Genomic DNA, 56629 nt, shown 5'->3' with positions numbered 1-56629 from the left:
TCGGCCGACGGCGGAGTCACCTGGACCCACGGGACCATCCCCGGCATCACCGTCTACCAGGGCGGCGCCTTCTCCCGGGTCTCCGACCCGTCGGTCGTCCACGACGCCCGGCACGGCACCTGGCTGGCCGCCGGACTCGCCCTCAACTCGACCTCCAACGGCACCATCGGCGCCGGAGTCACCGTCAGCCGCTCCACCACCGACGGCGCGAGCTGGCAGAACCCCGTCAGAGCGGTCGGATTCAACGGGCCGAACTACGACAAGCCGTGGATCACCTGCGACAACACCCCCACCAGCCCGTTCTACGGGCGCTGCTACATCGAGGTCGACAACAACTCGGCCGGCAACCGGATCCTGATGAGCACGTCCACCGACGGCGGACTCCACTGGTCGGCGCCCATCACTCCGTCCGGCGCCCCGAGTGGCCTCGCCGGACAGCCGCTCGTCCGGCCGAACGGCACCGTCGTCGTTCCCTACTCCGCCAACGGAAGCGCCATCCGCGTCTTCAACTCCGCCAACGGCGGCGCCTCCTGGAGCGGCACCTCACTCGTCGCCTCGGTCAGCGCCCACACCGTCGCAGGCGGTCTGCGGGCCCTCAGGGGAATCGCCTCCGCGGAGATCAGCGCCTCCGGGCGGATCTTCGTCGCCTGGCACGACTGCCGTTTCCGCGCGAACTGCACGGCCAACGACATCGTCTACTCCACCTCGCCCAACGGCACCACCTGGGAATCCGTGGCCCGTGTGCCGATCGACCCCACCACCAGCAGCGTCGACCACTTCCTCCCCGGCCTCGCCGTCGACCCCACCTCGTCCGGAACCACCACCCGGATCGGCCTGTACTACTACTTCTATCCGGTCGCCAACTGCACCTCGGCCACCTGCCGCCTCCAGGTGGGCTACATCTCCTCCGTCAACCGCGGTGTCTCCTGGACCCCCGCCACCACGCTGACCGGGCCGTTCCCGCTCTCGCAGATCGCGAACACCAGCCAGGGCCGCATGGTCGGCGACTACATCTCCACCTCCGTCGTCGGCGGCCGGGCCGTCTCCGCCTTCCCGGTCGGCCAGGCCCCGACCACCGGCCAGGCCTTCGACGAGGCCCTGTACACGGCCGGCCCGCTCCCCTTGGGCTGAACCGGCCGACGCCCCCTCGAAGAGGCCCTGCCTAGTCGATCCCCGACCGCTCCACCCCCGCCACGATCCACCGCTGGAAGCACAGGAACACCAGGAGCAGCGGCAGGATCGACACGGCCGCGGCGACGAACAGCTCGTGCAGCCGGATCACCTGCGACGTGGTGAAGGACGACAGCGCCACCTGCACCGTCCAGGCGCTCTGGTCCTGCCCGATGACCAGGGGCCACAGGAAGGAGTTCCACGCGCCGAGGAACACGATGGTCCCGACGGCCGCGAACACCGGCCGTGCGTTCGGCACGACGACCAGCCAGTACGTGCGCCAGTGACCGAGCCCGTCGACCTGCGCCGCGTCCTCCAGCTCCCGGGGAAATCCCAGGAAGTACTGCCGGAAGACGAAGCAGGCGAAGGCCGAGAACAGCGTCGGGACGATCAGCCCCCGGAGCGTGGAGATCCAGCCCAGCGACGACACCAGCACAAAGCTCGGTACGAACGTCACGGCGGCCGGGACCAGGAGGGTGCCGAGGATGCCGTAGAAGACCTTGTTCGCGTGCCGATAGGGGATGCGGGCCAGGCCGTAGCCCGCGAGGGAGGCGAGCAGGAGGGTGCCGAGCGTGGTCGCGACGGCGATCAGCGCGCTGTTGAGGAGGGTACGGGCGAAGGGAACGGAGGGGTCGTCGAACAGCTCCCGGACGTTCTCCCACCTCAACTCACCGGGCAGGAAGGTCCATTCGGGCGAGGTGATGTCCTGCTCGCTCGACAGGCCGTTGCGGACCAGCAGATAGAAGGGGATCAGGAAGAGCAGGGCGAGCGCGATCAGCAGCACCAGCCTGAGCGCCCGCCCGGCCCGCACCAGGGCGTCATCCATCGGCGTCCGTCCTTCCCAGCTTCAGCCACCGCGCCTGCCCCACCGTCACGACGGCGATGACCAGCGCGAGGATCACCGCCCCCGCACTGCCGAGCCCCAGGTTCTGCCCCTGCCCGAGGGCCGTGTAGTAGAGGTAGACCAGCGGCGGCCGGGCGTACGGCGGATACCCCCTGGCATCGGACAGCAGGTTGTAGAACTCGTCGAAGGCCTGGAAGGCGTTGATGACGAGCAGCAGCACCACCGCGACCGAGGTGGCCCGCAGCTGGGGCAGGGTGATGTGCCGCAGCACGGTCCAGCCGGGCCGGGCCCCGTCCACGGCGGCCGCCTCGTACAGCACCGGGTCGATCCGCTGGAGCCCGGCGAGGAACAGGATCATGTAGAAGCCGGCCTGGAGCCACAGCCGTACGGTGACGATGACCAGCCAGTACCAGGGCGGGTCGGTGGTGGACAGCCAGGCGACGGGATCGCCGCCGAACCATCCCAACACGGTGTTCGCGAGCCCGAACCGCACCCCGTTGAACAGGGACATCTTCCAGATGAGCGCCGCGACGACGTAACTGCACGCGGCGGGCAGGAAGAACACGGACCGGAAGAAGGCCCGGGCGCGCTTGAGGCGGTTGACCATCAGAGCGAGGGACAGGGAGAACACGTAGGTGGCGGGCACGATGAACGCGGTGAAGACGAGGAAGGTCTTCAGGCTGTCGACGAACGCGTCGTCCTTCAGCATCGCCGTGTAGTTGTCCAGCCCGACGAAGTGCGTGGGCGTGACGGTGTTGTGGGCGTCGAAGAAGCTGAGCGCCACGCTCCACACCAGCGGAACGTACGTGAACAGGGCGAGTCCGAGGGCGAAGGGCCCGACGAAGACCCAGAACCAGAGGGCGTTGCGCCTGCTCACGACTTCTTCTTCACACGGTCGAGCTCGGCCGACACCTTCCGTACGACGGCCCGCAGCTCACGGTCCGCACTGGCACCGCTCTTGATGATCCGGCTGAGCGCGTCCTGGTAGGCGCTCTGCCCGGCCGGGGTCCACAGCAGTGGCTGGGCATAGCCGTGCTCGGTGCTGAGCCGGACGGCATCGGCGGCCGGGCCCGACTTCAGCTTGGCGGCCTTCTCGGCGAGGGAGATCCGGGCCGGGATGTGGAAGCCGTAGGAGAGCGCGAAGTCCTCCTGGTGGTCGGTGCGTTCGACCCACAGCCACTTCACGTACTCCTTGGCGGCCTCCGGGTGCCTGCTGCGCGCGCTGACGGCAGCACCGTAGGCACCGACGGGAACGGAGGGCCGGCCCGCGCTGCCGTCCTTCGGGAAGGGAAGCACCCCGAAGTCGTCGCCGAGTTCCTTCTGCACCTGGGGCAGCGCCCACAGCCCGGACCACTGCATGGCGGTCAGGCCCTGGAGGAGGGCGGAGGGGTCGGACCAGTCGGTGGGGGCGCCGAGGAGGAGGGACTTGTCGGCGTAGAGCCGGTGCAGCTTGCCGAGGGTGCGGGCGGCGGCGGGGTCGTCGAAGCCGACCTTGCCGTCCTCGGTGACGAGGCTCAGTCCGGCCCCGTACAGGGGTGTCCCGCCGAGGACACCCGCTCCTCCGTCATTGCCGAGGAAGAGGCCCTTGACCTTGCTGCTGGTGAGCTTCCTGGCAGCGTCGACCAGGGCGTCCAGGGTGGTGGGCGGCTCGACTCCCGCGTCTTTCAGCAAGCTCTTGCGGTAGTAGAGGAGCTGCATGTCGATGACCTGGGGGATGCCCCAGATCTTCCCGTCGTACGTCTTGGGCGTGAGCACGGCCGGGTTGAAGTCGTCCCTGACCCCGTCGAGCAGCTCGGTGAGGTCGACGACCTGACCGCCCTGGATCTGGTCGAGGGTGGGCCCGTTGACCTCGAAGACATCGGGTCCGGAGCCGGTGAGCAGGGCGGCGGCGGTCTGCTGGTCGTAGTTGCCCGGCCGCCACTGCACGCTGACGTGCGCCTTCTTGTAGGCGGCGGCGTACCGCTGGACGGCCTGTTCGGTGCCGGTCTCGCCGTACTGGTGGTACCACTGCGACAGCTTCGGCCCCGAGCCCCCGCCGTCGCCCCCGCCGCCCCGCCCGGTGTTCGATCCGCATGCGGTGAGCAGTCCGGCGCCCGCGCCTGCTGCCAGCAGCGTCCTGCGGCTGATGCTCGTCATCATGTGCCCCCTGACATTCGCCATCGATGCACGGCCCAACGATCAACCATGCGCCGGGATTACGAAAGGGGTGTTGCGGCCGTGTGTCACACCTGGAGAGCGCCGTAGTCCACGCCGGTCAGGTGCACCGAGGCGTCCCAAACCCTGGTCGCCACTTGGTCGTTGAGCGTCCATGGTGCCCGCCAGGACGGCGCGGGCGCACCCCGCCACATCGCGAAGGAGGGCCCGTAGAAGGAGTCGGGCCGCACTCCGGGCGCGGTCGCCGCGTACAGCGTGGGCAGGGCGCCCGCCTCCGCCGGCTGGGCGAGGACACGGTTGCCGATCTCCATCAGCCGCTCGGCACCCCGCCGCCCCTCGGCGCGCGGCCCGGCCGTCTGGAGGTTGGTGGCGGCGTAGCCGGGGTGTGCGGCGACCGCGACGAGGTCGGTGTCGAGGTCTGCCAGTCGACGCGCCAGCTCATGGGTGAAGAGGAGATTGGCGGTCTTGGACCGGGCGTAGGCGGTCCAACGCCGGTAGCGCCGCTCGCTGTTGAGATCGCGCAGGTCGATGCCGGCGAGGGCGTGCATGACGCTGGAGACGGTCACGATACGGGCGCCCGGGGTGACCAGAAGCCTCGGCAGGAGCAACCCGGTGAGGGCGAAGTGGCCCAGATGATTGACCCCGAACTGCGTCTCGAACCCGTCCGCCGTCGTCCCGTACGGGGGCGCCATCACGCCCGCGTTGTTGACGAGCAGGTCGAGCCGCTCGTACGGCAACCGGTCCGCGAAGCTCCGCACGGACGCCAGGTCCCCGAGGTCCAGCCGCTCCACCTCGGCCTCGGCCCCCGGCACCTCCGCCACGATCCGGTCCCCGGCGTCCTGCCCGCGCACCTCGCTCCGGCAGGCGAGCACCACCCGGGCCCCCTTGCGGGCCAGCTCCCGCGCGGTGACGTACCCGATCCCGCTGTTGGCACCGGTGACGACGGCGAGGCGGCCGGTCTGATCGGGGATGTCCTGCGCTGTCCAGCCCATGGCGCTCCAGCGTAGGCGCGAGGCCGACACTTCCCACGACGGCGTGCCGCCCCTGCCGGGCAGTGACGGCAGTAACAGCAGTGACGGCAAGTGATCTCTCAGGCATCATGGAGTTCATGACCACACCCCGAAAGGCCGATGCCGCGTAACCGGCCAGGCGCTCTGCGCAGCGCCCGCAAGACCCCCGGCCCCCGCATCTGGGAAGAGCCCCCTCCGGCCCGCATACGCGGCTTGTCCGGCCGTACGAGCCTCGCCATCCACCGCGCGGAGCGCCTCTCCCCCGGCTTCTACCCGCGCGGCGCGACCGACAGCGCCCTGCGGCGCTACCGGGCGTTCCTCCACCCGCCGGGACGCCGCCCCCGCTACCCCCGCGAGTCCTACTGTCGCAGCTGCCCGGGCTGCGCCCTCGTCGACGTACGGCAGGCCCGGGACGCGCTGGCGGACATCCTGCCCCGGCTCCCTCCCCGGGCGCGGGCCGAGTTGCGGCGCGCGGTGACCCCGCTGGACCGCCGCTACCTGCGCCTCACCCTTCCCGACCCGCTGGCCGCGCGGACCGCGCCTTGGTGGCACCGGCGTCTCGCGAAGGGTGTCGAGGGCTGGTGAGCCCCGGCTGGGACTTTTCCCGGCCGGTGCACAACTTTTCCCGGCGAGGGCGCATCCAACATAGCGACCTACATCAACCCATTCGCCCGATGGAGGCGGATGCGCCATGTTTCTGAATACTCGATTCCTGTCCCGGCGCGGCCTGGCCGCCGCACTGACCGCCACCGCGGCGGCACTCGCGACAGCGGGCGTCGCATGGAGCGCGACGGCAGCAACGACGGCAACGGCGACGACGACCACGACGACTCGGGCGTCGGCCGGTCCGCGCACCTGCGGCCTGAACGACCTGTACCTCTCCATGGGCCGCAAGGAAGGCGCGGCCGGATCGCTCTACTGGTCCATCCGGTTCACCAACACCAGCACCAGCGAGTGCGGCCTGCGCGGCTACCCGGGCATCAGCGTCCTGGACACCGCGCACCGGCAGATCGGCCCGGCCGCCACCCGCACCAGCCGGTCCTACGCCACCGTCCCACTCGCCCCCGGACACTCCGTCTCCGCGGTCATCCGCACCGCCAACGGCCCGATCGGCGGCCCCTGCCTACGCACCGGCACCTACCTGAGGATCTACCCGCCGGCCTCGTACAGCGCCACCCTCGTCCCCGCACCCTGGACGACGTGTTCCCACACCTTCCACGTCGGCCCGGTCAACACGGAGGGCACCATCTGACCCACCGGGCACAGCCGGGAACGCCGAAGGGGCGGCACCCCCGCACAGGGTGCCGCCCCTCCTCTTTCGTGCGCCGGAGCCGCCGTCGATCGGTCTGAGGGTCGGGGACCGACGACGGCTCCGGGGTCCGGGCGGGCGGCGGTGCTGCCGCCCTCGGCTCAGCGGTGGTCGCTGCCCGCCGACTGGGTGGCCGCGCGGCCCGCCTCCAGGCGGGCGACCGGGATGCGGAACGGGGAGCAGGAGACGTAGTCCAGACCCACCTCGTGGAAGAAGTGGACCGACTCGGGGTCGCCGCCGTGCTCGCCGCAGACGCCGAGCTTCAGGTCGGGGCGGGTCGCACGGCCCGCCTTGGCCGCCGCCTTCACCAGGGAGCCGACGCCGTCCTTGTCGATCGTCTCGAAGGGGGAGACTCCGAAGATGCCCTTCTCGAGGTATGCGGTGAAGAAGGACGCCTCCACGTCGTCACGGCTGAAGCCCCACACCGTCTGGGTCAGGTCGTTCGTGCCGAAGCTGAAGAACTCCGCCGCCTCCGCGATCTGGTCCGCCGTCAGCGCGGCGCGCGGCAGCTCGATCATCGTGCCGATCGCCAGCTTCAGCTGCGTGCCGGTGGCCGCCTGGACCTCCGCGATGACCTGGTCGGCCTCCTCGCGGACGATCTCCAGCTCCTGGACGGTGCCGACGAGCGGGATCATGATCTCGGCGCGCGGGTCGGCCTTGGCGTTCTTGCGCTCGGCCACGGCCTCGGCGATGGCCCGGACCTGCATCGTGAAGAGGCCGGGGATCACCAGGCCGAGGCGTACGCCACGCAGGCCCAGCATCGGGTTCTGCTCGTGCAGGCGGTGGACGGCCTGGAGCAGGCGCAGGTCGTTCTCGTTGGCGTCCTTGCGGGACTCCGCCAGGGCGACCCGGACCGACAGCTCGGTGATGTCGGGCAGGAACTCGTGCAGCGGCGGGTCGAGGAGGCGGACCGTGACCGGCAGGCCGTCCATCGCCTCGAACAGCTCGACGAAGTCCTTCTTCTGCAGCGGGAGGAGCTGCTTGAGGGCCTCCTCGCGCTCGGCCTCGGTGTCCGCCAGGATCAGGCGCTCGACCAGCTCACGGCGGTCGCCGAGGAACATGTGCTCGGTGCGGCACAGGCCGATGCCCTGGGCGCCGAAGCGGCGGGCGCGCAGCGCGTCCTCGGCGTTGTCCGCGTTGGCGCGCACCCGCAGGCGGCGCTTGCGGTCGGCGAAGGCCATCATGCGGTGCACGGCCTCGACCAGCTCGTCCGCGTCGTCGGCACCGGGGTGCATACGGCCCTCGAAGTACTCCACCACCGGGGAGGGGACCACCGGGACCTCGCCCAGGTAGACCTTGCCGCTCGAACCGTCGATGGAGATGACGTCGCCTTCTTCGACCACGTGACCGCCCGGCACCGTCATCCGGCGGCGCTTGGTGTCGACCTCCAGCTCCTCCGCGCCGCAGACACAGGTCTTGCCCATGCCGCGTGCGACGACCGCCGCGTGGGAGGTCTTGCCGCCGCGCGAGGTCAGGATGCCCTCGGCCGCGATCATGCCGTCCAGGTCGTCAGGGTTGGTCTCCCGGCGGACCAGGATGACCTTCTCGCCCGAGCGGGACCACTTCACCGCGGTGTACGAGTCGAAGACGGCCTTGCCGACCGCCGCGCCCGGCGAGGCCGCGATGCCCCGGCCGACCTTCTCGACCTTCGCGTCCTCGTCGAAGCGCGGGAACATCAGCTGCGCCAGCTGGGCGCCGCTGACGCGCTGGAGCGCCTCGGTCTCGTCGATCAGGCCCTGGTCGACCAGCTGGGTGGCGATGCGGAAGGCCGCGCCCGCCGTGCGCTTGCCGACACGGGTCTGGAGCATCCAGAGCTGGCCGCGCTCGATGGTGAACTCGATGTCGCAGAGATCCTTGTAGTGGTTCTCCAGGGTCTCCATGATCTGCATCAGCTGGTCGTACGACTTCTTGTCGATCGACTCCAGCTCCGCGAGCGGGACCGTGTTGCGGATGCCCGCGACCACGTCCTCGCCCTGGGCGTTCTGGAGGTAGTCGCCGTAGACGCCCTGGTGGCCGGAGGCGGGGTCGCGGGTGAAGGCGACGCCGGTGCCGGAGTCGGGGCCCAGGTTGCCGAAGACCATCGAGCAGACGTTGACGGCCGTGCCCAGGTCGTGCGGGATGCGCTCCTGGCGGCGGTAGAGCTTGGCGCGGTCGCCGTTCCAGGAGTCGAAGACCGCCTTGATGGCGAGGTCCATCTGCTCGCGCGGGTCCTGCGGGAAGTCCCGGCCGGCCTCGGTCTTGACGATCTTCTTGAACTTGGTGACCAGCTTCTTCAGGTCGGCCGCTTCGAGGTCCGTGTCGACGGTGACCTTCTTGGCCGCCTTGGCCGCGTCGAGCGCCTCCTCGAACAGCTCGCCGTCGACGCCGAGGACGGTCTTGCCGAACATCTGGATGAGGCGGCGGTAGGAGTCCCAGGCGAACCGGTCGTCGCCGGCCTGCTTGGCCAGGCCCTGCACCGACTTGTCGGAGAGGCCGATGTTCAGGACGGTGTCCATCATGCCGGGCATGGAGAACTTCGCGCCGGAACGGACGGAGACCAGCAGCGGGTTGTCGGCCTGGCCGAGCTTCTTGCCCATCTTCTGCTCGAGGGCGTCGAGGTGCGCACTCACCTCGTCACGCAGTGCCACGGGCTCCTCGCCGCTCTCCAGGTAGACCTTGCAGGCCTCCGTGGTGATGGTGAAGCCGGGAGGGACCGGGAGACCGAGGTTGGTCATCTCGGCGAGGTTGGCGCCCTTGCCGCCCAGGAGGTCCTTGAGGTCCTTGTTGCCCTCGGTGAAGTCGTAAACGAACTTCGCTACGTGGGGTTCTTTGTTTTCCGACACGGGTCTCGACTCCTTGAGGCCGCGGTGGCTGCCCTGACGGCGAGGAACATACCCAGATCGAAGGCTCCTGGGTACGTCCACTTGCCCGTCATGCGCCTGTAACCACTCGTCCGCCAGCGGATCGAAAGTCAAAGCTTGGCAAGCGGCGACAGGCTGATGTTTTCACTTCTTGAACGCACCAATGCCCACAGGTGCAGTTTTCCGCTCAGATGAGCGGGTCACGGCACGTCTGATTTCGATCGATGAACGATCAAGGGGTGGCACCGAGTGCCACCCCTTGGAAAAGTGCAGCCGCGCAAGATCTGCTCATCTGAGCGCAGCCCTTATCAAGGGTGGCGAGAATCACGCTTTCACAGAGGACCGGATTTCACCATGCGGACGTGCCTCGGACCTACCTCGGACCTGCCTCGGACCTGCCTCGGACCTGCCTCGGACCTGCCTCGGGACAGAAACCCGCCCGTCACACCCCGAGCGCCACCAGCCGCTCCTCGACCCGCTCCGGCGCATACAGGTGCTCCACGACCAGCGCCCCCGCGCCGATCAGTGCCGCCCGCTCCCCCAGCCGCGAGGTCACGACGTCCAGGTGGGCCGTCGAGCGGGGCAGCGCCCGCTGGTAGAGCAGCTCGCGGACCCCGGTGAGGAAGGGCGTTCCGGCCAGGTCGCCCGCGATCATCAGCACGCCGGGGTTGAGCAGGGTCACGACCGTCGCCAGCACGTCGCCGACCCGGCGCCCGGCCTCCCGGGCCAGCGCGGCCGCCTCCGGGTGCCCGGCGGCCAGCAGGTCCCGTACGTCCGAGCCGGAGGCGGCCGGCACCCCGGCCTCCGCGAGCCGCCGGGCCACGGCGCCACCGCTGGCGACGGCGGCGAGGCAGCCGTACGAGCCGCACCGGCACAGCGCCTGGGCGTCCACCCGGATGTGCCCGATGTCGCCGGCACCGCCGTCGATCCCCCGGTAGATCGAGCCGTCGACCACGACCCCGGCGCCGATGCCCGTGGACACCTTGACCAGCACGAAGGCCGAGCAGTCGGGGTGTCCGGTGCGCTGTTCGCCGTAGGCCATGAGGTTGGCGTCGTTGTCCACCAGGACCGGGACCGCGGGGGCGCTCGTGTGCTCGGTGAAGGCGCGGGAGAGGCGGCCTCGTATGTCGTAGCCGTCCCAGCCCGGCATGATCGGCGGCTGGACCACCCGGCCCGTCGCGCTGTCGACCGGTCCCGGCACCGCGAGCCCGATCCCGCAGACCTCCTCCGCCCGGTGCCCGGCCTTGGTGAGCAACTCGGCGAACCAGCGGCCGAGTTCGCCGAGGACCGCCTCCGGCCCGTCCTCGATGACGAGGGTCCCCGAGTGCTCGGCGAGGATCTCGCCGGTCAGGGTCAGGACGGCCGCCCGGGCGTGCCGGGTGTCCAGGTCGGCGGCGAGGACCACGGCGTGGGAGTCGTCGAACTCCAGGGTGATGGAGGGGCGGCCGCCGAGCGGGGAGCCGACCGGTCCGCCGGCGCCCTCGCGCAGCCAGCCGGCCCGGAACAGCCGGTCCAGGCGCTGGCCGACGGTGGCCCGGGACAGCCCGGTGGCCTGCTGGAGCGCGCCGCGCGTGACGGCGCGCCCGCTGCGCACGAGTTCGAGCAGATCGCCGGCGCTCGTCTGGCTTCCGCTGCGTCCGGTCCTGCCGGGCTGTCCCGTCATGCGCACCCCCTTGTGTTTCCCAAGCCTGCATTACATATTGGGTTTTGCGTGTTAAGTAGACGTAACTCTAAGGTAGCCACAGCCAAACCCGGTCGGCCGGACGTCTTCGGGGAGTCCCGAGTGGATCGCACTGCCCAGCTCACCGCCCGTCTCCCGGAGAGGGAGATCGCATACGATCCGCCGGCTTCGGCGCCGTCGCTGCACGTCAGGGCCGCACAGGTGCTCGACGCCAACTGGACGGGCAGCTCGACGGTCCCCTCCCGGAGCCTGTATCCGCACCAGTGGTCCTGGGACTCGGCGTTCATCGCGATCGGCCTCAGGCATCTCTCGCCGCTGCGCGCGCAGACGGAGCTGGAGACGCTGCTGGCGGCCCAGTGGGGCGACGGGCGCATCCCGCACATCGTCTTCAACCCCTCCGTACCGCTCGATGCGTACTTCCCGAGCCCCGACTTCTGGCGTTCCTCGACCGCGGGGCGCGCTGCGGGCGCCCCGCGCACCGTACAGACGTCCGGCATCGTGCAGCCACCGGTGCACGCCCTGGCCGCCTGGCTGGTGCACTGCGCCGACCCGGGTCTTTCGCAGGCCCGCGGCTTCCTCGCCGGGGTGTATCCGCGGCTGGCCGCCTGGCACCGGTATCTGCTGCACCGCCGGGACCTGGGCGGGGGCGGCCTGGTGTCCGTGATGCACCCCTGGGAACAGGGTATGGACAACAGCCCCTGCTGGGACGCCCCGCTCTCCCGCGTCACGCCCGCCCCGGCCCGCTCCTTCCGCCGCGCCGACCTCGACCACGGCGCCCCCGAGGACCGGCCGACGGACCTGGACTACGGGCGGTACGTGCGGCTGGCCACGGACTACCGGGACCGTTCCTATGCCGACGGGGACGGGGAGTTCGCCGTCGAGGACCCGGCGTTCAACGCGCTGCTGATCGCGTCCGAGCACGCGCTGGCGCGGATCGCCGCGGAGCTGGGCGCGGCCGGTACCGCGCGCCACGCGCGCGCCGAGCGGCTGACGGCGGCCCTGGTGAAGCGGCTGTGGGACGCGGCGAGCGGGATGTTCCTGTGCCGGGATCTGCGGGGCGGGGAGCTGATCCCCGAGCGGAGTGTCTCCGGCCTGGTCCCGCTGGTGCTGCCGGGACTGCCCCGCCCGGTCGCCGCCGCCCTCGTCCGCACGCTGTGCGGCCCGCACTTCGGGCTGGGCGAGTCCACGGCGATGGTCCCGAGCTACGACCTCCTCGGCGAGGCCTTCGACCCGCACCGGTACTGGCGGGGCCCCGCGTGGTTCAACACGAGCTGGCTGCTGGAACGGGGGCTGCGCGCGCACGGCGAGCGACAGCGGGCCGACGCGCTGCGGGAGGCGGTGCTGAGCCTCGCCGACGCCACCGGCTTCGCCGAGTACGTCGACCCGTACACCGGGGAGGCCTGCGGCGCGACCGGCTTCGGCTGGACGGCCGCGCTTGCACTGGATCTGCTTCATGAACGCCCCGGGCACACCGTGTCCCCCACGGCCACGGGCGCGTTCGACACGAGTGACAAGGGAGGGGACCGGGGATGACGGACCGGCATCATCTGCTCGTGCACGGGGCGACGTTCGCCGCCGTGGGCGACCTGGGCGACATCAGCGGGGTGCGGCGGGGCAGCTCCCCGGACGGGTTATTCGTACGCGACGCCCGGCACCTCAGCCGCTGGCAGCTCACCGTCGACGGCGCGGTGCCCGAGGTGCTCACCCCGGTCACGGACGGCGACGCGGCCCGCTGTGTGCTGGTGCCGCGCGGCGGCCGGCAGGAGCCGCCCGCACACACCCTCTTCCGGGAACAGGCCGTCGGCGACAGCTCGTTCGTCGAGTCCCTGCGGGTGACCAGCAACCGCCCGGTGCCCACCACCGTCCGGCTCGCCATCACGGCCGACGCCGACTTCACCGACCAGTTCGAACTCCGCTCCGACCACCGCACCTACGTCAAGGCCGGCGCCGTACGCTCCCGCCAGGTCCTGGACGACGGCATCGAGTTCTCCTACCGGCGCGCCGATTGGCGGTCCTGTACGACCATCACGGCCGACCCCGCCCCCGAGGCCGTCGAGGAGACCGGCACCGGCGCCCGCCGCCTGGTGTGGACCCTGGATCTGGAACCCCACGGCACGACCGAGCTGGTGCTGCGCGTGATGGCCCGCCCGCACGGGGACAAACGCGCCCTGCGCGTGCCGCGCTCGCCCGCCTCGGTGAACGAACAACTCCTCGCGCTGGAGGGCAGGTTCGTGGAGGGCGTGGCCTTCCCGACCGGCTGGCCCGAGCTGGCGGCGGCCTGCGCCCGGGGCCTGGCCGACCTGGCCGCGCTCCAGGTGGCGGCGGCCGGACCGGACGGCGAGGAGCTGCGCGTACCGGCCGCCGGCGCCCCCTGGTTCCTCACCCTGCTCGGCCGGGACGCCCTGCTCACGGCCCTGTTCGCGCTGCCGTACCGCCCTCAGCTGGCCGCGGCCGTACTCCCCGCACTGGCCGCCACCCAGGCCACCGGGAACGGAACGTCCTCGGTCGCCCAGCCCGGCAAGATCGTGCACGAGGTGCGGCACGGCGAGCTGGCACACTTCGGCCAGGTGCCGTTCCGGCGCTACTACGGCTCGGTCGACGCGACCCCGCTGTTCCTGATCCTGCTCGGCGCGTACGTCGAGCAGACCGGCGACGCCGTCCTCGCCCGCCGTCTTGAACCGCACGCCCGCGCGGCGATCGGCTGGATGCTGGACCACGGCGGGCTGACCTCGCGCGGCTATCTCGTCTACCGCGCCGACAAGGGCGGCCTCGCCAACCAGAACTGGAAGGACTCCCCCGGCGCCATCTGCTGGTCCGACGGCACCCGGCCCACCGGCGCGGTGATGGCGGCCGGCGCCCAGGGCTATGCGTACGACGCGCTGCGCCGCACGGCGTCGGTGGCGCGCACGGCGTGGGCCGACGAGACGTACGCCGCCCTGCTGGAACAGGCGGCGGCCGACCTGCGCGACCGCTTCCAGCGGGACTTCTGGATGCCGGAGCGCTCCTTTCCCGCGCTCGCCCTGGACGGGCAGGGCCGCCAGGTCGACGCGCTGGCGTCCGACGCCGGGCATCTGCTGTGGTCGGGGCTGCTGGACAAGGAGTACGGCGAGGTGGTCGGACGACGGCTGCTGGAACCGGACTTCTTCTCCGGCTGGGGCGTACGCACCCTCGCCTCCGGCCAGCCGGCGTACCACCCCCTCTCCTACCACCGCGGCTCGGTCTGGCCGCACGACAACGCGCTGATCACCCTGGGCCTGGCCCGCTACGGCCTGCACGACGAGGCCCGTACGGCGGCGCACGCCCTGGTCGACGCGGCGACGACGGCCGGCCACCGGCTGCCGGAGGTGCTGGCGGGCTACGGCCGTGACACGCACCCGGAGCCGGTCCCCTACCCGCACGCGTGCGTCCGCGAGTCCCGCTCGGCGGCGGCGCCGCTCGCGCTGCTCACGGCGGTCGGTGGCGCGTAGCGTGAGGGCGAGAGCGGGAAGGAGAGGAGGGTCATGGCCGGACAGGTATTGACCGAGGTCAGCGCCATCGTCCCGCCCGATCGGGAAGGAGAGCTGGTCACGGCCTACCGTGAGCTTGTCGCCGGCCCGCTGCCCGAGGGGCTGCTGCGCACCGAGTTGCTGAGCGGACGCGACGGACGCTGGCGTATCCAGACCCTGTGGCGGAACCGTGCCGCGCTGGACGCGATGCGTGCGGCCGCCCCGGAAGGCCCGGCGGCACCCCGGCTCTTCCGTGCTGTCGGCGCCGACCCCGAACTCGCCGTTCTCGACGTCAGGGCTTGTCTCGTCGCCTCGTCCGAACCGGGCTGAGCGTCACCGGCGAGAGGCTTGACGAGGCGTTTGCCCGGTGTTTGCCGAGGTGCGTGAACAGCGCACTCGGGTGAGCCGTACGGGATGTCGGCGGGCCAGGCGGGCCGGGGTTTCTCCGGCCCTGCCCAGTTTCCCCAGCGTGGCCCGCCGACTCCGTCACGGGTCTCGCACGGAAGGACCTCCGGGTTGCCTCAGCACACGAGCACGCACCAGTCACCGGGTACGGCCGGGGGAGCCGAGGCCGTCCTCGACGAACGGGACGAGGAACGGGACGAGGAGAGGACACCGGCCCCGCAAGCCGTGGGCTCCGCGGAGGCCGGGGAAGACGGCCCCGAAGAGGCCACGGCTACGGCCGAGGTCGCCGGCTCCACAGCCGAGGGAGCCATCGCGGGACCCGCTCGATCAGACACCACGGCAGCTCCGGAAGCCGAGGCTGAAGACACCGCCCAGGGGCTCACCGAGGCCGCGCCGGAAGGCCCAGCCGAAACCACACCCTCCGCGAAAGCCGCAGCCGAAGCAGACATCACGGGGCGAACCGCCACCGAGCAAGCCGCCCCTGAACAGGCCACCCCCGCCGAGACCGCCACCAAGGAAGCCACCACCGAGCAGACCACCACCGAGACCGTCGCCGAGCAAGCCACCCCCGCCGAGACCGTCGCCGAGCAGGCCACCCCCGAGGAACCCGCCGCCCCCGCCGCCTCTCGTCCCGCCCGTCGCGCCTGGACCGCCTGGTCCTCCCGCACCCTCCGCTGGCGGGAAGCCCACCCGGCCGCCGCCCAGGCCCTCTCCGTCACCGTCACCGTGCTCGCCGCCGCCCTCGTCGTCGCCGCGCTCGTGCTGCCGAACTCCGTCGTCGGGATCGGGCCCGCGAAGTTCCTGCGGATACCGGGGGAAGCGGTCATCGGGGCCGCGGTGATGCTGGCGCTGCCGCGCCGGCCGCGGATCGTGCTGGCCGCGGTGTCCGGAGTCGCGCTGGCCGCCATGACCGTGCTGAACCTGCTCGACATGGGCTTCAACCAGTACCTCGGCCGCGGCTTCAACCCCGTCCTCGACTGGAGCCTGCTCGGCGACGCCGAGTCGTATCTGGAGGACTCGTTGGGCCGTACGGCCACCCTCGCCGCCACAGCCGGTGTCATCGCCCTCGTTCTGCTGCTGTTCGTGCTGCTGGCGCTGTCGACCGTCCGGCTGGGCAACGTGCTCGCCCGGCACACCGGCACCGCGACCCGGGGCACCCTGATCGCCGGAGTCGTCTGGATCACCTGCTCCTCCCTCGGCCTGCAGGTATCCGGCGTGCCGATCGCCGCCGACCGCACCGCCACCGCGCTGAAGTGGCAGGTCCGGCAGGCCCGGAACACCCTCCGGGACGAGGCGGAGTTCGAGAAGGTGGCCAAGGTGGACGCGTTCGGGAACACCCCGGGCAACCAACTGGTCCCCGCCCTGCGCGGCAAGGACATGATCTTCACGTTCATCGAGAGCTACGGCCGCAGTGCCGTCGAGGACCCGATCATGGCGCCCGGCGTCGACAGCACGCTCGACGCGCGCACCAGGGCCCTCGCCAAGGCGGGCTACCACGCCAAGAGCGGCTGGCTGACCTCGGCGACCTACGGCGGCAGCAGCTGGCTCGGCCACTCCACCACCATGTCGGGGCTGTGGATCAGCAACCAGCAGCGCTACCGCACCGTCATGGCGAGCGACCACCTCAGCCTGACCGAGGCGTTCAAGAAGACCGGCGCCTTCGACACGGTCGGCGTCATGCCGGGCGTACAGAAGGGCTGGCCGGAGCAGAAGTGGTACGGCCTGGACAAGGTCTACAACGCCTTCCAGCTCGGCTACAAGGGACCCAAGTTCAGCTGGTCGACCATGCCGGACCAGTACGCGCTCCAGCAGTACCAGGACCGGGTGCACAGCAAGAAGCCCGCCGACGGCAAGGCGCGGATGTCGCTGCTCATCCTGACCTCCAGCCACCAGCCCTGGGCGCCGATCCCGAAGATGGTCGGCTGGGACCAGCTGGGCGACGGCTCGGTCTTCAAGGGCATCCAGGCGGCGGGCAACCAGCCGGCCGACGTCATCGCCGACACCACCAAGTCCCGCCAGGAGTACGGCAAGTCGATCCAGTACTCGGTGACCGCCCTGACCCAGTGGCTGGAGCGCTACGGCAGTGACGACACCGTGCTCGTCTTCCTCGGCGACCACCAGCCGATCGCCCGCGTCAGCGGCAACCACGCCAGCCGTGACGTACCGGTCTCCATCGTCGCCAAGGACCCGAAGGTCCTCGACAAGATCGCCGGGTGGGGCTGGACGGACGGCCTCCGTCCCGCCCACAACGCGCCGGTCTGGAAGATGAGCGCGTTCCGCGACCGCTTCCTGACGGCGTACGGCTCGACTCCGCACCCGAAGAAGGGCTGATCAGCCCCCGGAGTCAGCCTCCGGAGGTGTCCAGTTCCGCGTCCTCGCCGACGCCCGCGCAGTCGTACGGGTCCTTCAGCCAGCCGTCCGGCAGCACCACCCGGTTGTTGCCGGACGTACGGCCGCGCGGGCCGTCCGCGCCGAGCGGCCAGGACTGGTCGAGGTCCAGCTCGTCCAGTCCCGCCCGCAGCTCCTCCAGCGAAGAGGTGATGGCGAGCCGCTTGCGCATCTCGGAGCCGACCGCGAAGCCCTTCAGGTACCAGGCGACGTGCTTGCGGAAGTCGATGACACCCCGGGACTCGTCACCGATCCACTCGCCGAGGAGGGTGGCGTGCCGGACCATGATGTCGGCCACCTCGCGGAGCGTCGGCCGCGCACTGTGTCCATCAGTGCCTCCGGCGCGGGCTTGCGTACGTCCCTCGAAGGCGGCCACCAGATCTGCGAACAGCCACGGCCGGCCGAGGCACCCTCGCCCCACGACCACCCCGTCGCAACCGGTCTCCCGCACCATCCGCAGCGCGTCCTCGGCCGACCATATGTCGCCGTTGCCGAGCACCGGGATCTCCGGCACGTGCTCCTTGAGGCGGGCGATGGCGTCCCAGTCGGCGGTGCCGCCGTAGTGCTGGGCGGCCGTACGGCCGTGCAGCGCGATGGCCGTGACGCCCTCCTCGACGGCGATGCGGCCGGCGTCGAGGTAGGTGATGTGGTCGTCGTCGATGCCCTTGCGCATCTTCATCGTCACCGGGAGGTCGCCGGCGCCGGAGACCGCCTCGCGCAGGATCGCCCGCAGCAGGTTCCGCTTGTAGGGCAGGGCCGAGCCGCCGCCCTTCCTCGTCACCTTCGGGACCGGGCAGCCGAAGTTCAGGTCGATGTGGTCGGCCAGGTCCTCCTCCGCGATCATGCGGACGGCCTTGCCGACGGTCGCCGGGTCGACGCCGTACAGCTGGATCGAGCGCGGCTTCTCGGTCGCGTCGAAGTGGATCAGCTGCATGGTCTTCTCGTTGCGCTCCACCAGCGCCCGGGTCGTGATCATCTCGCTGACGAACAGCCCCTTGCCGCCGCTGAACTCCCTGCACAGGGTGCGGAAGGGCGCGTTGGTGATCCCCGCCATGGGTGCGAGCACGACGGGCGGCGTGACGGCGTGCGGGCCGATGGAGAGCGGGTGGGTCATCAGACGACTCCGGGACGGATGTACGACGGGAGGCAAGGAACCATTGTCCCTCACCCCTCGGACAGTCCCGCCAGCCGCTCAAGACGCTCCTCGCTGTCCTCGTCGGCGGGGACGTAGGCGACCACCCGCTGGGCCGGTGCCTGGGGGGCCAGCCACATGGTGCGGTGCTCCAGGCGGATGAGGCCGGCCGCCGGGTGAAGGTAGCGCTTGACGTGCGGGGACATCGGCGCGACCTCGTGCCGCTCCCACAGCCCGCGGAACTCCTCGGAGACCTCCAGCAGCCGGTTCAGCCGCTCCTTCCAGGCCGGCTCGGCGACATGCTCGGCCATGGCCGCCCGGTACTTGGCGATCAGGTCCCGCAGCATCTCGTCCCGGTCCAGGAAGTCCCGCTTCCAGCGCTCGCTGGTGGTCAGCAGCCACAGGCAGTTGCGCTCGGCCGGGGGCAGCTCGGCGGGGTCGCCGAAGACCTGGGCGAAGGGACGGTTGGCGGCGAGGATGTCGTAGCGGGCGTTCTGCAGCGAGGCCGGGTAGGGCGCCAGGCGCTCGACGATCTTCAGCGCCGACGTCGAGGCGACCGTGCACTCGGCCTCGGTGCGCGGGTCGGCGGTCCCGGCGAGCGCGAAGAGGTGGGCGCGCTCGGCCGGGTCCATCAGCAGCGCGCGGGCGACCGCGTCCAGCACCTGGGCGGAGACGTGGGTGGCCCGGGCCTGCTCGATCCAGGTGTACCAGGTGACGCCGACCGCGGAGAGGTGGGCGACCTCCTCCCGGCGCAGGCCCGGCGTACGGCGGCGCGGGCCGCGTGGCAGGCCCACCTGCTCGGGGGTGACGCGCTCGCGGCGGCTGCGCAGAAAGGCGGCCAGCTCGCGCCGGCGGATGTGCTGCTCCCGTGGCCGGTCCCGGTCCTGCTGCGTCGGCCGGTCCCCGTACTGCTCCTTCTTCTGCTCCGGCGCTGCGATGGTCATGGCACCAAGGGTGCCGTCCCGTCGTACCCCGGTTCCAGTTGGTGCCGGTACCTGGATGAGCACCGCCTGGTACTCGGCTGGGAGCTGCCGCAGGGTCGTGGGCATGACCGCGACGACAGCATCCGTGACCTCGAAGGCCCCGCCCCGGGAGGCCCTCACCCCCCTGGGCCTGCTCACCCTCCTGCTCGGCACGGCCCTGCCGATGATCGACTTCTTCGTCGTCAACGTGGCCCTGCCGACGATCGAGCGCGATCTGCACGCTCCCCCGGCGACCCTGGAGATGGTGGTGGCGGGCTACGCCGTCGCGTACGCCGTGCTCCTCGTCCTCGGCGGGCGGCTCGGCGACACCTACGGCCGGCGGCGGCTGTTCCTGTGGGGCGTGGCCGGTTTCGGGCTGACCTCGCTGGCCTGCGGGCTCGCGCCCGGTGCCTGGTGGCTGGTGGGTGCGCGGATGGCGCAGGGTGCCGCGTCGGCGGCGCTGCTGCCGCAGGTGCTGGCCACCCTCCACGCCACGACGAGCGGCGAGCGGCGAGCCCGTGCGGTCGCCCTGTACGGCTCGGTCGGCGGCGTCTCCGTCGTGCTCGGGCAGGTGCTGGGCGGGGTGCTGGTCGCCGCCGACCTGGCGGGCACCGGCTGGCGCGCGGTGTTCCTGGTGAACGTGCCGGTCGCGGTGGCCGCACTCGGCCTCGCGCTGCGGTCGGTGCCGGACAGCCGGGCCGAGCGGCCCGCGCGCGGCGACCTGGCCGGTACGGCCCTGCTGGCGGCGACGCTGACGGCCCTGCTGCTGCCGCTGACCGAGGGCCGGGCGGCGGGCTGGCCGCTGTGGTCGGTGCTGCTGCTGTGCGCGGCCCCGCCGCTCGCGCTCGCCTTCCACGCGGTGGAGCGGCACGGCGAGCGGACCGGCGGGGGCCCGCTCCTGCCGCCGTCCCTGCTGGCCGCCACCGAGGTCCGCCGGGGCCTGCTGCTGGGCCTGCCGGTGTTCGTCGGCTTCGCGGGCTGGATGTTCGTGAGCGCGGTCACCGTGCAACAGGGCCTGGGCTACGGCGCGCTCGCGGCCGGGCTGACGCTGGTGCCGATGGGGGTGGCGCAGTTCGCGGCGTCGATGCTGGCGCCGTATGCCGTACGACGGCTCGGCGGGCGGGCGGTGACGCTGGCCGCGGCGGTGCACCTCGCGGGGCTGGCGACGGTGACGGCGACCGTGCTGTTCGGCCCGTGGCCGGATCTGAGCCCGCTCGCCCTGGCGCCGGGACTCGCCCTGTGCGGTGTGGGCCAGGGCCTGGAGCTGCCCCTCTACTTCCGGAACCTGCTGGCCGCGGTCCCCGCGCGGCTGGCGGGCACGGGCAGCGGTCTGGCGGCCACGCTCCAGCAGTCCTGCCTGGCCGTCGGCGTGGCCACGCTCGGCTCGCTGTTCCTGTCCCTCGTCCCGGGCCTCGGCATGCGGGTCGCCCTCGCGGTGGTGCTGGCGGTGCAGGCGGCGGGGCTGGTGGGGCTTGGCGTACTCGGCTTGCGGCTGCCACGATAATGGCATAGTCGTTAGTTAGACACACTATTGAAATCGGCGTAGGATGGAGCGCATGCCCGAGCTGAGCCACCGCAGACGCCTGCTCGTGCTCGCGATCTGCTGCATGAGTCTGCTCATCGTGAGCCTCGACAACACCGTGCTGAACGTCGCGCTGCCCTCGATGCAGCGCGATCTGCACGCCACCACCTCCGGCCTGCAGTGGACGATCGACGCGTACACGCTGGTGCTGGCCTCGCTGCTGATGCTGGCGGGCTCGACGGCCGACCGCATAGGCCGCAAGAAGGTCTTCATGGCAGGCCTGGTCGTCTTCTCGATCGGCTCGCTCCTGTGCTCGCTCGCGCCCGATCTGGATCTGCTGGTCGTCTTCCGCATGGTGCAGGCGGTCGGCGGCTCGATGCTCAACCCGGTCGCCATGTCGATCATCACCAACACCTTCACCGACTCGCGTGAGCGGGCCCGCGCGATCGGTGTCTGGGGCGCGGTGGTCGGCATCTCCATGGCGGCCGGACCGCTGGTCGGCGGCCTGCTGGTGGAGTCGGTCGGCTGGCGGTCGATCTTCTGGATCAACCTCCCGGTCGGCCTCGCGGCCCTGCTGCTCACCCTGCGCTTCGTCCCCGAGTCCCGGGCGCCCAGGGCCCGCCGCCCCGACCCGGTCGGCCAGGTGCTGGTCATCGCCCTGTTCGGCTCGCTGACCTACGCGATCATCGAGGCGCCGGACGCAGGGCCGGACGCCGTTCTTCCCTTCGGCATGGTGGCGTGCGCCGCCCTGCTGGGGCTGCTCTGGTACGAGCCTCGGCGCGACGAACCGCTCATCGACCTGCGCTTCTTCCGCTCCGCGCCGTTCAGTGGGGCGACCGCGATAGCGATCAGCGCGTTCGCGGCGCTGGGCGGGTTCCTGTTCCTTTCCACGCTGTACCTGCAGAACGTGCGGGGTCTCGACGCCCGGCACGCGGGCCTGTGGATGCTGCCGATGGCCGTGCCGACCTTCCTGTGCGCGCCGCTGTCCGGGCGGCTGGTCGGGAGCCGGGGGCCGCGGGTGCCGTTGCTGATCGCCGGGTGCGCGATGACGGCGAGTGCGGTGCTGTTCGCGGCGTTCGAGGGCGAGACGTCCGACACCACCCTGTTCCTGGGGTACGTGCTGTTCGGTGTCGGCTTCGGGTTCGTGAACGCGCCGATCACGAACACGGCGGTGTCGGGCATGCCGAGGGCTCAGGCCGGGGTCGCGGCCGCTGTCGCCTCCACGAGCAGGCAGCTGGGGCAGACGCTGGGCGTGGCGATCGTGGGAGCCGTACTCGCTTCCGGGGTCGGCTCGTCGTCGTACAAGGACACGTTCGTGTCGGCCGCCCGGCCCGGATGGTGGATTCTCACGGCGTGCGGGGTGGCCGTACTTGTCCTCGGGCTGGTGAGCAGTGGGCGGTGGGCTCGGGGGACTGCTCAGCGTACGGCCGAGCAGCTGGAGTCGGTTGAGGTGCGACAGGTCGTGGGGGCTTCTGAGCGGGCCTAGCTGTGGGTGCGTCACTGCTGAGCCCACAGCTGTGTCCGGTAGGGGGCGGTGACGGTTCTCGTCAGCGGATGTCGTGGTCGGGGTGGGTCCGGTCGTACGCACGCCGTGCCTCGGCGATGACGGTGCGATGGGCAAGGGACCAGTCGGCGAGAGCCTTGACCAAATGGGTCAGGCCGGTCCCTGTCTCCGTCAGACGGTAGTCGACCTGAGCCGGGACGGTCGGGTACACGGTGCGCAGCACGAGGCCGTCGCGTTCGAGCCTGCGCACGGTGAGGGTGAGCATGCGCTGGGAGATGCCGTCGATGGCGCGCTGCAGTTCACGGAACCGGCGCGGCCCGCCCGCGAGTTCGACGATCACGAGCACCGACCACTTGTCCCCGATGCGGTCCAGGACGTCACGGATGCCGCAGTCGGGATGGTCCTCGCGTCCGCAGGGGGCGAGGTCGGCGGGGTCGGTGGTTACCCCCGTGTGCGTGAGTGACATCGAACTGCCTTCTTGTGGCCGGTGGTTGTGCGGTCGAGGATCAAGCGTAGTTACCGATGAGAACCACGACGGAAGACTGCGATTGACATGATCTTGGTGACCGGAGCAAACGGGAAACTCGGCTCGGCCACTCTTGCGGCCCTGCGCGCCCACGGCGTCATCGCGACGGGTGGCAGCCGCACCCCCGGCGAGGGGATGCGGCGTCTCGACTTCGACGACCACGTGAGCCTCGATCTCGCCGGTGTGTCCACCCTGGTGCTGATCTCGGCCGGTTATGCCGAGGACGACCAGGTCACCCGGCGGCATGCGGCAGTCCTGGACGCCGCCGTCCGGGACGGCGTCCACCACGTCGTCTACACGAGCCTGACCGGTGCCGGCGACCATCTCGGTTTCGCGCTCGCGCACCGTGCGACCGAACGCCTGGTGCGGGCGAGCGGATTGCCGTGGACGATCCTGCGCAACGGCCTCTACGCCGAACTCTTCGGCGGTCTCCTGATGTGGGCCGACCATGGTGTGGAGTCCGCGTTCGGCAGCGGTGCCCTGTCCGCGGTCGCGCGAGCGGATCTCGCGGATGCCACGGCGATCGTCGCCGCGCATCCGGCACTGCACAGCGAGCGGGTCTACGACCTCGTCGGCACGCCGATCACGGCGGGGCAGGTGGCCGATCGGCTCGGGGTCCCGCACCGCAGCATCAGCCTGGGCGAGTACCGGCGCAGGCTCCTCGACGAGACGCCGGGGCTGCTGCCGTTCCAGCCGCCCATGCTCGCCTCGATCGCCACGGGTGTCCGGCACGGCTTCCTGGACGGCACCACCCCCGACCTCGCGGACCTCCTTGGCCGCCCGGCCCGGGATCCCCTGGCCACGGCCGTCACAGCCGCGTCCGCCACGAGACCGGAGGCGGGCGTCTAGGGCACGTCCAGGGCCTGTCCGGCGGGCGGCACGCCATGCCGTGTCACCCGGAGTGCGGCACCGACATGACCCACAGGGGGCCGGCGCGGTCACCTGTCCGGCGGTTTCCGGTCGCGGCCCGGCGCAGGGCGGCCAAGCATGAAGGTGAACGCCGAGGTGCCCGGGCGCTCTTGCCCGTCTTGCACCCGTCATCCGTGGCAGTGCCGAACTCCGGAGGGTCTCCCATGCCCATCACGCCCCTACGACCTGTACCTCCCTCGGACACCCCGCAGCTGATCGTGCACACGGTCAGCGGTCTGTTCATCACGCCGAACGGGCACAGCCACGCCGCCGGAGAGGAAGTCCGGCTGTGGCGGGGAGCCTTGAGGACGGGCAACAAGCAGGACATGTGGGAGTTCCTGGCCGCCGACGAGGAAGGCCTGTGGCGGATCAAGAACGGGCAGGACGACCTGTACCTGACGGTCAGGGACAAGCACCCGAAGGCTGTCGTCTGCCAGGACAAGTGGAGCGAGAGCAGCAGAGGACAGCTCTGGCGCATGGTCCAGGCCGACCCCGCCCAGGCAGATGTGGTCATCGCATCGGCGCTGGACGAGCGGCTGGTGATCTCGCCGGTCGAGAGCAGCCACTGGGGAGAGACCACCCTGGAGGTCGACCAGGTCGGACCGTACTCCGACCAGTTCTGGCGCTGGCGCAGCCCGCGCGGCTGACCGGTCCGGGCTCCGCCGGACCGGCCCTAGGGGACTCGACTCCCCTGCGCTATGTCGTGCAGTTTCTCGAGGCGTCGTCTCGACTCCTCGTCCGCCGGTGTGTACGTCACCATGCGCGGGCCCAGGTCCGGGGTCAGCCACAGGTCGGTGTGGTCCACGGTGACGCGGCCGACGTAGCGGTTGCGGAACTCCTTGCGTCTGGCGCTGGCGCCCACCACCTCGTGGCGGTCCCAGATGTCGCAGAACTCCGGGGACTCCGCACGCAGCCGCTTGAGGAGCATCTTCCAGCCGGGCTCGGCGAGGTGGCCGGCCATCGAGGCACGGAAGCGGGCGGCCATGAGGCGGTGGGTCTCCTCCAGGTGCACGATCGAGGAGCGCCACTCGTCGTGCGTGTACGACAGGACCATGCAGTTGCGGTCCTGAGGGGGCACCTCGTCCAGGTCGCACAGCAGCAGCGCGTAGGTGCGGTTGTAGGCGAGGATGTCGTACTTGCTGTTCTGCACGCACGCCGGGAACGGTTCGAGCTGCTCCAGCATGGCCCGCAGGGCGGGCGTGATCGACGGGCAGCTCGTGGCCGGCGCCGGGTCGGTGGCCCCGGCCAGCTGGAAGAGGTGGGTCCGCTCGCTGGGGTCGAGCATCAGGGTGCGGGCCAGCGCGTCGAGGACCGAGACGGAGACCTGGATGTTCCGGGCCTGTTCGAGCCAGGTGTACCAGGTGACGCCGACCGCGGAGAGCTGGGCGACCTCCTCCCGGCGCAGGCCGGGGGTGCGGCGCCGGACGCCGCGCACCAGCCCCACCTGCTCGGGCGCGATCCGCTCGCGCCGGCTGCGCAGAAAGGCGGCCAGCTCGTGCCGCCGGATCTCCGAGCCCCGCATCGCCGGGGCGGCGGTCCCCTGAGCCATCGTCGTCATACCTCCAGGGTGCCGCCGGGCGGAGACTGTTTCCAGGTGGTTCTCGTACCAGGATATGGGGGCACGGCTACCAGCCTGGGGGATTTTCCGCCTCAGCCGACCGGGCAGTCGGCCTCCCACGGGGCGCGCAAGGGCAGCCTGTTTCCAGGTAGTTCTGCTACCAGGATCAGAACACTCTGGTACCAGTCTGCGGGCGGGCGCAGGCTCGGGGGCATGACAGAAACCGTCACGACTCCTGCCGTCCGTGCCCCGGCGGCGTCGCCCGCGCTGAGCGGGCCGGGGCTGTTCACCGTTCTGCTGGCCGCGGCGCTGCCGCTGGTCGACTTCTTCATCGTCAATGTCGCCCTGCCGACCATCGGTGCCGATCTCGCCGCGGGCGAGGCCGTGCTGGAGCTGGTGGTGGCCGGGTACGGGGTCGCCTACGCGGTGCTGCTCGTGCTCGGCGGGCGGCTCGGGGACCTGTTCGGGCGGCGGCGGCTGTTCCTCGGCGGCATGGCCGCCTTCGGGGTGACCTCGCTGGCCTGCGGGCTGGCCCCGGGTGCCTGGAGTCTGGTCGCGGCGCGGGTCGCGCAGGGGGCGTCGGCCGCGGCCATGCTGCCGCAGGTGCTCGCCACCATCCAGGCCGCGACGAGCGGGCCCCGCCGGGCCCGGGCCATGAGTCTCTACGGCGCGACGGCCGGGCTGTCCATGGTGGCGGGGCAGATCCTGGGCGGGGTGCTGGTCGCCGCCGACATCGCCGGGAGCGGGTGGCGGTCGATCTTCCTCGTCAATGTGCCGGTGGTGCTGGTGGGGCTGGTGCTGGCCGTGCGGTTCGTGCCGGAGACCCGGTCGCAGCGCCCGGAGCCCGTCGACGGGCCCGGCACGGTCCTGCTCGCGGCGTCCCTGCTGACGCTGCTCGTCCCGCTCACCGAGGGGCGTGCTGCGGGCTGGCCGCTGTGGACGTGGCTGTCGCTGGCCGCGTTCCCCTTCGTCGCGGGCGCGTTCTACGCGGTGGAGCGCCGGGCGGACCGGCAGGGGCGGACTCCGCTGGTGCCGCCGAGTCTGTTCGCGGTGGCGTCGCTGCGGCGGGGGCTGGTGCTGATGCTGCCCTTCTCGATCGGCTTCAGCGGGTTCATGTTCGTGATCGCGCTCGTGCTGCAGCGGGGAGCCGGGCTCGGCCCCGTGCCCGCGGGGCTCGCACTCGCGCCGATGGCCGTCGCCTTCCTCTTCACGTCCCTCGCCGGACCGCGGCTGATCGCCCGGTACGGCACCCGGGTGATCGCCGTCGGGTCCGTCCTGCAGGGCGTGGGCATCCTGTTGATCGTCCTGGCCGCCTGGCGGGACTGGCCGCACCTGGGCTTCGGCTCGCTGCTGCCGGGAGCGGCGGTCGCCGGGGCCGGGCAGGCGCTCCAGCTCCCCAACCTGATGCGGATCGTGATGTCCGAGGTGCCGCCGGCCCGGGCAGGCGTCGGCAGCGGTGTGATGGTCACCACACAGCAGTCCGCGCTCGCCCTGGGCGTGGCCACCCTCGGCACCCTCTTCCTCTCCCTCGTCCCGCACCAGGGCATGCGCGACGCGCTGGTCATCACCCTGCTGGTGCAGCTGGCCGGGATCGCCCTGACCGGGCTGCTCAGCCTGCGGCTGCCCCGCACGGTCGGCTGAGCCAGGGGCAGCCAAGGGCACGGCTGGGCCAACACGCCGTGAACCACCCCCTGTTGATATTGGTCCTGCTGCACACTCCTTGCCGTCGGGGTGCGCGGGACTCGAGGAGGCGTGAGGCGTCATGCCGCAGGACAGCAGCACGAGCAAGGTCAGCCGCTGGGACCAGCACGGCCGGGAGCACGTGGTCCGGGTGCAGCGCACGGGCGTACAGCGCACGATCAGATGCGACACCTGCGGCTGGCGCAAGGGGGCCCAGTTCCTGCCCTGGCTGAAGGCGGAGGAGCACCTGGCCGAGGCCCACCAGGCGACGGTGGATCCGGCGGGTGCCCGGCAGCCGTCGCGCTGAGGGGCGATGACTTCCGGCGGCGGCAGGAGTCGTACGAGAGCAGGAACACGTACGAGCGCCCACGGAAGGCCGAGGAATCATGACCGCACTGCACGACACCCTGCGCCGGTACGTGGACGACGGGACCGTGCCCGGCGCGGTGGCCCTGGTCGCCCGCGGGGACGACGTCGAGGTGGTGACCGTCGGGCATGCGGACGCCGACGGCTCGGCCCCGATGGCCCGGGACTCGCTGTTCCGGATCGCCTCGATCACCAAGCCGGTGACCGCGGCGGCGGTACTGATGCTGGTGGAGGAGGGCCGGATCGGCCTCGACGACCCCGTGGACGCGTGGCTTCCGGAGCTGGCGAAGCCGATGGCCGTACGGACGCCGGCCGGCCCGTTGGACGACCTGGTGCCGGCGGCCCGCCCGATCACGGTCGAGGACCTGCTCAGTTCGCGGGCGGGCTGGGGGTTCCCGTCCGACTTCTCGTTGCCCGCGGTGCAGGCGCTGTTCGAGGTGCAGAAGGACGGCCGGGCACCGCAGGCCTTCCCGGCGCCGGACGCCTGGCTGGCCGGACTGGCCCGGGTGCCGCTGCTGTACCAGCCGGGCGAGGCATGGCTCTACGGCACCTCCTCCGATCTCCAGGGGGTGCTGATCGCGCGGGCCTCGGGCCGTACGCTCCCGGAGTTCCTGGCCGAGCGGGTCTTCGGGCCGCTCGGCATGAAGGACACGGCGTTCGAGGTGCCGGCGGACAAGCGGGACCGGTTCACCACCTACTACCGGCAGCGTGCCGACCGCACCCTGGACGTCGCGGACACCCCCGACGGCGCGTGGAGCCGGATCCCGGCCTTCCCCTCCGGCGGCGGCGGTCTCGCCTCGACCGCCGACGACTACCTGGCCTTCGCCCGCATGCTGCTGGCGGCCGGCGAGGCGAACGGCCGCCGACTGCTGTCGCCCACCTCGGTGAGCCGGATGACCAGCAATCACCTCAGCGCCCGCCAGCGGGAGATCGGCCGCCTCTTCCTGGCGGGCGAGGGCTGGGGCTACGGCGCCCAGGTCGACGTCACCCCGGCCGAGCCCTGGAACGTGCCCGGCCGCTACGGCTGGGTCGGCGGCACCGGTACCACCGCCCACCTCGTCCCCGCCACCGGCACGGTCACCCTGCTCCTCACCCAGGTGGGGATGGCCGATCCGACGCCGACGCCGCTGATGCGGGACTTCTGGCGGGTGACGGCGTGACGCCGGCCCTCAGGCCGCCAGCCCCCGCACCAGCAGGTCCACGACCGCCTCGAACTCGTCCTGGATGCCGGGCCCCTGCCACTCCCGGGCGTAGCAGGGGTCGTGGAAGCGGCCGGTGGCCTGGAAGACGGCGCGGGCCGCGGCGGCGGGGTCGGCTGCGGTGAAGGCACCCGATGCGGAACCCGTCTCGATGATCCGGGTCAGCTGCGCGGTCAGGTCGGCGATGTGCTCGCCGACCACCGTGCCGTTCTCGTCGGTCAGCACCGTGTAGGTGGCGAACAGCTCGGGGTCGTCGCCGGCCTTGTGCCGCTTGGCCTCGAACAGGGCCGCCAGCCAGGCCCGCAGCCGCTGCTCGGGGGCGCCGTCGCCGGCGGCGATGACGGCCAGTTTCTCCGACGTCCGGTCCAGCCACCGCTTGGTCACCGCCTCGCGCAGCGCCGCCTTGGTGCGGAAGTGCCGGTAGACGCTGCCGTGGCTGACGCCGAGCGCGCGGGCCACGTCGACCACGGTGGCCTTGGCCGGGCCGTGGCGGCGCAGCACCTCCTCGGTCGCTTCGAGGATGCGCTCGGCGGTCAGGGTCTCGGTGGGCGGTGCCATGCCATAGACCGTACCTGGGGGCGGGATCAGCGCTCGCTGTCGAGCTTGGTCATCTGCTCGGCCGGGTAGCGGTCGCCCGCCGCCGCGTCCGCCGGGACGGCCTCCTCGACGGCTGCCAGGTCGGCCTCGTCCAGGGTCACGTCCAGGGCGCCGAGCGACTCGGCCAGCCGCTCGCGGGTGCGGGCGCCGACCAGCGGCACGATGTCCTCGCCGCGGGAGAGCACCCAGGCGATGGCGATCTGCGCGACGGAGACGCCCTTCTGCTCGGCGATCTTCCGCAGCGCGTCGACCAGGTTCAGGTTGTGCCGGAGGTTGTCGCCCTGGAAGCGGGGCGAGTGGGCGCGGAAGTCGTTCGCGGCCAGCTGCCGGTCGCGGGAGAAGTGGCCGGAGATCAGGCCGCGGGAGAGCACGCCGTAGGCGGTGAGGGAGATGCCCAGTTCACGGGTGGTCGGCAGGATCTCCTGCTCGACACCGCGGGAGATGAGCGAGTACTCGATCTGGAGGTCCGCGATGGGCGCCGTGGCGGCGGCCCGGCGGATGGTCTCGGCGCCGACCTCGCTCAGGCCGACGTGCCGGACGTACCCCTTCTCGATCAGCTCGGTGATCGCGCCGACGGTCTCCTCGATCGGTACGGCCGCATCGAGGCGGGCGATCCGGTAGACGTCGATGTGGTCGACGCCGAGGCGCTGGAGGGAGTAGGCGGCGAAGTTCTTCACGGCGTCGGGGCGGCCGTCGTAGCCGCTCCAGTTGCCGTCCGGGTCGCGCAGGGCGCCGAACTTCACGCTGACCAGCGCCTGCTCGCGCCGGGCGGCGGGCGCGGTGCGCAGGGCCTCGCCGATCAGCATCTCGTTGTGGCCCATGGCGTAGAAGTCGCCGGTGTCCAGGAGGGTCACGCCCGCTTCCAGGGCGGCGTGGATGGTCGCGACGGACTCGGCGCGGTCGGCGTCGCCGTACAGCGCGGACATGCCCATGCAGCCGAGGCCGAGGGCGGAGACCTGCGGGCCGGTGGTTCCGAGGGTTCGGGTTCGCATCGTCATGCCCTCACCCTGCCATGACAGCTGACAGATTTCAATATCTGTCAGTCCATACTTGTCAGCCGGGCGAAGCCCCAGCTTGGTCCAGACCTATTGACGAGAGGTCTGGACCACATGCACTGTCATGTCTACGACACCTGCGCGCATCCACCCCGACCCCCACCGGGAGGCCCCGCATGCTCCGCCGTACGCTGCGTCTGCTCACCGCCGCGCTCACCTCGGCCCTCCTCGCCCCGCTCACGGTCGCCACCGCCCCGGCCGCCTCCGCCGCCGACACCTGTGCCGTGAAGTCACGGCCGGCCGGCAAGGTGCTCCAGGGCTACTGGGAGAACTGGGACGGCTCCGCAGGCGGCGTCCACCCGCCCTTCGGCTGGACCCCGATCACCGACTCCCGCATCCCCGCCCACGGCTACAACGTGATCAACGCGGCCTTCCCGGTCATCCGCTCGGACGGCACGGCCCTGTGGGAGGACGGCATGGACAGCGGCGTGAAGGTGGCCACGCCCGCCGAGATGTGCGCGGCCAAGGCGTCCGGACAGACGATCCTGCTCTCCATCGGCGGCGCGGCGGCCGGCATCGACCTGAACTCGTCCGCCGTGGCCGACCGGTTCGTGGCGACCATCGTCCCGATCCTGAAGAAGTACGACTTCGACGGCATCGACATCGACATCGAGACCGGCCTGACCAACAGCGGCAGCATCGCCCAACTGTCCACGTCCCAGGCCAACCTGATCCGCATCATCGACGGGGTTCTTGGGCAGATGCCCGCGAACTTCGGCCTGACGATGGCTCCGGAAACGGCGTACGTGACCGGCGGGAGCATCACCTACGGCTCGATCTGGGGCGCGTACCTGCCGATCATCAAGAAGTACGCGGCCAACGGCCGGCTGTGGTGGCTGAACATGCAGTACTACAACGGCAGCATGTACGGCTGCTCCGGCGACTCCTACCCGGCGGGCACGGTGGCCGGCTTCACCGCACAGACCGACTGTCTCGACAAGGGGCTGGTGGTGCAGGGCACGACGATCCGGGTGCCCTACGACAGGCAGGTGCCGGGCCTGCCGGCCCAGTCGGGCGCGGGCGGCGGCTACCTGCCCCCGTCCCTGGTCTCCCAGGCCTGGAAGCACTACGGCAGCTCGCTCAAGGGCCTGATGACCTGGTCCGTCAACTGGGACGGCTCGAAGAACTGGACCTTCGGCGACAACGTGAAGGCGCTTCAGGGGCGTTGAGCAGCGCCGGGCCGGTCCCAGGCCGCTACCGGGCCGTGAGGGCGAGCTTGGCGCCGAGGGCGAGGAAGGATCCCGCGAAGGTCCGCCGCAGCCAGGCCATGACCCTCGGCCGGGAGGTGACATGGCTGCGCACCGAGGCGGCGAGGATGCCGTACAGGGCGAAGACGACGAAGGTCAGCAGCATGAAGACGCCGCTCAGGCCCAGCATGCGCGGGAGCGCGTGCGGCTCGCTGGGGCTCACGAACTGGGGCAGGAAGGCGAAGAAGAAGATGGTCAGCTTGGGATTGAGCAGGTTGATCAGCACGCCCCGGACGATCACCTGCGCCGCCGAGCGCGGTTCGCCGTCCTGCTCCACGGTGATCGCCTCCTTGTCCCGCAGCGTGGCCCACGCCATGTAGAGCAGATAGGCCACACCGGCGTACTTGAGGAGCTGGAAGGCGGCGGCGCTCGCGTTCAGCAGCGCGGCGAGACCGGTGACGGTGGCGACGACGTGCGGGACGATCCCGAGCGTGCAGGCGAAGGCGGCGACGATGCTCGCGCGGCGCCCGCGGGAGAGGGCGGCGGCGAGGGTGTAGACGACCCCGGTGCCCGGGGTGACGACCATGACGAGGGTGGTCAGCAGGAAGGCGAGACTCATGCGGCCACCCTGGTGCCCCGGGCACTCACCGGACAGGGCCAATCCCCGGTCTTCATGGGGGACCAATGTCCGGCGGGAATCGGCGAGGTGGCCTCCGGCTCCGTTGGACACGGTTCGGTGGCGCTCGGAGAATGGGGGTTGTCGGCGAGCAGTCACCTAGGCGGCGCCTGCCGTCGGCCGTGCGGTGCTTCTCGCGCCGCCGAGGAGGCCCGCCATGAGCATCCGGATCGCCACGTTCAACATGGAGAACCTCTTCCGCCGGCCCACGGCCTTCCGCCTCACGGACCCGGCGAAGCGGAAGGAAGTCCTCGACGACTTCGACACGCTGGTCGCCCTCCTCGACCTGCCGGCGTACAAGGACGAGGACAAGACGCAGATCGTCCGGCTCATCAAGAAGTACAAGGCGTACGACATCGACCCGAAGAACCCTCCGCCGATCATCGTCAACCAGTCCCGCCCGGGCAAGCACTCCGGGCTGTTCCAGACGTCCGGGCCGGCGGACCACCCGCACATCGAGATCACGGCCGGCGGCCGTGCCTCGTGGACCGGTTGGGCCGAACTCGGGCAGGACGACCTCGACATGAGCGTGGTGCGCAACACCGGCCGGGTGGTCGCGGAGGTCGACGCCGACATCCTGCTGACCGTGGAGGTCGAGGACCGGCTCACCCTGGAGCGCTTCAACACGCACGTCCTGGCCGGGGCGCTGGGCAGGCGGCCGTACCCGTACAACCTGCTGATCGACGGCAACGATCCCCGGGGCATCGACATCGGGATCCTCAGCCGTCACCCGATCGCGTCCGTCCGCTCCCACCTCTTCGACACCAACCCGGAACGTCCCGCCGAGCGGCTGTTCAGCCGGGACTGCCCCGAGTTCGAGATCCAGCTCGACGGATCGCCCCTGGTGATCCTCGGCAACCACCTCAAGAGCAAGTTCAAGGACGACCCGGAGCTGCGGCTGGCCCAGGCGAAGCGGGTCGCGGAGATCTACCGGGCGGCGGCGGAGCGCACCCCGCACGTGATGGTCGCCGGGGACCTCAACGACGACCCGGAGAGCGAAGCGGTCGCGGAGCTGCTGGACACCGGTCTGCGCGATGTGATGAGTCACCGCGCCTACCACGGGGAGCCCGGCACCCACGGGCAGTGCGACAGGCCACAGGACAAGATCGATTATCTCCTGCTCCCCCCGCCGCTGTGGCACGAGGTGCAGCAGGTGGGCCTGGAGACCCGCGGAATCTTCGCGGACGGCATCAAGTCCTTCGACACGGTGACGTCGAAACTGAACGAGGCGTCCGACCACGCGGCGCTCTACGTGGACCTGGACCTCTGAAAACACCGGTGCCGGGCCCCTGGGAGCAGGGCCCGGCACCGGGAAGAAGCGAAGGTCAGGCGCCGATCAGACGGCTGGCCAGGTACCCCTCGATCTGGTCCAGCGATACGCGCTCCTGCTTCATCGAGTCACGCTCACGGACGGTCACTGCGTTGTCCTCGAGCGTGTCGAAGTCGACGGTCACGCAGTACGGCGTACCGATCTCGTCCTGGCGGCGGTAGCGGCGGCCGATGGCACCGGCGTCGTCGAACTCGATGTTCCAGTTCTGGCGCAGCGCCTGGGCGAGGCCCTTGGCCTTCGGGGACAGCTCGGGGTTGCGGGACAGCGGCAGGACCGCGACCTTCACCGGAGCCAGCCGGTGGTCGAGGCGCAGCACCGTGCGCTTCTCCATCTTGCCCTTGGCGTTGGGCGCCTCGTCCTCGACGTAGGCGTCGAGGAGGAAGGCCAGCATGGTGCGGCCGACACCGGCCGCGGGCTCGATGACGTACGGCGTCCAGCGCTCGCCGGCCTCCTGGTCGAAGTAGGAGAGGTCCTGGCCGGAGGCCTTGGAGTGGGCGCCGAGGTCGTAGTCGGTCCGGTTGGCGACACCCTCCAGCTCGCCCCACTCGCTGCCGCCGAACTGGAAGCGGTACTCGATGTCGGCGGTGCGCTTGGAGTAGTGGGAGAGCTTCTCCTTCGGGTGCTCGTACCAGCGCATGTTCTCAGTGCGCAGACCCAGGCCGGTGTACCAGTTCCAGCGCTGCTCCATCCAGTACTCCTGCCACTTCTCGTCCTCGCCCGGCTTGACGAAGAACTCCATCTCCATCTGCTCGAACTCGCGGGTGCGGAAGATGAAGTTGCCGGGCGTGATCTCGTTGCGGAAGGACTTGCCCATCTGCGCGATGCCGAACGGCGGCTTGCGGCGCGAGGTGGTCTGCACCTGGGCGAAGTTGGTGAAGATGCCCTGGGCGGTCTCGGGGCGCAGGTAGGCGACGGAGCCGGAGTCCTGGGTCGGGCCGAGGTGGGTGGAGAGGAGACCCGAGAACTGCTTGGGCTCGGTGAACTGGCCCTTGTTGCCGCAGTTCGGGCAGTTGATGTCGGCCAGGCCGTTCTCCGGGGCGCGGCCCTTCTTCTCCTCGTACGCCTCTTCCAGGTGGTCGGCGCGGAACCGCTTGTGACACGCGGTGCACTCGGTCAGCGGGTCCGTGAAGGTGGCGACGTGACCGGAGGCGACCCAGACCTCGGAGGCCAGGATGACGGACGAGTCGATACCGACCACGTCCTCGCGCGACGTCACCATGTAGCGCCACCACTGACGCTTGATGTTCTCCTTGAGCTCGACACCCAGCGGTCCGTAGTCCCAGGCGGCACGCTGTCCGCCGTAGATCTCACTGCACGGGAAAACGAAGCCACGGCGCTTGCTCAGGCTGACGATGGTGTCGATCTTGTCGGCGGCCACGGTGCTCTCTTCATTACGACGACGGGCGTTGAAGCGAGATGCTTCCAGCTTGCGAATGATTCAGGTTACCGGCGCAGGCTCCCCCTCGGCCAAATCGGCCCCCCTGTTCTGCGGCCCCCACCAGCCTTGTTGACAACGGTTTCCATATTTGTTGAAAATGACTGTCATGAACGTACGACGACGCCTCATATCGGGGTCCGCGGTCGCGGCCGCCACCGCCCTGGGCCTGGGCGCCATCTCCGCCTGCTCCACCGACAGCGCCGCCGCGGGCAACACGGGCAAGTTCGACGTCGTCACGTCGTTCTACCCGATGACCTTCCTCGCCGAGCGGATCGGCGGCAGCCACGTCCACGTCACCACTCTGACCACCCCCGGCCAGGAACCGCACGACCTGGAGATCAGCCCGCAGCAGATCGCCGGGATCGAGCAGTCCGACGCGGTCCTGTACCTGAAGAACCTCCAGCCCTCCGTCGACAACGCGGTGGCCCAGTCCCCGGTCAAGACGAAGATCGACGCGGCCTCCCTGACCACGCTGGAGGAGCACGGCAACGAGGTCGGCGGCCACGCGGCCGCGCACGACACGCACCCGGGCGAGGAGTCCGGCGGCAAGGACCCGCACCTCTGGCTCGACCCGGTGCGCTACGCCCAGGTCGCCGAGGGCGTCGGCAAGGCCTTCGAGAAGGCCGACCCGGACCACGCGGCCGACTACAAGAAGAACACCGCGGCCCTGGTGAAGCAGCTGGACGACCTGAACACGCAGTTCAAGGACGGCCTCGCGCACACCAAGACCAAGGTCTTCATCACCACGCACGCCGCCTTCGGCTACCTCGCCGAGCGCTACGGCCTCACCGAGGAGGCGATCAACGGCCTCGACCCCGAGTCCGAGCCGAGCGCCGCGCGCGTGAAGGACCTGGAGGACATGGCCAAGGCCGACGGCGTCACCACCGTCTTCTACGAGACCCTGGTCAGCGACAAGACCGCGAAGACCGTCGCGGGCGACTCGGGCCTGCGCACGGACGTGCTCGACCCGCTCGAGGGCATCACGAAGAAGTCCCGGGGCACCGACTACTTCTCGGTCCAGGAGGCCAACCTCAAGGCGCTCCAGCAGGCCCTGGGCGCCAAGTGACCGGCAGGGAGGACGACACCATGGGCGAACCCGTCATAGCCATGCGCGGGGTGAGGGCGGAACTCGGCTCGCGCCCTGTGCTGCGCGGCATCGACCTCACCGTGCGCCGCGGTGAAGTCGTCGCGCTGCTCGGCGCGAACGGCTCCGGCAAGTCGACGGCCGTGCGCAGCGTCATCGGCCAGGTGCCGGTCAGCGGCGGCACGATCGAGCTGTTCGGCACCCCGCGCCGGAGCTTCCGGAACTGGGCGCGCGTGGGCTACGTACCGCAGCGCACGACCGCCGCCGGCGGAGTCCCCGCCACGGTGACCGAGATCGTCTCCTCGGGCCGTCTGTCCCGCACCCGCTTCGGCGTCTTCCGCAAGGCCGACCGTGCGGCCGTGCAGCGGGCCCTGGAGCTGGTCGGCATGGCGGACCGCGCCAAGGACTCCGTGGACGCACTCTCCGGCGGCCAGCACCAGCGCGTCCTGATCGCCCGCGCCCTGGTCGCCGAGCCCGAACTGCTGATCATGGACGAGCCGATGGCGGGCGTCGACCTGGCCAGCCAGGAGGTGCTGGCCGCGACACTGCGGAAGCAGGTCGCCCAGGGCACCACGGTCCTGCTCGTCCTGCACGAACTGGGCCCCCTGGAGCCCCTGATCGACCGGGCGGTCGTCCTGCGCGACGGCTGCGTCCTGCACGACGGCCCGCCACCGAAGGCCCTCGGCCAGCACGCCCTGCCCGGCCACGACCACGTACACCCGCACGCACCCGCGGGCGCCGAACCGATCCGCACGGGACTGCTGAGCTGATGGACCTCCTGAACTACGCCTTCATGCAGCGGGCGCTCATCGCGGCCGTCCTGGTCGGCATCACCGCGCCCGCCATCGGCATCTACCTCGTCCAGCGCCGTCAGCCGCTGATGGGCGACGGCATCGGGCACGTGGCGATGACCGGCGTCGGCCTCGGCTTCCTGCTGCACGCCTCGCCGGTGTGGATGGCCACGGCCGTCTCGGCGCTCGGCTCGGTGCTGATGGAACTGATCCGCTGGTACGGCAAGACGCGCGGCGACATCGCCCTCGCGATGCTCTTCTACGGCGGTATGGCCGGCGGCGTGATGTTCGTCAACATCGCACCGGGCGGCTCCAATGCGAACCTGATGTCGTACCTGTTCGGCTCGCTGTCGACGGTGGCCCCGTCGGACGTCACCGCCATCATGATCCTGTCGGCGTTCGTGGTCGCCGTCACCCTGGGCCTGCGCCGCCAGCTGTTCGCGGTCAGCCAGGACGAGGAGTTCGCCAGGGTCACCGGGCTGCCCGTGCGCGCCCTGAACCTGCTCACGGCGGTCACCGCGGCGGTCACGGTGACCGTGGCCATGCGGGTGGTCGGCCTGATCCTGATCTCCGCGCTCATGGTCGTACCGGTGGCCGCCGCGCAGCAGCTCACCCGCAGCTTCGCCGCGACCTTCGCCGTCGCCGTCGCCCTCGGCGTCACCGTGACGATCAGCGGCACGATCACCTCGTTCTACCAGGACGTGCCGCCCGGTGCGACGATCGTGCTGCTCACCATCGCCGCGTTCGTCGTGCTCACGGCCCTGGCGACCCCGCTGGCCCGCCGACGCGCCCGCGCTGCCGCCACGGCCGAGCCCGCGGGCGACCCCGCAGAGTGCTCGATTCCGGCCACGCGGGAGGCCGCGGACGAGATCGGCGTCTGACCGCTCGCAGCCCGGACTGGCACAATGGCCCGGCAGACGCGAGAGGTGAGGAGGCAACTGGTGACGACCGCTGGACCGCCCGTGAAGGGCCGCGCCACCCGGCAGCGTGCCGCCGTGGCGGCGGCGCTGGACGAGGTCGACGAGTTCCGCAGCGCGCAGGAACTGCACGACATGCTCAAGCACAAGGGCGACTCGGTCGGCCTGACCACGGTCTACCGCACCCTCCAGTCCCTCGCCGACGCCGGCGAGGTCGACGTCCTGCGCACCTCCGACGGCGAGTCCGTCTACCGCCGCTGCTCCACCGGCGAACACCACCACCATCTGGTCTGCCGCACCTGCGGCAAGGCGGTGGAGGTCGAGGGTCCGGCGGTGGAGAAGTGGGCGGAGGCGATCGCGGCGGAACACGGGTACGTGAACGTGGCTCACACGGTGGAGATCTTCGGCACGTGCTCTGATTGCGCGGCAGGCTGAGCGCCGTGCAGGGTGCGGACCGTTGCCCGCTGCGGGTCCGTCGTGGTTGATCGCGCAGTTCCCCGCGCCCCTTTGGGGCACTCGTAGCTCAGGCGCGCCCGAAGCACCGCTCCAGTTCGTCCAGGTCGTAGAAGACGATGCCCTTCGCGAGGGGACGGCAACCGGGCTTGAAGGCCGTCTCCTGCTCGTTGTAGAGCATGCGGACCAGGTAGCGGTCGTCCTTCTGGAAGACGTCCCACTGGATGTTCGCGCCCAGCGGGGAGACGGACGCGCCCCGCCAGGGGTTGTCGGCGTACGTGTACGGCTCCCCCGGCGTCGCCGGTGACGTGCTGCCCGGCAGGCCCATCAGCGCCGCCAGCGGGATGATCTCCTCGGCGTGGGTGAAGCGCAGCTCGGCTCCGAGGTCGCTGGTGCCGTCCCGCTTGGCCTCGGCCTGCTCGAAGAAGTCGTCCAGGAGGACGCCGGCCATCTTGTAGGTGATGTCGCTGTCGGCGAAGCCGGGACCCTTCTCGTAGAAGTCCTCGGCGTCGCTCAGGTACCCGAACCAGGCGGCGTCGGAGCGGGAGAGGTACCGCTCCATGCCCCAGCCCTGCCCGTCGGGGCTCTCCTCGCTCATGGCGGGTGCGATGGCGTACAGGTCGTAGACGGCCTGGGCGGCGGGGACCTGGCCGTCGATCTGCTCGACGAAGGGGTCCTTGAAGATCCGGCGCAGGACGCTGCGGGCGGCCTGCTGCGTTGTGGGCTGGTCGGTGACCGACTTCAGCGTGGCGGCCAGGCGCTGGTCGTGCGCGAGGTAGTCGCGGTACGCCGCACCGCCCGCCGCCTTGTGGAAGTACAGCAGGTCCTTGTCGGTGCGGGCCGGACCGATCAGCGGCGTCAGCGCCGGGTCGGTGTCGGCGAGGGCGCCCGCGAACACGTTGCCGCTGTCCACGGCCCGGCCCTGCCCGGAGCTGACGACGTCGATCTTCTCACCGTCGGAGGCGATCCTCCCGAACAGGGACGGCAGCCGCTGCTGCATGCGCACGGCCGTGTCCCTCAGCTCCTGCCTGCCGCGCCCGCTGAGGTTGCCGTGGCCGACCTTCGCCATGGCGGCCAGCAGGGCCCGTACCCTCGGCCCGAACTCCTCGCCCCTGCTGGTGAGTTGGCCCTGCTGCTCGGCTTTGTCCCACAGCGCGAGGATCAGGTCGCCGTCCTCGCTGTCCGTGGCCGCGCGCGAGCCGTGCCGGGAGGCGTTCTCCGTGAAGACGGGGACGAATCCGGCCGGGGGCCGCTGGTAGGTACGCGGACTCTGCTGCGGGGCGTACGGGGCCTTGGTTCCGTAGCTGTCGCGGTGCGCCGGCTGCTGGTCGGCGGCCTGCGCGGGCAGGGCTGTGACCAGCAGGGCGCACAGGGCGAGGACGGGGGTCAGGCGTCTCATGGACGGATCGTCGACGATCTCCATGAACCGCCGGTGGCTACGAGGTGGACTTGCCCTTCATGGCGGCCTCCATGGCGAGCAGTTCCTCGTTCGGGACGGCCCCGCCGAAGCGTCGGTCCCGGGAGGCGAACTCGAGGCACGCCCGCCACAGGTCACGGCGGTCGAAGTCGGGCCACAGCACGTCCTGGAAGACCATCTCGGCGTACGCGCTCTGCCAGAGCAGGTAGTTGGAGGTGCGCTGCTCGCCGCTGGGGCGCAGGAACAGGTCGACGTCCGGCATGTCCGGGTAGTACAGGTACTTCGCGAGGGTCTTCTCGTTGACCTTCGACGGGTCGAGGCGGCCCGCCTTCACGTCCTCGGCCAGCGCCTGGGCGGCGTCGGCGATCTCGGCGCGGCCGCCGTAGTTCATGCAGAAGTAGAGGGTGAGCAGGTCGTTGCCCTTGGTCTGCTCCTGGGCGACCTGGAGTTCCTTGGCGACCGACTTCCACAGCTTGGGCATGCGGCCCACCCAGCGCACCCGGATGCCGAGCTCGTCGAGCTGGTCGCGGGTCTTGCGGATGAAGTCGCGGTTGAAGTTCATCAGGAAGCGCACCTCGTCGGGCGAGCGCTTCCAGTTCTCGGTGGAGAAGGCGTACAGCGAGATGTTGCGGACGCCGATCTCGATGGAGCCCTGGAGCACGTCGAGCACCCGCTCGGCGCCGACCTTGTGGCCCTCGGTGCGGGGCAGCCCGCGCTCCTTGGCCCAGCGGCCGTTGCCGTCCATGACGATCGCCACGTGGTTCGGGACCAGCTCGCCGGGGAGCTTCGGCGGGCGGGCGCCGGACGGGTGTGGCTGCGGCGCCTTGAACTCGCGGCGCTGGCGTCCCAGGATCCCGCGTACGACCATGTGCTTCTCGTCTCCCTTGGTTACTTTTCCACGTACCGGAGGGAGCGCAGCCCGCGCTCCAGATGCCAGTGCAGGTAGGCGGACACCAGCCCGCTGCCCTCCCGGACGTAGCGCGCCTCGCACGCGTCCGCCGTCTCCCAGTCTCCCGTAAGCAGCGCGCCGAGCAGTACCAGGGTCTGCGGGGAGGGTACGACACTGCCCGGCACCCGGCAGTCGACGCAGACGGAGCCGCCGGAGGCCACCGAGAAGAAGCGGTTGGGCCCGGGCATCCCGCACCTGGCGCAGTCGCCGAAGCTGGGCGCGTAGCCGTTGACGGCCAGCGAGCGCAGCAGGAAGGCGTCCAGGACGAGGTGCGGGGCGTGCTCGCCGCGGGCGAGGGTGCGCAGGGCGCCGACCAGCAGCAGGTACTGCTGCACGGCCGGCTCGCCCTCATGGTCCGTGAACCGCTCGGCGGTCTCCAGCATGGCGGTGCCGGCGGTGTAGCGCGCGTAGTCGGTCACGATGCCGCCGCCGTACGGAGCGATCGTCTCGCTCTGCGTGCACAGCGGCAGCCCGCGTCCGACCAGCTCGCTGCCCCGCGCGAAGAACTGCACGTCGACGTGGGAGAACGGCTCCAGCCGGGCCCCGAACTTCGACTTGGTCCGCCGCACCCCACGGGCCACGGCCCGCACCCGCCCGTGCCCGCGCGTGAGCAGAGTGATGATCCGGTCCGCTTCTCCCAGCTTCTGGGTGCGCAGCACGATGCCGTCGTCGCGGAACAGACTCATGGCTCCATTCTGCCCGCCCGGGCCGCATCCCAGGGCCGCGGGCCTGCCTTCAAGGCACCTCGCCCCGGCTGCGCGCGTTGGCGTGGGCCGTCGCCGCACTCAGCTTCTCGGCGGGGGTGGCACGGCGGACGGCCTCCGGTCTCGCATCCCACTCCCGTCCGCCGCCGTACGGCCGCAGCTGCACATACGGCCCTTCGTACCCCATGACGAAGCCGAGGCGTCCGGTACGGGTGTCGACGGCACAGGAGCCGACCGGAAGTTTCATCGCGTCCACCTCCGGTGGCTCCCCTGCCCCCGGCAATTTCACGCTTCGCATGCCACTGGTGGCCCAGCGTGCCTACACTCGGCCGGAGTCTGTCCTCATGACGTGCAGCACGGATCCGCGGATGCCGGGGTCAACTCGCCTCCCGATTCGGCCATTTCACCCCTTCATTGGTGCGACCTGTGGCGGCTACGCCATTCGTGTGTGATCCCTTGACCGCCCCCACGGGCCCTCCTATGGTCGCGCTACCGACCGGACGTAGGACGTCGTATCTCCCACCCTCCCCTCCCCAACCTCGCTGGAGGAACCGTGCGCGACGACGTGACCCACGGCGTGCCGGCACCGCGCCGCCGCTCGTTCCTGACGTACACGGGGGCGCTGGGCGCGGCCGCCGTCCTTCCGCCGGCGCTGGCGGGCTGCTCCGCCGGTCCGGAGTCCACGAACGACACCGGGAGCGGGGGCAGCGGCAAGGACCGCACGCTGACCGCGGTGATCGGGTACGGCAACGACGGCAGCTGGGATCCGACGCAGACGGCGTCCGCCTTCGCCATGGCCGCCAACAACCACATCTACGAGGGGCTGCTCGACACCGACCCGATCTCCCGGGTGCCCTACCCGGCGCTCGCCACCACGGTGCCGACGGACCCGAATGCCACGACCTGGCGCTTCACCCTGCGCTCCGGTGCGACCTTCCACGACGGCAAGCCCGTCACCGCCGACGACGTCGTCTTCGTCTTCGACCGGATCCTCGATCCGAAGACCCAGACCCTCACCAAGGGCTTCTTCGTGAGCTGGCTGAAGGAGGCGCGGAAGGTCGACGCGCGGACCGTCGAGCTGGTCCTGAAGTTCCCCTTCCCGGACGGGCTCGCCCGGCTCACGCTGGCCAAGGTCATGCCGAAGCACGTGTTCTCCCGGCCCGGTGCCTGGGACGACGCGATCAAGGGGCTTGCGGTGGGCTCGGGGCCGTACCGGCAGACCGCGCACCACCCGAAGTCGAACACCACCTTCGAGGCGTTCGCCGCCTACAACGGCCCGCGCAAGCCGGCGTTCAAACGGATGAACTGGCTGACGATCGTGGACGCGGCGCCGCGCGTGGCGAAGATCTCCGGGACCGGCGCGGGCGCGCAGATCGCCGACAACATCCCCTACGCCAACATCGCCCGCCTGGAGCAGGGCGGTCTGAAGGTCGCGGGCGGGGCCGGGATGAACAACCTGTTCCTGATGTTCAACACGCAGCACAAGCCCTTCGACGACGTGCGCGTGCGGCAGGCGCTGCACTACGCGATCGACACCGAGAAGATGGTCCGGGTAGCGCTGAAGGGGCACGGGAAGCCGGCGTCCTCGTTCCTCAACGAGGACAACCCCAGCCACCGGCGGGCCAAGACCGTCTACGACTACGACCCCGCGAAGGCGAGGGCCCTGCTGAAGGCCGCGGGGGTCAAGGGGCTGAAGGTCGAGATCCTCGCCGTGAACGTCAGCTGGATCGTGGACTGCCTGCCGACCGTCAAGTCCTCCTGGGACGCGATCGGCGTGGAGACGACCCTGGCCCCGCAGGAGACCACGGCCGTGTTCACCAAGATGGACCAGAAGCAGGACTACCAGGTGGTGGCCGCGGCTTCCAATCCCAACCAGTTCGGGCTCGACGCCGACCTGGTCATGCACTACAACTACGGGCCCGACAACCTGTGGATGCACTACACCCGGTGGTCCGGCGACGCGGTCGCGCGGCAGCTCTTCAAGGACATGGACCGGGCGACCCGGGAACCCGACCCGGCGAAGAAGAAGGCGATGATCCAGGACTACATCGACGTCGTCGCCGAACAGGCCGTGCTGTATCCGGTCGTCCACAACGAGCTGATGACGGCCTGGGACCCGCGCAAGCTCACCGGGATAAGGCCGCAGCCCTACCCGGGCATCAACCTGCTCCAGGCCGCGTGGACCTAGCGGCATGACGGCCGTCGTACGGATCCTGCTCCGCCGTATCGCCCTGCTCGTGCCGCTGCTGCTCGGGATCGTGCTGTTCGTGTTCCTGGTGATGCGGTTCTCCGACGTCGACCCGGCCTCCGCGTTCTTCCAGGGCGCGAACCCGACCCCGCAGCAGCTGCACGACTTCCGGGAGCGAGGCGGCCTGCTGGACCCGCTCCCGGTGCGCTACGTCCATTTCGTGGGCGCCCTGCTCCACGGCGACCTGGGCACCAGCGCCCTGACCCGGGCGCCGGTCGTCGACCAGGTCACCACCGCGCTGCCGCTCACCCTCCAGCTGACCTTCCTCGGCCTCGGCATCGCGGTCGTACTGGCGCTGGCCGGTGGCGTCACCGCCGCCGTCTACCGCGACCGGCTGCCGGACCAGGTCATCAGGGTCGTCTCCCTCGTCGGAGTCGCAGCCCCCGGGTTCTGGCTGGCCCTGCTGATGATCCAGTACCTGGCAGTGGACCGGGGCTGGTTCCCGACCGGCGGCTACATCAACCCGGCCGACTCCCCCACCGGGTGGCTGAAAACGATGGCCCTGCCGGCGCTCGCCCTGTCCCTGCCGGTGGCCGCCCAGCTGACCCGGATCGTGCGGACGTCCGTGGTGGAGGAGCTGGACAAGGACTATGTGCGCACCGCCATCGGCAGCGGGCTGCCACCCCGGGTGGTCGTCGGCCGGAACGTGCTGCGCAACGCGCTCGTCAACCCGCTGACGGTGCTCGGCCTGCGCGTCGGCTATCTCCTCGGCGGCGCGGTCGTCATCGAGACGATCTTCTCGCTGCCCGGCATGGGCAAGCTGATGATCGACGCCGTGCAGAACGGCGACCCGGCGGTGGTGCAGGGGGTCGTCCTCACCACGGCCACCGGGTTCGTCGTCGTCAACCTCGTCATCGACATCCTCTATCTGCTCGTCAACCCACGTCTGAGGGCGGCCTGATGGTCACGCGCGCGAGCCTCACCGAGCGGCTCTCCCGGCCCGGCCTCCGGCTGCGCGCCTGGCGCCGGCTGCCGCTGCTGTCGAAGGCCGCCGTCTGCTTCCTGGCCCTCGTCGTCCTGGTCGCCGTACTCGCCCCGGTGCTCGCCCCGGACGACCCGTTCGACCAGCAGGTCCCGGTCGGCGGCACCGGGCGCCCCTCGGCCGTGCACTGGATGGGCCAGGACAGCCTCGGGCGGGACCTCCTCAGCCGGCTGATGTACGGCGCCCGCTGGTCGCTGGCGATCGGTCTCGGCGCGACCGCGCTCGCGCTGGTCGTCGGCGCGGTGATCGGGGCGCTCGCGGCCACCTCCCGCAAGGGCGTGGACGAGACGCTGATGCGCTGCCTGGACGTGGTCATGGCGTTCCCGGGCATCGCGCTCGCGGCCGTGCTGGTCGCCGTCTTCGGCGGCGGGATCACCGTACTGATCTGCGCGATCGCCTTCCTGTTCACCCCGCCGGTCGCGCGGGTGGTGCGCGCGAACGTCCTCGACCAGTACGGCGAGGACTACGTCACCGCGGAACGCGTGATCGGCGCCCGCACCCCGCACATCGTGCTGCGGCACGTGGCCGTCAACTGTGCCGCCCCGGTGCTGGTGTTCTGCACGGTCCAGGTCGCCGAGGCCATCGTCTTCGAGGCGTCGCTGTCCTTCATCGGCGCGGGCGTGCGGCCCCCGGACCCCTCCTGGGGCAGTGTCATCGCCGACGGCAAGAACATGGTGCTGACCGGCGGCTGGTGGGCGACCGTGTTCCCCGGGCTGCTGATACTGCTGACCGTCCTGTCCCTGAACATCCTCTCCGAGGGCGTCTCGGACGCCTGGGCCGCCCCGGCGGCCCGGGAGGTGGAAGCGCCCGAGGACCGCCTGGAGACACCGGAACCCGGCACCGGCGAGGTGCTCCCGCTGCCCGGCCTGGCCGAGGCCGCCGCGCGGCTGCGGTCCCGGGCCCGGCCTCCTTACGACCGTGGCGGGCAGCCGGTGCTCACCGTGGAAAACCTCGCCATCGGCTTCCCCGGCCGGCACCGGGGCGTGGACATCGTCGACGGCGTGAGCTTCGAGGTGCACCCCGGCGAGGTGCTGGGCCTGGTGGGCGAGTCGGGCTGCGGCAAGTCGCTGACCGCGCTCACCGTCATGGGGCTGGAACCGAAGGGCGCCCGGGTGCGCGGCCAGGTCCGCTTCCACCAGCGGGACCTGCTCGCCGAGCCGATGCGGGTACGGCGGCGGCTGCTCGGCCACGAGATGGCGATGGTCTACCAGGACGCCCTGTCCTCGCTGAACCCGGCGATGACCATCCGCGCCCAGCTGAAGCAGCTCGTACGGCGCGGCGGCCGCCGCAGCCCGCACGAGCTGCTCGCGATGGTCGGCCTCGACCCGGACCGCACCCTGCGCAGCTACCCGCACGAACTCTCCGGCGGCCAGCGCCAGCGGGTCCTGATCGCCATGGCCCTCTCCCGCGACCCCGCCCTGATCGTTGCCGACGAGCCGACGACCGCCCTGGACGTCACCGTGCAGGCCCAGGTGATGGAGCTGCTGCTGCGGCTGCGCGCGGAACTGGGCTTCGCGCTGATCCTGGTCTCGCACGACCTGGCGCTGGTCGCCGACGTCACCGACCGGGTGGTGGTGATGTACGGCGGGCAGATCGTGGAGACGGGCGTGACCCCCGACCTGCTGGCGGCGCCGGCCCACCACTACACACGTGGCCTGCTCGGCAGCGTGCTGTCCCTGGAGTCGGCCGAGGAACGGATGACGCAGATCAGAGGGGTCGTACCGGCCCCCGCCGACTTCCCGGCGGGCTGCCGCTTCGCCGACCGCTGCCCGCTCGCGACCGAGGTCTGCCACACCACCGCCCCCGTCCTCACGGGCACGGCCACACACGCGACGGCCTGCCACCACCCGGCGGTATCGCTGACGTCGGCAGAGAGCGAGGCCCTTCAGTGACCGCTGTCGTGGAGGTACGGGACGCCCACGTCGTCCACAGGGCCCGCGGCGGCAGCCTGTTCACCCGCGACCGGGTGTACGCCCTGACCGGCGCCGATCTGACCGTGGCGCCGGGCGAGACGGTCGGTGTGGTCGGCGAGTCGGGGTGCGGGAAGTCGACGCTGGCGCGGGTGCTGGTGGGCATCGAGCGGCCGGTCTCCGGGACGGTGTCGTTCCGGGGCCGCGACCTGTGGTCGATGCCGGCCGCCGAACGCCGGGCCACGGTCGGCGCGGGCACCGGAATGATCTTCCAGGACCCGTCGACCGCCCTGAACCGCAGGCTGACGGTACGCCGCATCCTGCGCGACCCGCTGGACGTCCACGGGCGCGGCACCAGAACCGAACGGGAGCTCCGGGTAAGGGAGTTGATGGCCCTGGTGGGCCTCCCCCGCGCCCTCGCCGACGTACTTCCCGGTCAGCTCTCCGGCGGCCAGCGCCAGCGCGTCGCCATCGCCCGCGCCCTCGCCCTGGACCCAGGCCTCGTCGTCGCCGACGAGCCGACCAGCGCCCTGGACGTCTCGGTCCGCGCCCAGATCCTCAACCTCCTCCTGGACCTGAAGGAACGCCTCGGTCTGGCCCTGGTGTTCGTCTCGCACGACATCCAGACGGTACGGCGGATGAGCGACCGGGTGATCACCATGTACCTCGGCCGGATCGTGGAGGAGACCCCGGCCGCCCGGGTGACCGACGCCGCTCGGCACCCCTACACCCGCGCCCTGTTCTCCGCGACCCCCGGCCTGCTGGACCCCATCGACCCGATCCCGCTGACCGGCCCGGTGCCCTCGGCGACCCGCCCGCCGAGCGGCTGCCCGTTCCGCACCCGCTGCTGGAAGACGGACGAGGTCTGCGCGGGTTCGATGCCGGACTTCTCGGCCGCGTCACAGCCCGGACACCGCTACCGCTGCCACCATCCTGTGGAGGAGGACCAGTCGACCCGCGACCTCGTACCCCGGGAGCCCAGATGACCTTTCCCGCCCCGCTGACCGGTGTCGTCCCGCCCGTCTGCACCCCCCTGACACCGGACCGCGAGGTGGACGTCCCCTCGCTGCTCAGGCTGGTCGAGCATCTGGTGGAGGGCGGGGTGCACGGGCTGTTCGTGCTCGGCTCGACCTCCGAGGCCGCCTTCCTGACGGACCGGCAGCGCCGGCTGGTGGTGGAGACGGTCGTGGGCCACATCGGCGCACAGCTGCCCGTCCTGGCCGGTGCCATCGACATGACCACCCCACGCGTCCTCGACCACGTCACGGCGGTCACCGCCGCCGGCGCGCAGGCCGTCGTCGTCACCGCCCCCTTCTACGCCCGCACCCACCCCTCCGAGATCGTCCACCACTACCGCAGGATCGCGGCCGCGAGCCCGGTCCCGGTGATCGCCTACGACATCCCCGTCGCCGTGCACACCAAGCTCCCCGCAGAGCTGGTACTCGGTCTCGCCGCCGACGGTGTGCTGGCGGGACTGAAGGACTCCAGCGGAGACCTGGCCGCCTTCCGGGAGGTCGTCACCGGCGCCCGCGCCCACGCCGGCTTCAGCGTCCTGACCGGCTCCGAACTGACCGTCGACTCGGCGCTTGCGCTGGGCGCCGACGGAGCGGTACCCGGCCTCGCCAACGTCGACCCGCACGGCTACGTCCGCCTGTACCGCCTGTGCCGGGCGGGCGACTGGGAGGCCGCGCGCAGCGAACAGGAACGGCTGTGCGCACTGTTCGGAATGGTCGGCGTCGGGGACCCGGCACGGATGGGCACCAGCTCGTCGGCCATCGGCGCGTTCAAGGCTGCGCTGCATCTGCGGGGCATCATCGACTGCGCGGTGACGGCGGAGCCGCAGGTGCCGTTGTCGGGGGACGAGGTGGCGAAGGTGGGGAAGTTCTTGGCGGGGGCGGGGCTTCTCTAGGGCCGGGTGGTCTCCTTCAGGGCTTCGATGAAGGGGGTGAAGGCGCCGGGTGGGAAGGTGAGGGTTGCTCTGGACGGGGTCTTTGAGTCGCGGATGGATATGTGGGTCCGGCGGTCGGCTATCTCCACGCAGTTGTTGCCGTCGCCGCCGCCGGAGTAGGACGACTTCCGCCAGTTGCCGAGGGTGGTCATGGTGGGTTTCACAGTTCCTTGGCCAGTCTGTGGATGAAGTCACGCGAACGCATGGGAGCGAGCGACGCTGCTTCTACTCTACGAAAGAGTGTTCGCAGGACGCCGAGTTGCGCCTCGGAATCGATGAAGCCGGTGCCGTGAGGGGCGTCGCGGGCGGCTGTGTCCAGCCTGGGCACGGCACCGCCTGCCAGCATCATGGGACTCCACGCCCCACCGAAGCCATCCAGGTCGAAGGGGATCACGCGCACGGTGATGTGGTCCGCTTCCGAGAGCTCCAGGACGCGGGCGAGCTGGACGCGTGAGGTGGCGCGATCACCGAGCCTGATGCGCAGTGCTGCCTCGTGAATGACTGCCTCGTACGGGATGAGAGCAGGCCCTTCGAGGACGACCTTGCGTTGCATCCGGTGGCGGACTCGCAGCTCCACCTCGTCCTCCGGTAGCACGGGAACTCTGGAAGAGAACGCGGCGCGGGCGTAGCCCTCGGTCTGGAGCAAGCCAGGGACGAACAAGAACTCCACGTCACGCCGGTACGTGGAATGGTGCTCCAGCTCGACAAGGTCGAGGAACGGCGTGGGCAGCCGCTCCCGGTACTCCTCCCACCAGCCACGCGTACGATCGGTTGCCCAGGTGACCAAGGCCTCGATCAACTCTTCGTCGGTGCATGCGTAGTTGATGGCAAGGCGGCGCAGACGCTTCTCGCTTACGCCGGAGAGACCGGACTCGATCTGGTTGATCTGGGTGGAACTCACCCCAAGCAGTGCTGCCGCTTCGCGGCCCGTGAGGCCTGCCGCGTCGCGAAGTCGGCGCAGCTCGACGCCCAGACGCAATTGACGTGCTGTTGGTTCACGCCTCAACCCCGCCATGAACTGGCTCCTCGGCTCAACGCACCTGTAGACGCAACTCGTTCGAGGGCCAGATTACGCGATCGACTTGCTCGACCTGTAAATCCAGGTCTACCGTCGGTGACGTAGCGCACACGTAGCGGAAGTGCACCGTGTCGTCCTGCCATGGCGGCTACGGCAATGCCACCGCGCGCCAAATCCATCCCCTTGCACTGGAGTTGATGACGCATGCCCGAAAACGAAGCCTGGGACTACACCCTCCACATCCCCAACGACCTCAGAGCAGTCACCGTCTGCCGCCGCACCCTGCGTCTGATCCTGACGATGCACGGGCTGATCGGACTGGTCGACACCGCTGAACTTCTCGCGACGGAGCTGGTCTCCAACGCCGTACGGCACACGAAAGGGCCGGCGGCGTTGCGGGTGCGTCGGACGGAGGCGGGGGTGGTGTGGATCGGGGCGTGGGACACGGACCCCGGACCACCAGAGCCGCCGCTGCCATTGGGGCAGGCGGGGGAACTGGAGGAGGCGGGGCGGGGGCTGGGGCTGGTGGTGGCTTGTGCGGAGCAGTGGGGCTGGCAGCCGTCGGCGCGGTTCGGGAACCGGGGCAAGTACGTGTGGTGCGAACTGACGGGTGCAGCGTGATGGTGGGTTCGTCGCACGAGGCGCTGCACCGGATCTTCCAGAAGGACCCGGCGCTGCTGACGCGGGCGTTACAGAAGGTGCTGGATGTCCCGTTCCCGGAACCCCGCGAGATCGCCGCGCTGAACGTGGACCTGACCGAGATCGAGCCGGTCGAACGCCGCGTGGACACCCTCCTGAGGGCGGAGACGGACGAGGGCACGTACCTGCTGGTGGTGGAGTCACAGGGAAAGGTGGACGACCGCAAGCGGGGCAGCTGGCCGTACTACCTCTCCTACCTGTACGAGAAATACCGCTGCGAACCGGCTTCCCCGGCTGGTACTCCCTGACGGTACGCCCACTCGTACTCGGTCCCGACAACGTGCCAGTGATCGCCGACGAGAGACAGGCCGAGCGGGACGTACCCCTTGCGGTGCTCTCGGCTATGACACACGGGCGCGGCCCGGGTGCCGCCGCCGTACTGGAATCCCTGGCATCCGCCCTGGGGACCATCGACCCCGACAGCGCCGCGGGGTTCGTGCAGTTCGTCGACTCATGCCTGGCCGACCCCCAGGCGAAGCAGATGCGGAGGGACCTGATGACGGCAATCCAGTACTTCTGGCGACACCCGCTGGCAGAGCAAGTGCGCGAGGAGGGCCGAGAGCAGGGCCTGGAGCAGGGCCGCGAGGAAGGCCGGGAAGAAGGCCGTATCGAGGATCGCCGGGAGATGGTCCTCCGCATCGTGGAATGGCGAGGCATCCCGGTGCCCGACGACTTCCGCGAGCGGGTGAGCGCCTGCACGGACCTGGACCAGCTGGAGGTCTGGGCTCAGCGCGCAGTGCACGCCACCGAGGCGGTGGAGCTGTTCGCCGAGGAGTGAGTGGATCACGAGCGTGGCTGCAGCCAGCGACGCGCGGCGGCCAGGGTCACCTCGATGTCGTCGCTCCATGAACAGACTTCCAACCACGACAGGTAGCCGCCCTGCGCGAAGACCAGGACTTCACCGGGGCACTCGCCGGCCTCGGTGAAGAGCTGCGCTTCGGCCGCCACGACAGTGCGGGGGCCAGTGGGCGCAGGCTCCACCTCACTGGTGTCGAGTGCGAAGTAGGCGGTACCGCACCCGCATGTGCAGCGCGATCGCACACTCAGATGCGGTACCTACTCTCGGAGTGCGGCATGAACGGGATTACCCGTACTCAGGACTGCCGAAAGCACGTAGGCCACGTCAGCAGGCAGACTCTCAGCCATCCCGTCACGATATCTGACCATTCGCGATACCTACCTCAAAAGGTCGTCCTCGAAGGGGTCACCATAAGTGCCCCACCGGAAGTTGTAATCACCCTTTTCTTCGCCGAATTCAACGCACAGTCCGCGATCGGGAAGGTCAAATACTTCCCTGACCCAGCCATCCATGGCCAGCGCCACCATTTCTGATCGGAAATGAGTCACCGAGTAGGTGAACGAAGTGACGCGCACAGTGAGGCCTTCCGGATGCCGGGAAAGCAGATCGGATGCATGCACTGCCAGCCCGAAGGAAAGCCAGGAAGCATCCCGCCAGTGCATACCCTTGGGCAGTGTCAGGTAAGTTTTCCGATCGACCTGCAGATAGAACTCCCCATCGGCATCCGGGTCCACCCAATCGGCTTCCAGGTCGGCGGCGAGGCCACCGAGTGGACTGCGGAGGCGGTATTTGAAGATATGACTCATGCCGACTGATCCTCGTCCAAGCGCAATGCTCCACACGTCACCTTGACCTGGCCATTCATCACGCTCCGAGTCGTCGTCGACAACGAAGGCCGAGACTTTGGCATCCGCATTCCGGTACTCAAGAAAATCTCCCTGCACTACGCGTTGCAGTGAAGAGTCAGACATGGAAGACAGAAATTTCTCCTTCAGTTCAAGCCAAGGCATGTACTCCTCAAAGGATACGCCGGAATCGGCAGGGATTTCGCGGAGAAGGTCACGGTTGCCTGGCAAACGATGCAGTTCAAGTGTGACACCCGTCAAAACCCATTGGTTCGCGTCCACCTTCGCCAAAGAAATCTCAATCCACCCATAGTCCCTCCGGGCATCAACTCCACCCCCACCGAGCTCTTCGATATATTCCCACGTAAAGGATCGATTTACATCCGATACCGAAGATCCGAGGCCGATGTCAAATATTCGGCCAGTAGCCACCAGCTTTGCACATAGTTCAAACCCAAACACGACACTCTCCGCCGCCAACTCCCTCGAAAGCCGCTTTCGAATTCTCATGCACGGTTCAAACGGAATAGGGATAAACATCGATCCGGGCTGCCGTGAATTCGATGGAGTCTCCAACCATCGGTTTGTCATCGTGGCCGGGCTGCACGGAGTTCGCGGGGGCCGCGAACTCCAAGAGAACGATGTCGGCGCCGACTCGGGCAGCCACCACGGAGTCTTCATCCACACCGGCCACGACACCCCTGATCCGTACTGGTGCCCCGGGGTCGCCGGACACCATTGCGCCGGGGCCGTCGACGGTAACCCAGTGGGTGACCTCGTCCGGGATGTCGACCTCGACATCCACAAGAGCACCCACCTGCGGCACCTCGGAGCCGCACCATTGAGCCCATGCCCTCCCAGACATACCGCTGAAGGCGATCACGGGCCCCTTTCCGGTCTCCGTGGCGGGCAACAGGTCCAGAATCTCGATGCGCACTACTTCAGTCCCGGTGACACTCGAACCATGGCGTTCACTCAATTCAGACTTCGTTGACGTATGCCGTCAGCTTTGAAATGAAGGCCCTGTCGGTGACGGTTTGAAATAGAAACATTGGCCGTAATGTCGGTTCCGAAGCCTTCCAGCGCAACCGCGCGGAGGTCACCCGATGAAATCTCGACTACCCCTCACTGGTTTGCGGGCCTACGGCATCTCCCATTTCACGACCCATTCCCCCTCAGTGAAAAACTGTTCCAACGAGACAAAATCTTCCACCCAGTAGTCTCCACACCCACGCGTAAATTCTCTATCGTGCGCCAGTAGAATAAGGTAACTAGGGGGCGAGTCGGGAAGCTCGTTAATCTTGACGAACTTCCCACTCTCTTCCCCGGAGACGATTCTTCCAACCTCGCCGATTCTAATCAATTACGTACCCTTCCCTTATGGCGGATGACGCGACGAACACCTGATCTTACTCGATCAAGGGCACGTGATTGTTGACGACAGCCTTCTTGGCGCCGGGACTCTCAAAGATCTCAAAGTGCACGTGAGGAATATCAGGCCAGTGATTTCCTTGTAGTGAATCAGGGTCCATGCGGAACTGGCGTAGCCCATCGGCACTCCGGAAGACACCGCGACCTTGCCCCAGCTCGCGATAGCCGTCACCCAAGAACTTTTCGGCTGCGTTCAGTGCTTCGTCGGCGGTCATGGGGTGGTTGCTGACGATGCTGCCCTTGCCCATGTTGTTCCGCGTCTCGCTGACTGCTGAGTGTTCACAGGCATCGGGAGCAAGACCGAGCGGATCGATCCACATATGAGGGTTGAGCACATAGGTGACCGCGTTGGGGGCAGGTGTGAGACCGAGTGGATCCGGTATGAGGTATCGGGCGGTCTCGGGGTCGTAGTGGCGGAAGTAGTTGTAGTGGAGGCCGGTTTCCGGGTCGTAGTACTGGCCCGGGAAGCGCAGAGGTGTGTAGGCGGTGCTGTTGGCTGCCCATGTCGTCGTTCCCCACAGGGTGCGGCGGGTGTGCCAGGCGATGTCGCCGTGTTCGTCGATGAGTTCGCTGGGGGTGCCGACGGCGTCGGTGACGATGGCGAAGAATCGGGAGTCGATCTCGTCCTGGGATGCGTCCTCCGCGGTGATGCGCTCCGTCTGGGTCAGGGGGCGAAGATCCTGGTGATCCCAGGTGAGGGTGACCGGGTTGGGGAGGTCTGGGGACGTCGTGGTCTGTTCGCAGAGGGTGGTGCCGTCCCAGGTGAAGTCGACCCGTTCGACAACCGATTCACCGTCCGCCGCCAGGCGAAGCTTCGCCGTGCGGCGGCTCAGGGGGTCGTAGGTGTAGCGCCAGCGAGTGCCGTCGGGGGTCACCACTGACGTCAGCCGGCCCTCGGCGTCCCATTCGTAGCGCCAGGTGTCCGGCTTGCGGGACAGGCGGGTCTTCTGGCGGAGGGCGATGCGACCCAGGGCGTCGTGTTCGTAACGGACGTTGCCCGCGCTCGCGATGCGGGTGCCTGTGTAAGTGCGGGGGCCGACTGCCTCCTGCCCTGGATGGTCCGCCGGCCAGGACGCCTGGGTTTGGTTGCCCGCCTCGTCGTAGACGTATCGCTCCGTCCAGTCCGCCGCGTGGACCGCCGTCACTCGGCCCGCTGCGTCCAGGTCGAAGCGGCGCGAGCCGGTGAGTTGGTCGTTGATGCCGATCAGGTTGCCATCGGCGCCATAGCTGTACGTGCGGTGCTGAACCTTGCGGGCCTCGGCGCCAATGACAGACTGCATGGTCAGGCGGCCCAAGGCGTCGAAGCTGTGCTCAAGGGTGAGTGTCTCGCCGACACGGCGCGTCAGCTCGCGGCCCGCCACGTCGTAGTCGAAGTTGATCGCGCGCCCCGAAGCCACCATGCCGGTGCGGCGACCTGCGGCGTCGTACGACCAGGTGGTGGTGGCGCCAGTGGGGGTCGTGCGGCCGGTGCGGCGGCCCAAGGTGTCGTAGGTGTATATCAGGGTGCGGCCATTGACCGTTTCTGAGCGCAAGCGGCCGTAGCGGTCTCGGAGGAGGGCGAGGGTGGAGCCGTCGGGGCCCGTCGCCTGCGCCAGCTGATCGGTCAGGTCGTAGGCGTACGTCGTCACCTCGCCTGCCGCGTCCTTGTGGACGACCTGGCCCAGTTCGTTGCGCTCGAAGGTCACCACCTCGCCAAGAACGTTTCTGCGGGAGACGAGGCGGCTCGCGGCGTCATAGGTGTACGTCAGTGTGCGATCGTCGAAGTCCGTCTCCGTCGCCAGGCGACCCGCCGAGTCGTATTCGTATGTCCAGGTCAGACCCTGAGGGTTGGTGACCTGGGCCAGGCGAAGGGTCGGGTCGTGCTCGAACTCGTAGCGGGCGCCGTCGGGGCCGGTGCGGGCGGTCAGCAGGTCGAAGTGGGTGTATTCGAAGCGGGTGACTCCACCGATCTGGTCGGTGTGGGTCGTGCAGTTGCCTTCGCCGTCGTAGGTCCAGCGTTCCTCGGTGCCGTCCGGGTCGATGCGCCGAGTGGGTCTGCCCTCGATGGACCACTCCAGGCGGGTGACGGCGCCGAGTGGGTCCGTGAGGCTGGTCGTGCGCCCGAATGCGTCGTACTCGTAGCGGGTGAGTGCTCCGAGTGGGTCGGTGACCTCGACGGGTTGTCCGGCCGGGTTGCAGCGAACGTGGGTGGTGTTGCCCAGTGGGTCGGTGGCGGCGGTCAGGTGGCCAGCGGTGTCGTAGGTGTAGCGGGTCGTACCGCCCGTGGGGTCGGTGGTGGCTGTGCGGTTGCCCCAGGAGTCGTACTCGTGGCGGGTCACGCTCCCGTCCGTGCTCACGATCTTCGTGGGCAGGCCGAGTTCGTTGTAGACGGCCTTCGCCCGGCGTCCGTCGGGGCGGACGATCTCGGTCGGGTTCCCGGCTTCGTCGTAGGTGAAGGCGGTGGTGTGGCCGAGAGGGTCGGTCCGGGACAGCAGGCGGTTGTAGCGGTCGCGGACGTACTGCGTGGTGGCGCCCAAGGGGTCCGTCTCGGATATGACCTGGGAGCGTTTGTTGATCAGGAAGTGCGTCTGGTGGCCATGGGAGTCGGTCAAAGTAGTGACGTGTGTGCCCGTGGTCGGATCCGGGTCGCTGTAGACGAAGCGGCTGTGCACGTGGCCGGCTTCGCCCCACTGCTCGATGCAGCGGTCCTGGTCGTCGTAGACGTAGGTAAACCGGCTGTTGTTGGTATCGACCCAGGCCGTGATGCGGCCGCGGTCGTCATTTTCGAAGCGGAGCGGGGATCCGGAGGAGTTGATGACCTCGGTGAGGTACCCGCCAGCGTAGCCGTAACGCAGCACGGTCTCTGCCTGGTCGCCCTGTGCCAGGTACAGACCGGTGATACGACCGTCCTGCGTCGTCAGGTTCACGCGATAGCCGCAGCTGTGCTCGACGGAACAGGGTGTTCCCTCTGCGTCGTGATCGAAAGTGATCCAGTTCCCGTTACGGTCGTCGATCTGCCGCAGCAGGGCCAGAGATTCCGTCTGGTCCTCGAAGTGCCAGACCTGGCCCGTCTCGGGTGCCGTCACGGTGTAGCCGTCGGCGACCCGGTCCAACGGCCAGCGAGGGCCGCGCTCCGGCATGACGGGCAGGCCGGTTGCCGGGTGGGGATACGTAAGGAGCATCCCTTCCTCTGCGACGAACACCACGCCCTGCGCGTCGATCTCCAGTCGCATGTCCAGGGTGCTCGACCACTTCGGGCCGAACCAGCGCCCCGACCGGTAGGACGAATTGAAGTACCGGCGGAGGACCAGAGGCAGGTCTGCGGGCAGGGTCAGGTCCGTCTGCGGAAGCACCATGTATCCGGAGGCGACATCCACCGGGTCCTCACGGCACTCTTTCTTCTCGTGCTCCTGCGCGTGGGAGTCGGGATTCTCCTCCGCGTTGTCCCGGGCGGCGTTCCCTTCGGAATTCGCCGCCTCGCCTTCCGCCGCCCCGCGTTCCCCGGCCGCCGCTTCCTCGGCGCCCTTC

50 protein-coding genes and 1 pseudogene (1 of these 51 cut by a window edge) are annotated in these 56629 nt (G+C 70.0%); 27 read left to right on the top strand and 24 right to left on the bottom strand.

Features of this window, described 5'->3' with window-relative positions:
* Nucleotides 1-1131, top strand: the 3' portion of a protein-coding gene (locus AQI88_RS33585) for an exo-alpha-sialidase (RefSeq protein ID WP_067006574.1). It extends 699 nt beyond the left edge of the window; only the last 1131 of its 1830 coding nucleotides appear in the window; its start codon lies off the left edge, out of view; its stop codon occupies nucleotides 1129-1131.
* Between the two features lie 31 nt (nucleotides 1132-1162).
* Here AQI88_RS33585 and AQI88_RS33580 read toward each other — a convergent pair whose 3' ends face one another.
* The 4 genes from AQI88_RS33580 to AQI88_RS33565 all read right to left on the bottom strand — a co-directional run bounded on the left by AQI88_RS33580 (nucleotide 1163) and on the right by AQI88_RS33565 (nucleotide 5160).
* Nucleotides 1163-1996: a carbohydrate ABC transporter permease gene (locus tag AQI88_RS33580; protein WP_067006571.1), complete on the bottom strand. Its 834-nt coding sequence runs from the start codon at nucleotides 1994-1996 to the stop codon at nucleotides 1163-1165.
* Complete coding sequence (locus AQI88_RS33575) at nucleotides 1989-2891, bottom strand: carbohydrate ABC transporter permease (RefSeq protein ID WP_067006568.1); 903 nt, start codon at nucleotides 2889-2891, stop codon at nucleotides 1989-1991. Before AQI88_RS33575 ends, AQI88_RS33580 begins: the two co-directional genes overlap by 8 nt.
* Complete coding sequence (locus tag AQI88_RS33570; protein ID WP_208615979.1) at nucleotides 2888-4150, bottom strand: ABC transporter substrate-binding protein; 1263 nt, start codon at nucleotides 4148-4150, stop codon at nucleotides 2888-2890. Before AQI88_RS33570 ends, AQI88_RS33575 begins: the two co-directional genes overlap by 4 nt.
* 86 nt (nucleotides 4151-4236) lie before the next feature.
* Entirely contained in the window at nucleotides 4237-5160 is a 924-nt protein-coding gene (locus AQI88_RS33565; protein WP_067006565.1) for an oxidoreductase, read from the bottom strand.
* 231 nt (nucleotides 5161-5391) lie between these two features.
* On the opposite strand from AQI88_RS33565, the gene AQI88_RS33560 reads away from it, so the two are divergent.
* Together AQI88_RS33560 and AQI88_RS33555 are read left to right on the top strand one after the other, a co-directional pair.
* Entirely contained in the window at nucleotides 5392-5763 is a 372-nt protein-coding gene (locus AQI88_RS33560) for a hypothetical protein (RefSeq protein WP_244184441.1), read from the top strand.
* Nucleotides 5764-5869: 106 nt separating this feature from the next.
* Complete coding sequence (locus tag AQI88_RS33555; protein WP_067006561.1) at nucleotides 5870-6430, top strand: DUF4232 domain-containing protein; 561 nt, start codon at nucleotides 5870-5872, stop codon at nucleotides 6428-6430.
* Between the two features lie 158 nt (nucleotides 6431-6588).
* Here the strand turns inward: AQI88_RS33555 and ppdK are convergent, their stop codons facing one another.
* Nucleotides 6589-9309, bottom strand: coding sequence for a pyruvate, phosphate dikinase (gene ppdK / locus AQI88_RS33550; RefSeq protein WP_067006558.1), 2721 nt, complete (start codon nucleotides 9307-9309; stop codon nucleotides 6589-6591).
* Between the two features lie 460 nt (nucleotides 9310-9769).
* Nucleotides 9770-10990 (bottom strand): ROK family transcriptional regulator, encoded by a 1221-nt coding sequence (locus AQI88_RS33545; protein WP_208615978.1) that lies wholly within the window; start codon nucleotides 10988-10990, stop codon nucleotides 9770-9772.
* Between the two features lie 120 nt (nucleotides 10991-11110).
* Here AQI88_RS33545 and AQI88_RS33540 point away from each other — a divergent pair, with 120 nt between their 5' ends.
* The 4 genes from AQI88_RS33540 (at nucleotide 11111) to AQI88_RS33525 (ending at nucleotide 17229) form a co-directional block, all read left to right on the top strand.
* A complete protein-coding gene (locus AQI88_RS33540; RefSeq protein ID WP_067006553.1) occupies nucleotides 11111-12541 on the top strand; it encodes an MGH1-like glycoside hydrolase domain-containing protein in 1431 nt (476 codons plus the stop codon).
* Nucleotides 12538-14475 carry an amylo-alpha-1,6-glucosidase gene (locus AQI88_RS33535; protein WP_067006551.1) on the top strand — a complete coding sequence of 646 codons (1938 nt, stop codon included), beginning with the start codon at nucleotides 12538-12540 and terminating at the stop codon, nucleotides 14473-14475. Before AQI88_RS33540 ends, AQI88_RS33535 begins: the two co-directional genes overlap by 4 nt.
* A gap of 33 nt (nucleotides 14476-14508) precedes the next feature.
* Nucleotides 14509-14823: a hypothetical protein gene (locus tag AQI88_RS33530; RefSeq protein ID WP_067006549.1), complete on the top strand. Its 315-nt coding sequence runs from the start codon at nucleotides 14509-14511 to the stop codon at nucleotides 14821-14823.
* A gap of 801 nt (nucleotides 14824-15624) precedes the next feature.
* Complete coding sequence (locus AQI88_RS33525; protein WP_067006689.1) at nucleotides 15625-17229, top strand: alkaline phosphatase family protein; 1605 nt, start codon at nucleotides 15625-15627, stop codon at nucleotides 17227-17229.
* A 13-nt stretch (nucleotides 17230-17242) separates the two neighbouring features.
* On the opposite strand, the gene dusB is transcribed toward AQI88_RS33525, so the two are convergent.
* Both dusB and AQI88_RS33515 read right to left on the bottom strand, forming a co-directional pair.
* Nucleotides 17243-18400 carry a tRNA dihydrouridine synthase DusB gene (gene dusB / locus AQI88_RS33520; RefSeq protein ID WP_067006547.1) on the bottom strand — a complete coding sequence of 386 codons (1158 nt, stop codon included), beginning with the start codon at nucleotides 18398-18400 and terminating at the stop codon, nucleotides 17243-17245.
* 50 nt (nucleotides 18401-18450) lie between these two features.
* Entirely contained in the window at nucleotides 18451-19362 is a 912-nt protein-coding gene (locus tag AQI88_RS33515) for a helix-turn-helix transcriptional regulator (protein ID WP_079057979.1), read from the bottom strand.
* 103 nt (nucleotides 19363-19465) lie between these two features.
* On the opposite strand from AQI88_RS33515, the gene AQI88_RS33510 reads away from it, so the two are divergent.
* Together AQI88_RS33510 and AQI88_RS33505 are read left to right on the top strand one after the other, a co-directional pair.
* A complete protein-coding gene (locus AQI88_RS33510) occupies nucleotides 19466-20884 on the top strand; it encodes an MFS transporter (protein ID WP_067006545.1) in 1419 nt (472 codons plus the stop codon).
* 52 nt (nucleotides 20885-20936) lie between these two features.
* Nucleotides 20937-22388 (top strand): MFS transporter, encoded by a 1452-nt coding sequence (locus AQI88_RS33505; RefSeq protein ID WP_067006683.1) that lies wholly within the window; start codon nucleotides 20937-20939, stop codon nucleotides 22386-22388.
* A gap of 61 nt (nucleotides 22389-22449) precedes the next feature.
* On the opposite strand, the gene AQI88_RS33500 is transcribed toward AQI88_RS33505, so the two are convergent.
* Nucleotides 22450-22872: a winged helix-turn-helix transcriptional regulator gene (locus AQI88_RS33500; protein ID WP_067006543.1), complete on the bottom strand. Its 423-nt coding sequence runs from the start codon at nucleotides 22870-22872 to the stop codon at nucleotides 22450-22452.
* Nucleotides 22873-22959: 87 nt separating this feature from the next.
* On the opposite strand from AQI88_RS33500, the gene AQI88_RS33495 reads away from it, so the two are divergent.
* Together AQI88_RS33495 and AQI88_RS33490 are read left to right on the top strand one after the other, a co-directional pair.
* On the top strand, nucleotides 22960-23781 hold the full coding sequence (locus AQI88_RS33495) for an NAD(P)H-binding protein (RefSeq protein ID WP_067006541.1): 822 nt from the start codon (nucleotides 22960-22962) through the stop codon (nucleotides 23779-23781).
* Between the two features lie 224 nt (nucleotides 23782-24005).
* Nucleotides 24006-24488 (top strand): RICIN domain-containing protein, encoded by a 483-nt coding sequence (locus AQI88_RS33490; protein WP_067006538.1) that lies wholly within the window; start codon nucleotides 24006-24008, stop codon nucleotides 24486-24488.
* Nucleotides 24489-24514: 26 nt separating this feature from the next.
* On the opposite strand, the gene AQI88_RS33485 is transcribed toward AQI88_RS33490, so the two are convergent.
* Entirely contained in the window at nucleotides 24515-25399 is an 885-nt protein-coding gene (locus tag AQI88_RS33485) for a helix-turn-helix transcriptional regulator (RefSeq protein ID WP_067006535.1), read from the bottom strand.
* Nucleotides 25400-25612: 213 nt separating this feature from the next.
* On the opposite strand from AQI88_RS33485, the gene AQI88_RS33480 reads away from it, so the two are divergent.
* The 3 genes from AQI88_RS33480 (at nucleotide 25613) to AQI88_RS33470 (ending at nucleotide 28605) form a co-directional block, all read left to right on the top strand.
* A complete protein-coding gene (locus AQI88_RS33480; protein WP_067006532.1) occupies nucleotides 25613-27040 on the top strand; it encodes an MFS transporter in 1428 nt (475 codons plus the stop codon).
* 121 nt (nucleotides 27041-27161) lie between these two features.
* Entirely contained in the window at nucleotides 27162-27386 is a 225-nt protein-coding gene (locus AQI88_RS33475) for a hypothetical protein (protein WP_067006524.1), read from the top strand.
* A 79-nt stretch (nucleotides 27387-27465) separates the two neighbouring features.
* On the top strand, nucleotides 27466-28605 hold the full coding sequence (locus AQI88_RS33470; protein ID WP_067006521.1) for a serine hydrolase domain-containing protein: 1140 nt from the start codon (nucleotides 27466-27468) through the stop codon (nucleotides 28603-28605).
* A 9-nt stretch (nucleotides 28606-28614) separates the two neighbouring features.
* On the opposite strand, the gene AQI88_RS33465 is transcribed toward AQI88_RS33470, so the two are convergent.
* The gene (locus AQI88_RS33465; protein WP_067006518.1) at nucleotides 28615-29202 is read right to left on the bottom strand and encodes a TetR/AcrR family transcriptional regulator; all 588 of its coding nucleotides are present in this window, start codon (nucleotides 29200-29202) and stop codon (nucleotides 28615-28617) included.
* Between the two features lie 26 nt (nucleotides 29203-29228).
* On the bottom strand, nucleotides 29229-30239 hold the full coding sequence (locus AQI88_RS33460) for an aldo/keto reductase (protein WP_067006513.1): 1011 nt from the start codon (nucleotides 30237-30239) through the stop codon (nucleotides 29229-29231).
* Between the two features lie 173 nt (nucleotides 30240-30412).
* Between AQI88_RS33460 and AQI88_RS33455 the strand changes: the two genes are divergently transcribed.
* Nucleotides 30413-31465 carry a chitinase gene (locus AQI88_RS33455; RefSeq protein ID WP_067006510.1) on the top strand — a complete coding sequence of 351 codons (1053 nt, stop codon included), beginning with the start codon at nucleotides 30413-30415 and terminating at the stop codon, nucleotides 31463-31465.
* Nucleotides 31466-31490: 25 nt separating this feature from the next.
* On the opposite strand, the gene AQI88_RS33450 is transcribed toward AQI88_RS33455, so the two are convergent.
* The gene (locus tag AQI88_RS33450; protein WP_067006506.1) at nucleotides 31491-32102 is read right to left on the bottom strand and encodes a LysE family translocator; all 612 of its coding nucleotides are present in this window, start codon (nucleotides 32100-32102) and stop codon (nucleotides 31491-31493) included.
* A 214-nt stretch (nucleotides 32103-32316) separates the two neighbouring features.
* Here AQI88_RS33450 and AQI88_RS33445 point away from each other — a divergent pair, with 214 nt between their 5' ends.
* On the top strand, nucleotides 32317-33429 hold the full coding sequence (locus tag AQI88_RS33445; protein ID WP_067006502.1) for an endonuclease/exonuclease/phosphatase family protein: 1113 nt from the start codon (nucleotides 32317-32319) through the stop codon (nucleotides 33427-33429).
* 55 nt (nucleotides 33430-33484) lie between these two features.
* Here AQI88_RS33445 and AQI88_RS33440 read toward each other — a convergent pair whose 3' ends face one another.
* A complete protein-coding gene (locus tag AQI88_RS33440) occupies nucleotides 33485-34867 on the bottom strand; it encodes a glycine--tRNA ligase (RefSeq protein WP_067006499.1) in 1383 nt (460 codons plus the stop codon).
* A gap of 166 nt (nucleotides 34868-35033) precedes the next feature.
* Here AQI88_RS33440 and AQI88_RS33435 point away from each other — a divergent pair, with 166 nt between their 5' ends.
* From AQI88_RS33435 to AQI88_RS33420, 4 genes are read left to right on the top strand one after another with little or no spacing between them, the layout of a single operon-like run.
* The gene (locus tag AQI88_RS33435; RefSeq protein ID WP_067006496.1) at nucleotides 35034-35993 is read left to right on the top strand and encodes a metal ABC transporter substrate-binding protein; all 960 of its coding nucleotides are present in this window, start codon (nucleotides 35034-35036) and stop codon (nucleotides 35991-35993) included.
* A gap of 20 nt (nucleotides 35994-36013) precedes the next feature.
* Nucleotides 36014-36781 (top strand): metal ABC transporter ATP-binding protein, encoded by a 768-nt coding sequence (locus AQI88_RS33430; RefSeq protein WP_067006493.1) that lies wholly within the window; start codon nucleotides 36014-36016, stop codon nucleotides 36779-36781.
* Complete coding sequence (locus tag AQI88_RS33425) at nucleotides 36781-37683, top strand: metal ABC transporter permease (protein WP_067006491.1); 903 nt, start codon at nucleotides 36781-36783, stop codon at nucleotides 37681-37683. The genes AQI88_RS33430 and AQI88_RS33425 overlap by 1 nt, the downstream gene beginning before the upstream one ends.
* A 60-nt stretch (nucleotides 37684-37743) precedes the next feature.
* Nucleotides 37744-38154 (top strand): Fur family transcriptional regulator, encoded by a 411-nt coding sequence (locus AQI88_RS33420; RefSeq protein ID WP_067006488.1) that lies wholly within the window; start codon nucleotides 37744-37746, stop codon nucleotides 38152-38154.
* Between the two features lie 88 nt (nucleotides 38155-38242).
* On the opposite strand, the gene AQI88_RS33415 is transcribed toward AQI88_RS33420, so the two are convergent.
* Genes AQI88_RS33415 through AQI88_RS33400 form a run of 4 tightly spaced genes read right to left on the bottom strand, consistent with a single transcriptional unit; the run spans nucleotide 38243 to nucleotide 41489 of the window.
* Nucleotides 38243-39571, bottom strand: a complete 1329-nt coding sequence (locus AQI88_RS33415; RefSeq protein WP_067006681.1) for a histidine-type phosphatase — start codon at nucleotides 39569-39571, stop codon at nucleotides 38243-38245.
* 37 nt (nucleotides 39572-39608) lie between these two features.
* Nucleotides 39609-40457: an isoprenyl transferase gene (locus tag AQI88_RS33410; RefSeq protein WP_067006485.1), complete on the bottom strand. Its 849-nt coding sequence runs from the start codon at nucleotides 40455-40457 to the stop codon at nucleotides 39609-39611.
* Nucleotides 40458-40477: 20 nt separating this feature from the next.
* Entirely contained in the window at nucleotides 40478-41224 is a 747-nt protein-coding gene (gene recO / locus AQI88_RS33405) for a DNA repair protein RecO (protein WP_067006481.1), read from the bottom strand.
* 49 nt (nucleotides 41225-41273) lie between these two features.
* Entirely contained in the window at nucleotides 41274-41489 is a 216-nt protein-coding gene (locus AQI88_RS33400) for a hypothetical protein (protein WP_067006678.1), read from the bottom strand.
* Nucleotides 41490-41795: 306 nt separating this feature from the next.
* On the opposite strand from AQI88_RS33400, the gene AQI88_RS33395 reads away from it, so the two are divergent.
* The 5 genes from AQI88_RS33395 to AQI88_RS33375 are packed head-to-tail and all read left to right on the top strand — an operon-like array spanning nucleotide 41796 to nucleotide 48291.
* Complete coding sequence (locus AQI88_RS33395) at nucleotides 41796-43430, top strand: ABC transporter substrate-binding protein (protein WP_067006478.1); 1635 nt, start codon at nucleotides 41796-41798, stop codon at nucleotides 43428-43430.
* Nucleotides 43431-43434: 4 nt separating this feature from the next.
* Nucleotides 43435-44391 carry an ABC transporter permease gene (locus AQI88_RS33390; RefSeq protein WP_067006475.1) on the top strand — a complete coding sequence of 319 codons (957 nt, stop codon included), beginning with the start codon at nucleotides 43435-43437 and terminating at the stop codon, nucleotides 44389-44391.
* Nucleotides 44391-46364: a dipeptide/oligopeptide/nickel ABC transporter permease/ATP-binding protein gene (locus AQI88_RS33385; protein ID WP_067006472.1), complete on the top strand. Its 1974-nt coding sequence runs from the start codon at nucleotides 44391-44393 to the stop codon at nucleotides 46362-46364. The genes AQI88_RS33390 and AQI88_RS33385 overlap by 1 nt, the downstream gene beginning before the upstream one ends.
* Nucleotides 46361-47368, top strand: coding sequence for an oligopeptide/dipeptide ABC transporter ATP-binding protein (locus tag AQI88_RS33380; RefSeq protein WP_067006467.1), 1008 nt, complete (start codon nucleotides 46361-46363; stop codon nucleotides 47366-47368). Before AQI88_RS33385 ends, AQI88_RS33380 begins: the two co-directional genes overlap by 4 nt.
* Complete coding sequence (locus AQI88_RS33375; RefSeq protein WP_067006462.1) at nucleotides 47365-48291, top strand: dihydrodipicolinate synthase family protein; 927 nt, start codon at nucleotides 47365-47367, stop codon at nucleotides 48289-48291. Before AQI88_RS33380 ends, AQI88_RS33375 begins: the two co-directional genes overlap by 4 nt.
* On the opposite strand, the gene AQI88_RS33370 is transcribed toward AQI88_RS33375, so the two are convergent.
* Together AQI88_RS33370 and AQI88_RS33365 are read right to left on the bottom strand one after the other, a co-directional pair.
* On the bottom strand, nucleotides 48288-48482 hold the full coding sequence (locus tag AQI88_RS33370) for a DUF397 domain-containing protein (RefSeq protein ID WP_067006675.1): 195 nt from the start codon (nucleotides 48480-48482) through the stop codon (nucleotides 48288-48290). The two genes, AQI88_RS33375 and AQI88_RS33370, sit on opposite strands and share 4 nt — an antisense overlap.
* 8 nt (nucleotides 48483-48490) lie before the next feature.
* Nucleotides 48491-49345 carry a helix-turn-helix domain-containing protein gene (locus tag AQI88_RS33365; protein WP_067006459.1) on the bottom strand — a complete coding sequence of 285 codons (855 nt, stop codon included), beginning with the start codon at nucleotides 49343-49345 and terminating at the stop codon, nucleotides 48491-48493.
* A gap of 207 nt (nucleotides 49346-49552) precedes the next feature.
* Between AQI88_RS33365 and AQI88_RS33360 the strand changes: the two genes are divergently transcribed.
* On the top strand, nucleotides 49553-49969 hold the full coding sequence (locus tag AQI88_RS33360) for an ATP-binding protein (protein ID WP_067006456.1): 417 nt from the start codon (nucleotides 49553-49555) through the stop codon (nucleotides 49967-49969).
* Nucleotides 49969-50825, top strand: a pseudogene (locus AQI88_RS33355) (RpnC/YadD family protein). The gene AQI88_RS33360 and the pseudogene AQI88_RS33355 overlap by 1 nt, the downstream one beginning before the upstream one ends.
* A 5-nt stretch (nucleotides 50826-50830) precedes the next feature.
* Here AQI88_RS33355 and AQI88_RS48025 read toward each other — a convergent pair.
* From AQI88_RS48025 to AQI88_RS33340, 4 genes are all read right to left on the bottom strand, one after another.
* Complete coding sequence (locus AQI88_RS48025; protein ID WP_244184440.1) at nucleotides 50831-50995, bottom strand: hypothetical protein; 165 nt, start codon at nucleotides 50993-50995, stop codon at nucleotides 50831-50833.
* Nucleotides 50996-51223: 228 nt separating this feature from the next.
* Nucleotides 51224-51982: a hypothetical protein gene (locus AQI88_RS46185; protein ID WP_159050455.1), complete on the bottom strand. Its 759-nt coding sequence runs from the start codon at nucleotides 51980-51982 to the stop codon at nucleotides 51224-51226.
* Between the two features lie 226 nt (nucleotides 51983-52208).
* A complete protein-coding gene (locus AQI88_RS33345; protein WP_067006453.1) occupies nucleotides 52209-52628 on the bottom strand; it encodes a hypothetical protein in 420 nt (139 codons plus the stop codon).
* A gap of 472 nt (nucleotides 52629-53100) precedes the next feature.
* On the bottom strand, nucleotides 53101-56629 hold a 3529-nt coding region (locus AQI88_RS33340), incomplete at its 5' end, for a DUF6531 domain-containing protein (RefSeq protein WP_107118740.1).

The sequence above is a fragment of the Streptomyces cellostaticus genome, assembly GCF_001513965.1.
Lineage (GTDB): Bacteria > Actinomycetota > Actinomycetes > Streptomycetales > Streptomycetaceae > Streptomyces > Streptomyces cellostaticus.
This window is presented reverse-complemented; position numbering and strand designations above follow the sequence as displayed.

Excerpts from the sequence above, each read along its gene's own strand:
- recO (WP_067006481.1), bottom strand. The coding sequence starts at position 41,224 with ATGAGTCTGTTCCGCGACGACGGCATCGTGCTGCGCACCCAGAAGCTG.
- AQI88_RS33435 (WP_067006496.1), top strand. The coding sequence starts at position 35,034 with ATGAACGTACGACGACGCCTCATATCGGGGTCCGCGGTCGCGGCCGCC.
- AQI88_RS33490 (WP_067006538.1), top strand. The coding sequence starts at position 24,006 with ATGCCCATCACGCCCCTACGACCTGTACCTCCCTCGGACACCCCGCAG.
- AQI88_RS33370 (WP_067006675.1), bottom strand. The coding sequence starts at position 48,482 with ATGACCACCCTCGGCAACTGGCGGAAGTCGTCCTACTCCGGCGGCGGC.
- AQI88_RS33445 (WP_067006502.1), top strand. The coding sequence starts at position 32,317 with ATGAGCATCCGGATCGCCACGTTCAACATGGAGAACCTCTTCCGCCGG.
- AQI88_RS33475 (WP_067006524.1), top strand. The coding sequence starts at position 27,162 with ATGCCGCAGGACAGCAGCACGAGCAAGGTCAGCCGCTGGGACCAGCAC.
- AQI88_RS33385 (WP_067006472.1), top strand. The coding sequence starts at position 44,391 with ATGGTCACGCGCGCGAGCCTCACCGAGCGGCTCTCCCGGCCCGGCCTC.
- AQI88_RS33505 (WP_067006683.1), top strand. The coding sequence starts at position 20,937 with ATGCCCGAGCTGAGCCACCGCAGACGCCTGCTCGTGCTCGCGATCTGC.
- AQI88_RS33485 (WP_067006535.1), bottom strand. The coding sequence starts at position 25,399 with ATGACGACGATGGCTCAGGGGACCGCCGCCCCGGCGATGCGGGGCTCG.
- AQI88_RS33400 (WP_067006678.1), bottom strand. The coding sequence starts at position 41,489 with ATGAAACTTCCGGTCGGCTCCTGTGCCGTCGACACCCGTACCGGACGC.
- AQI88_RS33580 (WP_067006571.1), bottom strand. The coding sequence starts at position 1,996 with ATGGATGACGCCCTGGTGCGGGCCGGGCGGGCGCTCAGGCTGGTGCTG.
- AQI88_RS33570 (WP_208615979.1), bottom strand. The coding sequence starts at position 4,150 with ATGACGAGCATCAGCCGCAGGACGCTGCTGGCAGCAGGCGCGGGCGCC.
- AQI88_RS33450 (WP_067006506.1), bottom strand. The coding sequence starts at position 32,102 with ATGAGTCTCGCCTTCCTGCTGACCACCCTCGTCATGGTCGTCACCCCG.
- AQI88_RS33465 (WP_067006518.1), bottom strand. The coding sequence starts at position 29,202 with ATGGCACCGCCCACCGAGACCCTGACCGCCGAGCGCATCCTCGAAGCG.
- AQI88_RS33455 (WP_067006510.1), top strand. The coding sequence starts at position 30,413 with ATGCTCCGCCGTACGCTGCGTCTGCTCACCGCCGCGCTCACCTCGGCC.
- AQI88_RS33495 (WP_067006541.1), top strand. The coding sequence starts at position 22,960 with ATGATCTTGGTGACCGGAGCAAACGGGAAACTCGGCTCGGCCACTCTT.
- AQI88_RS33375 (WP_067006462.1), top strand. The coding sequence starts at position 47,365 with ATGACCTTTCCCGCCCCGCTGACCGGTGTCGTCCCGCCCGTCTGCACC.
- AQI88_RS33510 (WP_067006545.1), top strand. The coding sequence starts at position 19,466 with ATGACCGCGACGACAGCATCCGTGACCTCGAAGGCCCCGCCCCGGGAG.
- AQI88_RS33500 (WP_067006543.1), bottom strand. The coding sequence starts at position 22,872 with ATGTCACTCACGCACACGGGGGTAACCACCGACCCCGCCGACCTCGCC.
- AQI88_RS33470 (WP_067006521.1), top strand. The coding sequence starts at position 27,466 with ATGACCGCACTGCACGACACCCTGCGCCGGTACGTGGACGACGGGACC.
- AQI88_RS33415 (WP_067006681.1), bottom strand. The coding sequence starts at position 39,571 with ATGAGACGCCTGACCCCCGTCCTCGCCCTGTGCGCCCTGCTGGTCACA.
- AQI88_RS33460 (WP_067006513.1), bottom strand. The coding sequence starts at position 30,239 with ATGACGATGCGAACCCGAACCCTCGGAACCACCGGCCCGCAGGTCTCC.
- AQI88_RS33390 (WP_067006475.1), top strand. The coding sequence starts at position 43,435 with ATGACGGCCGTCGTACGGATCCTGCTCCGCCGTATCGCCCTGCTCGTG.
- AQI88_RS33410 (WP_067006485.1), bottom strand. The coding sequence starts at position 40,457 with ATGGTCGTACGCGGGATCCTGGGACGCCAGCGCCGCGAGTTCAAGGCG.
- AQI88_RS33430 (WP_067006493.1), top strand. The coding sequence starts at position 36,014 with ATGGGCGAACCCGTCATAGCCATGCGCGGGGTGAGGGCGGAACTCGGC.
- AQI88_RS33480 (WP_067006532.1), top strand. The coding sequence starts at position 25,613 with ATGACAGAAACCGTCACGACTCCTGCCGTCCGTGCCCCGGCGGCGTCG.
- AQI88_RS33555 (WP_067006561.1), top strand. The coding sequence starts at position 5,870 with ATGTTTCTGAATACTCGATTCCTGTCCCGGCGCGGCCTGGCCGCCGCA.
- AQI88_RS33545 (WP_208615978.1), bottom strand. The coding sequence starts at position 10,990 with ATGACGGGACAGCCCGGCAGGACCGGACGCAGCGGAAGCCAGACGAGC.
- AQI88_RS33425 (WP_067006491.1), top strand. The coding sequence starts at position 36,781 with ATGGACCTCCTGAACTACGCCTTCATGCAGCGGGCGCTCATCGCGGCC.
- AQI88_RS33565 (WP_067006565.1), bottom strand. The coding sequence starts at position 5,160 with ATGGGCTGGACAGCGCAGGACATCCCCGATCAGACCGGCCGCCTCGCC.
- AQI88_RS33515 (WP_079057979.1), bottom strand. The coding sequence starts at position 19,362 with ATGACCATCGCAGCGCCGGAGCAGAAGAAGGAGCAGTACGGGGACCGG.
- AQI88_RS33360 (WP_067006456.1), top strand. The coding sequence starts at position 49,553 with ATGCCCGAAAACGAAGCCTGGGACTACACCCTCCACATCCCCAACGAC.
- AQI88_RS33535 (WP_067006551.1), top strand. The coding sequence starts at position 12,538 with ATGACGGACCGGCATCATCTGCTCGTGCACGGGGCGACGTTCGCCGCC.
- dusB (WP_067006547.1), bottom strand. The coding sequence starts at position 18,400 with ATGACCCACCCGCTCTCCATCGGCCCGCACGCCGTCACGCCGCCCGTC.
- AQI88_RS33530 (WP_067006549.1), top strand. The coding sequence starts at position 14,509 with ATGGCCGGACAGGTATTGACCGAGGTCAGCGCCATCGTCCCGCCCGAT.
- AQI88_RS33365 (WP_067006459.1), bottom strand. The coding sequence starts at position 49,345 with ATGGCGGGGTTGAGGCGTGAACCAACAGCACGTCAATTGCGTCTGGGC.